The following is a 57,671-nucleotide window of genomic DNA, read 5'->3' as shown; positions in this document are numbered from 1 at the left end:
GCCGAGGGCCATTTCAGTGTGGCGCCCGGCAACCTGGGCAGCGACGTCATGGAGCTGGGCAGCACCAGCATCACCGACAACTATGTGGACGCAACCAGCGAAGGCACCGGGTCGTATGCCGCCCGCGCGGTGACCCTGGGCAAAGGCACGCACACCCTCAAGGAGATTCCCCAGTCGGTCACCGTCATCACGCGCAAGCAACTGGATGACCAGGGCATCACCGACTTGCAGGACGCGCTTAACCACACCACAGGCATTGTCGGCGCGCAGGGCATTGGCCCTGGCGTGGTCGTGACCTCGCGTGGTTTTCAGATTGATGACTGGCAATACGACGGTGTGCCGATCCCGCGAAACAACTATTCGCTGGGCAACTGGGCAACCCAGGACCTGGTGTTCTTCGACCGGGTGGAAGTGCTGCGCGGTGCTTCGGGCCTGTTGCAAGGCACCGGCAGCCCAGGTGGCGCAATCAACCTGGTGCGCAAGCGTGGCCAAACGGTGCCGGCCGTTACGCTGACAGGCAAAGCTGGCTCCTGGGACCACTATGGCCTGCAGCTGGATGCCGGCGGCCCGCTGACGACCGACGGCCGTGTTCGCGGGCGGCTTGTCGCTGACGAGGACCAAAGCGACAGCTTCATCGACTATGTCTGGAGCAAAAACCATTCGCTGTACGGTGCGCTGGACATCGACCTGAACGATGCGACGACAGTGGGCGGCGGCATAAGCTACAACCGTCAGCAGTCCCGGCCGATGCTGCGCGGCCTCCCACGCTACGCCAGTGGCAAACCGGTCGACCTGCCGCGTTCGACTTACACCGGCGCCCGCTGGAGCCGCGCAGAAACCGACGTCACCACGTACTACCTGGACCTTGAGCACCGCTTCAACGATGACTGGACCTTCAAGGCCGCAGCCGTACGCATGGATGAAACCAACACATCCACCCACCAGCGCGTGCAGAGCACCCGCCAGGGCGTTGCGCCTGACGGCAGCGGCATCACCTACGCCGACTGGCTCACCGATTTTCACTCGACCAAGCTGGGCCTGGACATGAACGTGGTGGGCCACTTCAACACCGGTCCCCTGGCCCACGAAATCACCGTGGGAGGCAACTACTCCAAACTGACCTCGGATGACGCCTATTGGCGCAACTTCGACGCCGGCGGCAACATCTTCGATATCGACCATGACCGCCCGGAGCCCAGCCGCGACAGCGTATTCGATGGCGAAGCTGCACGCTCCAACAGGGCCAGCTACGACATCCGCCAGAAGGGCCTGTATGGCGCCTGGCGCATCAAGCCTACCCAGGATCTGACCTTGATCCTCGGCACGCGTGTCAGCTGGTTCGACTACAGCTGGGATTCGATCGACTTCGAGAGCCTGACCGACTCCGGTACCCGCTACCCCACCAGCCGTATGACCGAAACGGGCCAAGTCACCCCTTATGCCGGCTTTGTCTATGACCTGACCCGCGAATGGGCCTGGTACGCTAGCTACACCGACGTGTTTGTACCGCAAACCGAACGCGCCGTGGGCAATACGCCGCTCAAACCGGTGATCGGCAGCAACTACGAAACGGGCTTGAAGGGCGAACTCCTCGACGGCCGGGTCAACGCCTCGATCGCACTGTTTCGCTACGACCAGGAAAACCGCGCCGTCACCGACGTAGCCTCGGGCTTCGCCTGCGATGACTGGTACTGCTCCACCGCAGCGGGCAAGGTGCGCAGCCAAGGCGTTGAAGCCGAAATCAGCGGCGAAGTGCTGAGTGGCCTGCAGCTGTTCGCAGGCTACACCTACAACACCACCAAGTTCCTCGATGACCCTGACGAGAAAGGCCGCACCTTCAGCCAGTGGACACCCAAGCACATGCTGCGTGCATGGGCCGATTACACCCTGCCACTGGACGGCCAGCGCTGGAGCACCGGCCTGGGCTTCACCACCCAGAGCCACACCCTCGGCTACGAGCGTACCTATACCGTGCCTGGCTATACCGTGTGGAGCGCACGCCTGGCGTACCAGCTAACCCCCGAAGTGAACCTTGCCGTCAACGCCAACAACCTGTTCGACAAGAAGTACTGGGTTGCAGGCTTCAACCAGCTCAATGGCAGCAACAACTATGGCGAGCCACGCAACTTCATGCTGACGGTGAAATACACCCCGCAACTCTGACCCTGGGTCAGCCTGCCAGCGGCCACTGCGCCAAGGGCCGGTAAGCGCCCTTGCGTGACTCGTAAAGCGTGAAGTGGCGCGCGCTGAGGTAGAACTCCGGCGCGCTGCTGGCCTCGGGTGGTTGCCCGCGGTAATCCCTGGACAGGGTCAAGTGTGGCCGATACTCACGGTTGGCCGCCTCCACCCCCAACGGCAGCAGTGCCTGCTGCAAGCCGTACACCAGTTGCAACAGGGCTGGCGGTGTCTGCTGTGGCTCCAGCACCAGCGCGCCGGCCCGCTGCCACACCTGCAAGCGGTCAAGCAGAAGCCGCGGTGCCCTGGCCGGCAGCGCCAGTTGATCGACTGCCGCACAGATCGCAGGCACCTGGGCGGTATCTACATCACCGAGGAACAGCAGCGTGACGTGGAAGTTGGCCGTCGGCACCGGCTTGCCGCTGCGCAGGTTCAGCCCGCGCCGCCACTGGGCCAGGTCACGGCGCTGGGCGTCGCTGACCGGCAAGGCGAAGAACAGCCGCTTGAACGGGCTACCGCTGGGACGTATATCCTGAACCATACAAACTCCCTGACATGAAACGTTTGCGCAAGACGGTAGGTATTACACCAATGTCGCCCCGCAGTTTCATAACAATAAGTACAAACTGCCCCCATGATTGTTTATGCTGGCGGGCTCATGCCATGGCGCATGGCCATTTTTCGACAAGTAAACGTCCATGAAAATTGCACTCGTACTTATCTTCGCCCTCTCGATCGCCTATGTTCACTTGCGCGGTCGGGTTCGCCACAAGCTGACTCGCCAGCTGGGCGACCACTCCAGCTTCCTGGCCCCGATCAACAGCTTCCTGTACCTGTTCTCCAAACACCCGGCCAAGCCCTACCTGCCGGTCGAGGCCTTTCCGGAACTGAAACCGCTGCAGGACCACTGGCAGGAGATCCGTGAGGAAGGCCGCCAGTTGCTGCACGTAGGCGAAATCAAGAAATCCGACAATTACGATGACGTCGGTTTCAACTCGTTCTTCAAGACCGGCTGGAAGCGCTTTTACCTGAAGTGGTATGGCGAAAGCCACCCGTCGGCAATGGCCCTTTGCCCACGCACGACCGAGCTGCTGCAAGGCATCGGCACGGTCAAGGCCGCCATGTTCGCCACCCTGCCTCCGGGAGCCAAGCTGGTGCGCCACCGTGACCCGTATGCCGGTTCGTACCGCTACCACCTGGGCCTGGACACGCCGAATGACGACGGCTGCTACATCGACGTGGACGGCGAGAAATACGCCTGGCGCGATGGTGAGGGGGTGATCTTCGACGAAACCTACATCCACTATGCAGCCAACACCACCGAGCACAACCGCATCATCCTGTTCTGCGACGTCGAACGCCCGCTCAAGTACCGCTGGGCAACCGCGTTCAACCGCTGGTTCAGCCGCAACGTGATGGCCGCTGCCGCTGCGCCCAACGACGCCAGCGACAGGACCGGTGGCATCAACCGCCTGTTCACCCGCATCTACAAGATCCGCGAGCGTGGCAAGGCGCTGAAGAAGCGCAACCGCATGCGCTACTACCTGGAAAAATGGGCAGTGGTCGCGGCGTTGGTGCTGGTGTTCATCTACATCTGAAGGCGCAACGCAGGCCACTGTACGAGTGGCCTGCGTTTACCCACCAAAGTACCGCCTCGCACGTGCCACGTTTCGACTAGCCTGAAAGCTCCACTCGCAACCACCCCAAGGTGAAGACGATGAGCATGATGGACTGGGACGCCTACCGTAAGCAGTTGATGGCCGGCATCGGCGATCTCAAGCAACTCTCACCCGACACCGTAGCCGGCTACATGACCGCCAGCGGTGCAGGCGCCAAGACCAACCACCTGGATGCCAAGACCCGCGAGCTGATTTCCTTGGCCGTGGCTGTGACCACCCGCTGCGACGGCTGTATCGCCGTGCATTCGCAGCAGGCCGTCAAAGCGGGTGCCAGCCGCGAGGAAATTGCCGAGGCCCTCGGCGTGGCCGTGGCCATGAACGCCGGTGCCGCGCTGGTGTACTCCGCCCGTGCAATGGACGCGGTGGGCAAGGCCAACGGTTGAGCACAAACGGCGTCGCCGCCCTTGCGCGACGGCGCCGCGCCACCCAGACTGAGCGGCTCACCCCGCGCAGGAACCCGCATGATCCACATTCGCCCCATGACGCCGGACGATTTCGATCGTTTCTGGCCCACCTTCCAGGCCATTGTCCAAGCCCGTGAAACCTACGCTTTCGACCCGGCCCTGAGCTTCGAACAGGCGCGCCAGCTGTGGCTGGAGCTGCCCTTGCACACGCTGCTGGCCGAAGAAGATGGCGAGCTACTGGGTTCGTATTACCTCAAGCCCAATGCTGCCGGGCCTGGTGCGCATGTGGGCAATTGCGGCTACATGGTCTGCGAACAGGCGCGCGGCCGGGGCGTAGCGCGCTTGATGTGCGAACACTCGCAAAAGCTGGCGCGCCAGGAAGGCTTTCTGGCATTGCAGTTCAACTCGGTGGTAGCTAGCAACGAAGTGGCCGTGGCGCTATGGCACAAGCTGGGCTTTGAAACAGTCGGCCGTTTGCCCAAGGCCTACCGTCATGCCCGCCTGGGGCTGGTGGACTGCCTGGTGATGTACAAGTGGCTGGCGGATGAGCCGGTGGTGGAAAAGCCACCCCTGCTGATCGGGCGCAAGAACATCGAGGCACGGGTATCGCGGCGCCGCGGGCGCTAGCCATCTCAGGCAAGCCTGCCTTCCCGGCAAGCTCATCACGCTGGGGCCTGATGTTCTTGCCAAAGGGGTATCGGCACCCCAAGAACGCACAACCTGTTGTTTTTTCTCAGCATTCACAGCACGCCAACATTTGACGCCCCAGCATTTCAGTGGTCAGATGCGCGCCAGTTTCAGGTGCCCTGCGCCGCCGCGCGCAGGGTGAAACGGGAAACCGGTGCGTCGTGTTGCCCACGACAAGTCCGGTGCTGCCCCCGCAACGGTAAGCGAGCGAACCCTTCGAGATACCACTGTGCTCAAGCATGGGAAGGTGAAGGTTTCATGCCCCTCGCAAGCCCGGAGACCGGCCTGGAGCTTCACTTGGCAACCCGCGGTGGGCGGGCGCAGGCCGGAATCCGTGCGCGCGCCTGCCTGCATGGTTCGCCTTTGCGTGTTTTCCACCGGGATCCATTCATTCCTGCAGCAGTGGAACGACATGTCCCGTATGTTCAAGCTTCACCCCCTGGCGGCCTGCCTGGCCGTCGCCCTGCCGGCGCTGGCTGATGACCGCGACCCGCAACCTCTGGCCCTGCCTTCCACGGCCATCACCGACACCCAGGACAGCCGCGCCATCGACCTGGCCACGCCGACCCAGGCCGGCTCGCGCCTTGGCCTCAGCGCCCTGGAAACACCGGCCAGCACCAGCAGCATCAGCGAACGGCAGATTCAGCAGCGCAACAACATCACGGTGCAGGATGCAGTGACCCGCTCGCCGGGCATCACCTTCGTCGGCTCCCCGGGGGACGGCGGTACTGGCCTGTCTGCCCGCGGCTTTGCCGGCCACAGCTCGGTGATGACCCTGTTCGACGGCGCGCGCCTGTACACCGGTGCCGGCACCCAGACCTTCCCGGTCGACCCGTGGATGGTCGAACGCATCGAAGTGATTCGCGGCCCGGCCTCGGTACTGCATGGCGAAGGCGCCACCGGCGCAGTGATCAACGTGATCCCGAAAAAACCTTTTGCCGGCGAGGTGCGCAACCACCTGCGCCTGGGTTACGGCTCGTGGGACCGACAGCAGCTCGGCCTGGACAGCGGCGGCAGCCTCAGCGAGCGCCTGAGCTACCGCCTGACGCTGAACCAACAGGCCGGCAATGGCTGGGTCGACCGCACCACTTCACGTAGCCTGGCCCTGAGCGCCGCGCTGCGTTTCGATGCCAGTGATGACCTCAGCTTCACGCTGGCCCATGACCGCGGCGATGCACAACCTGCCAACTACTACGGTACCCCGCTGATCGACGGCCACTACCGCAGCAGCCTGCGCAAGAAGAACTACAACGTGCAGAACGACGTGCAGCAGTACGTTGATGAATGGACCCGGCTCACGACCGACTGGGCGCTGAACGACCAGCTCAGCGCCAGCAACCAGCTGTACTACATCAAAAGCCGCCGCCACTGGCGCAACGCCGAGGACTACAGCTGGGACACCGGGCGTGAGCAGCTGCTGCGCGGCAGCTACCTGGAGATCAAGCACAACCAGGAACAGTTCGGTGACCGCCAGACCTTCACCTTCGACCACAGCCTGTTCGGCCTGGCCAGCAAGACCGTACTCGGTGCCGAGTACAACAAGGTGCGATTCAACGTCGACAGCAATTCACCCTACAACGATGTGGGCGGCGACTACATCGACCCGTGGCAGCCACAGCCAGGCTGGTTTCATAGCGCCTCGCCGTTGCGGCCGCAAACGCTCTCGACCACCCATACCTTTGCCCTGTTTGCCGAAAACCGCCTGCAATTGAGCGACCGCCTGTCTTTGGTTACCGGTGTGCGTCGCGACCAGAACCACATCGACCGCGACAACCTGACCAACGACAGCCGCAGCGATCGCAGCCTGCAAGGGGGCAACTGGCGCGTCGGGCTGGTGTACGCACTCAACGACGACCTGTCGTTGTACGGCCAGTACTCGACCAGCGAGGACGGGGTCAACAACTTCATCAGCCTCAGCCCCGCGCAGATGAACTATGACCTGACCGAGGCGAAGCAGACCGAGGCAGGCCTCAAGCAGCGCTTTTGGCAGGGACGTGGCGAATGGACGCTTGCCGCCTACCACATCGTCAAGAAAAAGCTGCTGGTGGACGACCCGATCACGCACGAGAAGCAACAAGCCGGGCAGCAGACCTCCGATGGCCTGGAAGCGACGCTGGAGCTGGCCCTGGCCCATCAGTGGCAGGTATCGGCCAACGCATCGCTGGTACGCGCCAAGTACGACGACTTCGACGAAATGGTCGGCGGCATGCCGCAGGACCGGGCAGGCAACCGGCCGGCCAACGTGCCACGGCGTACCGCCAACCTTTGGTTGAGCAAAGGCTTCGGCCAGCAGGTGGAGGCCGGCATTGGGGCGCGCTATGTGGATGAGCGTTATGCCGATACCGCCAATACCCAGAGCGCCCCCGGGTACACCGTGGTCGATGCCAACATCGCCTGGCAGGTGTTGCCGGATGTGAAGTTGGGGTTGCAGTTGAACAACCTGTTCGATCGCGAGTATGTGCAGTCGGCGTTCAGCGGCCAGCAGTGGTTGATGGGGATGCCGCGGTCGTACTTCGCGACGGTGGATTACAGCTTCTGACCTGAATACCCCTTCACAGCACCGATGCACAAAAACCGCTACCAACCCTTCATCTGCTGGTTATAAGATAACGTTCTATATGAAATTCATTACTATTAGCGTCCACCCATGACAAGCGCCATCGCCACGCCCACTCTGATCACCCAGCGCCTGCAGAGCATCGATGCCCTGCGCGGCCTGGTGATCCTGTTCATGCTCCTGGACCATGTCCGCGAGACTTTCCTCCTGCACCGCCAGGTCGGCGACCCCATGGCCATCGACACCACGGAACCGGCGCTTTTCTTCAGCCGCACCCTCGCCCACCTGTGTGCGCCTGTGTTCGTCCTGCTGACCGGCCTGTCGGCCTGGCTGTATGGCGAGAAGCATCAGGGCCGTGGCGACGTCTCGGCGTTCCTGTTCAAACGGGGGCTGTTCCTGGTGGTGCTGGAGTTCACCCTGGTCAACTTCGCCTGGACCTTCCAGTTGCCCCCCAGCGTGATCTACCTGCAAGTGATCTGGGCCATCGGCGTCAGCATGATCGCCCTGTCGCTGCTGGTGTGGCTGCCGCGCGCCGCACTGCTCGCCCTGGGCGCCAGCATCGTCGCCGGCCACAACCTGCTCGACGGCCTGCACTTTGGCGTGGATTCAGCCCTGCATGTGCCGTGGGCAATCCTGCATGATCGCGGCTGGCTGGCGTTTTCCGAAAACCTGCACCTGCGCACGTCTTACCCGGTGCTGCCGTGGATCGGCGTCATCGCCCTGGGCTACGGCCTTGGCCCCTGGTTCGCCCGCGGCAGCGATGCCGGCCAACGCCAGCAACACCTGCTGGTGGCGGGTTTGCTCGCGCTGCTTGGCTTTGTCCTGCTGCGCATGTTCAACGGTTACGGTGAGGCACCGTGGAGCGGTTACCCAACCTTCATGCAAACCCTGATGAGCTTCTTCAACATCACCAAATACCCACCGTCGCTGCTGTTCCTGACCCTGACCCTGGGCTGCGGCCTGTTGTTGTTGCGCGCGTTCGAACGGGCCGGCCAGGCGCGCTGGATCACTGCCCTGGCGGTGTTCGGTGCGGCACCGATGTTCTTCTATCTGCTGCACCTGTATGTGCTGAAGCTGCTGTACCTGGCCTGCGTGGCGCTGTTCGGGCTCAACCATGGCGACTACTTCGGTTTCGACGGTATTGCAGCGGTGTGGCTGGGCGCGGTGCTGCTGGCGGTTGCGCTGTACCTGCCGGTGCGCGGGTTCGCCCGCCTGAAGCAGCGTCGCCGCGACATCCGTTGGCTGAAGTACTTCTGAAAAGCGTTTTCACCTGGCGGCGCGATGGTCTACCATGCGGGCCGCCGGTTTCCACCACGGAACTAACAGGGAATCCCAGGCCTGCCAATACAGGCCAATCGGAACTGCCCCCGCAACTGTAGGTGCCGAGCCTGCTCCATCGATGCCACTGGGCCTGCCGCCCGGGAAGGCCGGAGCCGGGCCGTGACGCACCAGTCAGGAGACCTGCCGGCCTACATTCACCAACCGGCGGGGTGTCCGGGATTGGCCATCCGTGTTGCCCCAGCCACCCGCTGGGGCTCGGCGATGCCTGTCCGTGCGTTCCTCACCAGAACTGTCCGATAGGAGATCGCCCAGCATGCTGCCCCGTTTCGCCACCCTGCTCGCGGGCCTAAGCCTCACTGGCCTGGCCCAGGCCGCTGCCACCCACTATCCGCTGACGGTCGACAACTGCGGCAAGCCGCAGGTTTTTGCCCAGGCGCCGCAGCGCGCCGTCACCATCGGCCAGGCCGGTACCGAGCTGCTCTATGCCCTGGGGCTGGGTGACAAGCTGGCGGGCACCTCGCTGTGGTTCAACAACGTATTGCCGGAATACCAGGCGGTGAACGCCAAGGTGCCGCGCCTGGCCGACAACGACCCCAGCTTCGAGGCGGTGGTCGGCAAGCGCCCGCAGCTGGTCGCGGCGCAGTTCGAATGGATGGTCGGTGCCCAGGGCGTGGTCGCCACCCGCGAGCAGTTCGATGAGCTGAAGATCCCCACCTACGTGCTGCCATCGGACTGCGAGGGCAAGGACAACCTGGTCGGTGCAGACGGCACCCGCCTGCAAGCGTTCCAGGTAGACAGCATCTACAAGAGCGTCAGCGAACTGGCCGAGATCTTCGACGTTCAGGACCGCGGCGCGGCACTGAACGCCGAGTTGCAAGGGCGCCTCGACAGCGCCAGGGCACAACTGGCCGGCAAGGACCTGTCGGCAACTTCGGCGCTGTTCTGGTTCTCCAGCGCCGACCTGGACATCGACCCCTATGTGGCCGGCCGCCAGGGTGTCGCCGACTTCATGCTGCGCACCCTCGGTGTGCGCAACGTGGTCGAGTCCAGCGAAGAATGGCCAAGCGTAGGCTGGGAAACCCTGGCCAAGGCCAATCCGACCTGGCTGATCATCGCGCGCATGGACCGCCGCCGTTTCCCCGCCGACGACTACCAGAAAAAGCTCGAATTCCTGCGCAGTGACCCGGTAACCCGCAACATGGACGCGGTAAAGCACGACCGCATCATTATCCTGGACGCCGACGCCATGCAGGCCGGCATTCGCCTGTTCCGCGGCGTGCAGACGCTGTCCACGGCCTTCGCCAGCGGTAAAGCAGCCCCGTGATGATCCGCCTGTTACCCAGCATCGCAGTTGCCCTGGCCGCCCTGTTGGTCGCCCTGCTGGCCGGTACCGCCATTGGCGAAACCAACCTGTCGCCCAGCGTGGTCGGCCAGGTGCTGGCCAACCACCTGTGGCAAGCCGCCTACCCGGTGGACCCGATCGACGCCGGCATCGTCTGGAACTACCGCCTGACCCGCACCCTGGTCGCGGCCGCTTGCGGCGCTGGGCTGGCCACCTGCGGTGTCATCCTGCAGGCGATGTTGCGCAACCCACTGGCCGAGCCCTACCTGCTGGGGCTGTCTGCCGGCGCCTCGACCGGCGCGGTACTCGTCGGCCTGTTGGGCCTGGGTAGCCTGGCATTAAGCATGTCCGCAGGGGCTTTCATCGGTGCCGGGGCCGCATTCGCCCTGGTGCTGGTGCTGGCCCGCGCGGCCGGCCCGAGCAGCAACAATGCACCAGTCATCCTTGCCGGTATCGCCGGCTCGCAGCTGTTCAATGCACTGACCGCCTTCCTGATCACCAAGTCGGCCACCGCCGAACAGGCGCGCGGCATCCTGTTCTGGCTGCTGGGCAACCTGAGCGGCGTGCGCTGGCCTTCGGTGTGGCTGGCCGTACCGGTGGCGGTTTTCGGCTTGCTGGTGTGCCTGTGGCATCGCCGTGCGCTGGATGCCTTCACCTTCGGTGCCGATTCGGCCGCCTCGCTGGGCATCCCGGTGCGGCGCACCCAGTTGCTGCTGATCAGTTGCGCAGCGTTGGTGACGGCTGTGATGGTGTCCATTGTCGGCGCCATCGGTTTTGTCGGGCTGGTTATCCCCCATGCCCTGCGCCTTCTGCTCGGCCCCGGGCACAGCCGTCTGTTGCCCGCCAGCGCACTGGGCGGTGCGCTGTTCCTGATTGCGGCAGACATTCTTTCGCGCACGCTGATCACCGGCCAGGTGATCCCGGTGGGCGTGGTTACGGCGCTGATCGGTGCCCCCGTATTCGCGCTGATTCTGGTCAGCCGTCGGGGGCGCCCATGACCGCCATGGCAGCTGTTCGCATCCCTCCGCTGGCCTGCCATGGGCTGGGGCTGCAACTGGCCGGAAATACCGTGCTCAGCGATATCGACCTTCGCGTTGTCGCCGGTGAAACCCTGGGCATCGTCGGCCCCAACGGCTCGGGTAAATCCTCGCTGTTGAAGTTGCTGGCAGGGCTGCGCAACCCCGCCTGGGGCAGCGTGCAGCTCCTGGGTGAGCCACTGGCACAGATGCCCCGCCGCCGTGTTGCCCAGGCGCTGGCGCTGGTCGAGCAACAGGCCGACACACTCGATGCGATCAGCGTGTTCGACGCGGTTGCCTTGGGCCGCACGCCGTGGCTCTCGGCCCTGGCACCGTTCTCCCGGCAGGACTGCGCCATCGTCGATCAAGCCCTGGCCGACCTCGACGCCCTGCACCTGCGCACGCGCCTGTGGGGGTCGCTGTCCGGTGGCGAGCGCCAGCGTGTGCACATCGCCCGCGCGCTGGCCCAACGGCCGCAGGTGCTGCTGCTGGACGAACCGACCAACCACCTGGACATTCAGCATCAGCTGAGCCTGCTGCAACAAGTGCAGGCGCTGCCGGTTACCACCCTGGTAGCGCTGCATGACCTCAACCAGGCGCTGACCTGCGACCGTGTCGCGGTTCTCGACAAGGGCCGCCTGGTCGCCCTCGGCAAACCCTTCGAAGTGCTTACCCCAGAGCGCCTGCTGAACACCTTCGGCGTTCACGCCCACTACCTCACCGACCCTTTCGACGGCGCGCGCATCCTGCGCTTTCGCGCCCCCTGAACTTGGTAGCCCTGCCCATGCTGTTGCGCCCTGTCGCCCTGCTGCTCGCCAGCACCCTGCTTGCCCCGACCGCACTGGCCGAAGTGCATGAAGTGAAAATGCTCAACCGTGGCAGCGACGGCGCCATGGTCTACGAGCCTGACCACTTGCGCATTGCCCCCGGCGACAGCGTGCGCTTCCTGCCGAGCCACAGCGGGCATAACGCCGCCAGCCTGGCGGGCCTGCTACCCACCGGTGCCGAACCGTTCAAGAGCAAACTGAACCAGCCGTTCGAGCACACCTTCAGCGTGCCGGGCGTATACGGTATCCAGTGCATTCCACACGTGGCCATGGGCATGGTCATGGTGATCCAGGTCGGTGACGCGCCTGCAGCCGAATTGCCGGCCAGCTTGCCGGCGCGGGCCAAAGCCCGCTTTGCCGCACAGTTGCAAAAGCTCGAGGCCGGGCAGTGAGGCGGCTATTCGGGCCGCTCACACCCTGGCCGGCTCCGCCCAGTTGCGAAGCATGGGCTTTACCGAGGATGGCAACTGGAACCTCCTCAACCGCAGTGCGTTCGACCCAGTGACCCAGGGCGCGATCTTCATCGCCAATAGGCACGTTCCCACAGGTCAGCGTAATCGCAACTGCATGTGCGTGGTCTGCCACACCGGGTCCTGCTCCACATCCACCACCGTGAAGCCTTGCCGCTCCCAGAACGCAATGGCACCTGGCAGAAACGGATGAGTATGCAAGTAAAGGCAGTCCAAGCCCGCTTGCATCGCCCGTTCGCGCAAGGCACCAAACAAGGCAGCAGCCAGGCCATGCCTGCGGTAGGCCGGCAACACGAACAGCCGCACCACCTCGACTACCCGCTCTGCGCGGTAATCAAGCTGGGCAAAGCGATGGTCATAGGGCAAGTAACCGATCACCGCAACCAGCCGCCCACCCTCACGGGCTTCCAGAAAGCAGCCGGCGCCGTCCAGGTAAGTGTCGGCGAAATGCGCCAGGTCACGCGGCAAGGGTGCGTTGGCGAGCATCGGAAAAAGCGCGCGGCGAGCGCTGTCGACAAACGCCAGCACTTCGGCAATGGCGTCACGCGCCACAGGTTGCAGGGTCCAGTTCGGCATCGGGCTGTTGCCAGTGTGGTTGGGAGCGTAGGGTTCTACCGCAGCGTGCCGCTCAAGGCAAATCACGGGGCTCGTCGCGGCAAGGCGGACATCGGTATAATCAGCAGTCTTCACTGCCCGACCAGGCCACACCATGCCTCGCCTCCCGAAGTTGCTGTTACCCCTGTTGCTGGCTGCTGCACTCACCGCCTGCGACCAGAAACCCTCCCGTGAAGATCAGATCCTCAGCCAGCTGCCGCTGCAGGACGCCTACACGCACAACATCGAGCGCATGTCCGCGCTGCTGGGCCGCAGTCATCCGCAGTTGTCGCAAGCGACCATCCAGGACGTACTGCGCAAGCACCTCACCGTCGAGGACCAGCGCCGGGACCTGTTCCGCCTGTACAGCGAAAAGAACTTCAGCGACGCCGAATTCGCCACCATCGTCGCCGCCACCCAGGACCCAGCCAAAGCTCGCGCCCTGGAAGACACCGAAGCCGGCAAACGCTTGAGCGAAAAACTCACCGCCCTGATGCGCGAAACCGCCCGCGATGTGAACGTGCAGGCCTTGGTCGAGCAGCGCATGCAACGGGTGGAAGACGAACTTGAGGCGCTGGACAATGCAGGCTCTTGAGCGCTGCTGGCCAAGGTAACTTCCGTTCAGCCGCCCTTTACGATCACCCGAGGTCAGGATTGACACACACCAAGCATGGATTGCGCCTGGATCTACGTACACTCATTCTGGTGCTCTGCGCCCTCACCGCAGTGGTCATGCTGTGCGCCAGCTATTTCGCCAGCTACCGGGTGCAGCGCCAGCTATTGATCGACAATGCCCTGGAAGCCAACCGGGTGTATGCGACAAAGCTGGCCAGCATCACCGAAACCTTCATAGGCAATGCCTTGCAGCAACTGATGTTCAGCGCCAGCGTACAAAGCCGGCAGTTGAGCGATGCCGCTGCGCTGCAGGTGGAAAGCGACCGCGTACTGGGCCAGAGCATGGCCTTCAACTCCACCTTCGTGATCGATGCCAACGGTGTACTGCTGGCAGTATCCCCCGCCCCGCTACGCCACCTGGTCGGCACCCACGTGCAGTCACCCGGCGCCCTCGAAGCCCTGCACGAACGCCGTCCACTGGTTTCCACGCCCTACCTGTCGGCGGCCGACAACCTGGTGGTCGCGCTGTCGCAACCCATTTTCGATCGCAACGGCCGCTACCTGGGGTATGTCGGTGGCAGCCTGTACCTGCGTGAACGCAACATCCTCAACAGCCTGCTGGGCGAGCATTTCTACAAGGACGGTTCGTACCTGTATGTGGTCGACCGCAACCGACGCCTGCTGTACCACCCCCATAGCGAGCGGGTAGGCACGGTGGTGGAGGGCAATGCGCTGATCGACCAGATGGCGAAACTGGACAGTGGTACCCGGCAGCTGACCAATAGCCTGGGCGTGGAAATGCTCGCTGGCTTCGCCACTGTGCCCAGCGCCGGCTGGGGCGTGGTAGCGCAGCAGCCCTTGGTGCAGACGGTGGCGCCGTTGCACCACCTGGTGCTGAACGTGATCGCCAGTTCGGCGCCCTTGGCGCTGGTTGGCAGCCTGCTGCTGTGGTGGCTGGCCCGTACCATCGCCCGCCCGCTGTGGAAACTCGCCGCCGGTGCCCGCACGATGGACCGCGCCGGTACCGCCGAGCATTTGCATCAGGTGCGGGCCTGGTACTTCGAGGCGGCCGAGCTCAAGCGCGCGTTGCTGTTCAGCCTGAACTTGCTGCAAGAGCGTATCGGCCGGCTCAATCGGGACGCCCAGACCGATCCGCTGACCGGCCTGGGCAACCGCCGCAGCCTGGAAATCAGCCTGTCGTTACTGGAGGCTGAAAACCGGGAGTTTGCAGCCATTGCGCTGGATATCGACCACTTCAAGCGGATAAATGACAGCCATGGACACGACGTGGGCGACCAGGTGCTGCGCCAGCTGGCGGAGCTCATGCGCCGTTGTTGCCGCGAGGGCGACCTGTTGTGTCGCACCGGTGGCGAGGAGTTCCTGATTTTGCTGCCTGGGGCCACCCTGAACGTGGCGGCCGCGGTGGCCGAACGGTTGCGTGTGACCGTACAGGAGATGCCAGTGGAATCGGTGGGCGCCGTGACGATTTCGCTGGGAGTGACGCACTGGGATGGCGAGACTCACGGTGAGCCCATGAACGCACTGGGCGAGGCTGACCGGGCGCTTTACCGGGCCAAGCAAGAGGGGCGCAACCGGGTCGCTTTTGCCTGAACGTCTTGTGTTGTCCCCATTGGGCGGGCTTGCCCGTGAAAATGCCGGTACAGGCTACGATGATTCGGTGGCTTGTAACAATTCCTGTCATAAAACTGCAGCGTTTCAGTCATAGGATTGACCCCGACCTGACATTTTTACTTCATGGATGAGCGTCTCATGCGTCGTGTGGTTTTCAATCAGAAAGGTGGCGTCGGCAAATCCAGCATCACCTGCAACCTCGCCGCTGCCAGCGCCGCCGAGGGCTACCGAACCTTGCTGGTCGACCTCGACCCGCAGGCCAATGCCACCTTCTACCTCACCGGGCTGGTCAACGACACCATTCCACCCGGCATCGCCGACTTCTTCCGCCAGACCTTGTCGCCAGTTACCGCCGCCGGCAAGAAGCACCGCGTGGCAATCACCGAAACCCGCTACAACAACCTGCACCTGGTCACCGCCAGCCCAGACCTCAGCGACCTGCAAAGCAAGCTGGAGAGCAAGTTCAAGATCAACAAGCTGCGCAAGTTGCTGGTGGCACTGGAGGAGGACTATGAGCGGATCTACATCGACACCCCACCCGCGCTGAATTTCTACACCTTCAGCGCGCTGGTGGCGGCCGAGCGTCTGTTGATTCCGTTCGACTGCGACAGTTTCTCGCGCCAGGCCCTGCACAGTGTCATGGCCGAGGTCGAAGAACTGCGCCAGGACCACAACCCCGCGCTGCAGGTGGAAGGTGTGGTGGTCAATCAGTTCGCCGGCCGCACCGCGCTGCACCAGACCCTGGTTGAGCAGCTGCGCAACGAAGGCATGCCGGTGCTGCCGGTGTACCTGAGCAGTTCGATCAAGATGCGTGAATCGCACCATGCCTCGGTGCCATTGGTGCATTTGGCGCCGCGGCATAAACTTGCCCTGGAGTTCATCGATTTGCTGGATGTGCTTGAGCGTGCGGCCTGACAGGCCATTGGGGGCACTCCGGCTGTAACCTGCTGCACCGGTCGAATCAGGTATACCGAGGTCGCCCTCGACAAAGCGCCTTGCAGCGCTCGGCTATCTACTGGCAAGCACAATAACGATGGCGCGGCCCGACTGCGCCACTTTCAACATGGCTGCCAAAGGAAACCGGAGAGCACCCGCATGTCCGCACATCATGAGGTATCCCCCGCCACCCTGCGCAGGGTAATTGCCGCTTCGGCCATCGGCAATTTCGTCGAATGGTTCGACTTCGCGTGTACGGCTTTCTCGCCACGCTGATCGCCAGCCAGTTCTTCGCCAGCGAAGACGCCAGCGTGGCCTTGCTCAAAACCTTCGCGGTATTCGCCGTGGCCTTTGCGCTGCGCCCTTTGGGCGGCATCGTCTTCGGCGCCTTGGGCGACCGCCTGGGACGCAAGCGCATCCTGTCGCTGACCATCTTGCTGATGGCCGGCTCCACCACGTTGATCGGCCTGCTGCCGACCTACGCCAGTATCGGCCTGGCAGCCCCGGCGCTGCTGACCCTGGCCCGCTGCCTGCAGGGTTTTTCTGCCGGCGGCGAATATGCCGGGGCCTGCGCCTACCTGATGGAGCACGCGCCTGACGACAAGCGTGCCTTTTATGGCAGCTTCGTGCCTGTGTCGACCTTTTCCGCCTTTGCCTGTGCGGCAGTGATCGCTTATGGCCTGGAAGCCAGCCTGTCGACCGAGGCGATGAATGCCTGGGGTTGGCGCATTCCGTTCCTGATTGCCGCACCGCTGGGACTGGTCGGCCTGTACCTGCGCTGGCGCATGGAAGAAACCCCGGCGTTCCGCGAAGCCGTCGCCCAGGGCAAGGAGCACGAGCATTCACCGCTGAAGGAAACCCTGCGCCACCATGGCCGGGTCATTCGCAACCTGGGGGCGTTCATTTCGCTGACCGCGTTGTCGTTCTACATGTTCACCACCTACTTCGCCACCTACCTGCAACTGGTCGGCAACCTGACCCGTGCGCAGTCACTGCTGGTGACCACCGTGGCCCTGCTGTTCGCTGCCGTGGGCTGCCCGCTGGCCGGGGCATTTTCGGACCGGGTGGGGCGGCGCAAGACCATCGGTTTTACCTGCCTGTGGGTGATGCTTTGCGTGTTCCCGGCGTACTGGCTGGCCAGCTCTGGCTCGATGTCGGGTGCGCTGCTGGGGGTGATCCTGCTCGCGGTGGGGGCGTTGTGCAGCGGCGTGGTTACCGCAGCATTGCTGTCGGAAAGCTTCCCTACCCGTACCCGCTACACCGCTTCGGCGATTACCTACAACGTGGCCTACACGCTGTTTGGCGGCACAGCACCGCTGGTGGCAACCTGGCTCATCGGACAGACCGGCAGCAGCCTGGCACCGGCGTTCTACCTGGTGGTGATTGCGCTGGTGGCGTTGGTGGGCGGGTTGGCGTTGCCGGAAACGTCGCGGATTTCTTTACATGAGGACGTAGGCGTGGACGGTGTGCGGGCTGGAGCCCGAAGGACCGTTTAAGCGTTCTGGGGCTGCCTTGCAGCCCTACATTCACAAATGTCTTCCTGCTGCCTTTCACGCCAATCCCCTTGAAGAAGTTCGATAATCGCCCACTTTCCCGGTGCGACGACCTTGTCCAATTGACGGAACTAACCAGTCAGTACAAAACTACGGGCATTCAACAACAACAAAGCGATGCCCGTCATGAAGCCCCTTATTCTCGTGCTCAACGGCCCCAACCTGAACATGCTGGGCACCCGCGAGCCTGCCCAGTACGGCCACGAAACCCTCGCTGACCTGGCTCAGGGATGCGCCGATACTGCCCAGGCCCACGGCCTGGAAATCGAATTCCGCCAGACCAACCACGAAGGCGAACTGATCGACTGGATCCACGCCGCCCGTGGCCGCTGCGCGGGCATCGTGATCAACCCTGGCGCCTGGACGCACACCTCGGTCGCCATCCGCGATGCCCTGGTGGCCAGCGAACTGCCGGTAATCGAGGTGCACCTGTCCAACGTGCACAAACGCGAGCCGTTCCGTCACTTGTCGTTCGTATCGTCCATCGCCGTCGGTGTCATTTGCGGCCTGGGCAGCCACGGCTACCGCATGGCGCTGAGCCACTTCGCCGAGCTGTTGCAGGAGCGTGCGGCATGAGCCAGCAAGCCATCCTTGCCGGCCTGATCGGCCGCGGCATCCAACTGTCACGTACCCCGGCCCTGCACGAACACGAAGGCGACGCCCAGGCCCTGCGCTACCTGTACCGGCTGATCGACGCCGACCAGCTGCAACTGGACGACAGCGCCCTGCCTGGCCTGCTCGAAGCCGCGCAACATACCGGTTTCACCGGGCTGAACATTACCTACCCGTTCAAGCAGGCAATCCTGCCGTTGCTCGACGAGCTGTCCGACGAGGCTCGTGGTATCGGCGCGGTAAACACCGTGGTGCTCAAGGACGGCAAGCGCGTCGGCCACAACACCGATTGCCTGGGCTTTGCCGAAGGCTTGCGCCGTGGCCTGCCCGACGTTGCACGGCGCCAGGTGGTGCAGATGGGTGCCGGTGGCGCTGGCTCGGCCGTGGCCCATGCCCTGCTGGGTGAAGGGGTAGAACGGCTGGTGCTGTTCGAAGTGGATGCGACCCGTGCGCAGGCGTTGGTGGACAACCTGAACACCCATTTCGGCGCGGAGCGCGCCGTGCTTGGCACCGACCTGGCCACAGCCTTGGCCGAAGCGGACGGGCTGGTCAACACCACGCCGGTGGGCATGGCCAAGCTACCGGGCACGCCACTGCCGGTGGAGTTGCTGCATCCCCGCCTGTGGGTGGCAGAGATCATCTACTTCCCGCTGGAGACCGAACTGCTGCGCGCGGCCCGGGCACTGGGCTGCCGCACGCTGGATGGCAGCAACATGGCGGTGTTCCAGGCGGTGAAGGCATTCGAGCTGTTCAGCGGGCGGCAGGCGGATGCGGCGCGGATGCAGGCGCACTTTGCCAGTTTCACCTGATAGAAAAGTGTTGGCTTCTTCGCGGGCACGCCCGCTCCCACAGGTACTGCGCAAACGTTACTGATTGCACTCTCCCTGTGGGGCATGCCCGCGAAGAGGCCGGTACAGGAGAATCACCCTTTTTCATCCAGCAAAGCCTGTATCACCTGTTCCTGCCCACCATAATCCCCCTCGCCAAAGTGCACATGGCGTACCTGCCCCTTGCGGTCGACAAAGTAATGCGCCGGCCAGAACTGGTTGCCCCAGGCATTCCACACCTTGTAGTCATTATCTACCGCCACCGGATACCCGATACCCAACCGGGCTACCTTGTCCTGCAAAGTCGCCACATCATGCTCGTAGTCGAACTCGGGCGTGTGCACCCCCACCACCACCAGCCCTTGATCGGCATAGCGCCGCGCCCAATCATTCACATGCGGCAGGCTGCGCCGGCAGTTGATGCAGTCCCAGGTCCAGAAGTCCACCAGCACCACCTTGCCCTTGAGCCCCGGGGCATCCAGGGGCGGCGAATTCAACCACTGGCTGGCGCCCGCCAGCGATGGCATGGCGCCGTAGCTGTCGCGTGCCTTCAGGTGCCCCGCCAATCCAAGCCCCGTCAGCGCCAGCGCAAAACCACCTGCCTTGAGCATCCGGCGCCGATCAGTTTTCATGGCAACCGTCCGTGGCATAGGTGAGGTACTGCACGCTTTGCCGCTGGCCATGGGAGTCAAGGTAGTCCATTCGGGTATTCACCAGGCCACAGGCATTGCGCTGATCATCCTGCACCGACAGCACTCTCTTCACATCCAGAGGCTCATCGTAGCGGTACTGCATGACCCCACCATCCTGCATCGGGGCAGTGGCGGCCTGGGCAGCGATGGCGCCGAAGCTGAGCACGGCGAACAGGCTGGCGCTGGCGATAGTCTTGACGTTCATGGCTTCTCTCCTGGGTAACACTTAGGGGTGGGGAGTGTTGCTCCCCGGTCGAGAGCCATTTCACGTCAGCCAGGTATCCCGCATGTGTCGCCCAACGTTGTGATGTGCCTCCTGCTGTATCCCTACCCGTGCCAGATACACTGCAATACAAACTCCCGCAGGCAAGGGCGAACGCGCTCGGTACACTGCGCCCAACCCACTTTGCACAGGAACCCAGCGCATGGAACACGTCGATCACATCCTGATCGTCGACGACGACCGCGAGATCCGCGAACTGGTCGGCAATTACCTGAAGAAGAACGGCCTGCGCACCAGCATCGTTGCCGACGGCCGGCAGATGCGCGCCTTTCTCGAAGCCAACAGCGTCGACCTGATCGTGCTCGACATCATGATGCCTGGCGACGACGGCCTGCTGTTGTGCCGCGAGCTGCGCGCCGGCAAGCACCGCAATACGCCGGTGCTGATGCTGACCGCCCGCAATGACGAAACCGACCGCATCATCGGCCTGGAAATGGGCGCCGACGATTACCTGACCAAACCGTTCTCGGCCCGCGAACTGCTCGCCCGCATCAACGCCGTGCTGCGCCGCACACGCATGCTGCCCCCCAACCTGACCATCAGTGAAAGCAGCCGCCTGCTGGGTTTCGGTCAATGGCGCCTGGACACCACCGCGCGCCACCTGCTCGACAGCGAAGGAACCCTGGTGGCCCTGAGCGGCGCCGAATACCGCCTGCTGCGGGTGTTCCTCGACCACCCGCAGCGGGTGCTCAGCCGCGAACAGCTGCTTAACCTGACCCAGGGCCGCGAAGCCGACATCTTCGACCGCTCCATCGACTTGCTGGTCAGCCGCCTGCGCCAGCGCCTGGGTGACGATGCCCGCGAGCCCAGCTGCATCAAGACCGTGCGCAGCGAGGGCTACGTGTTTTCGCTGCCGGTGCAATTGCTCGAGACCCCCTCATGAAATGGCCGCGCACCCTGGCCTCGCGTCTGGCGCTGATCTTCTTCACCGGCCTGGTATTGGCTTATGGTCTGTCGTTCGGCCTGCAGGCCTACGAGCGCTATATCAGCAGCCGCTCGATGATGCTCAGTAACCTCGAACAGGACGTGGCGACTTCGGTTGCCATCCTTGACCGCCTGCCCGCAGCCGAGCGTGCCGCCTGGCTGCCACGCCTGGAACGGCGCACCTACCGCTATCGCCTCGACCAGGGCCTGGCAGGCGAAGCGATGCCCAGCAGTGACCCACCGATGGCCGCCGCGTCGATCGTCAAGGCCATTGGCAGCGACTACCGCCTGACCTTCCTGGAAATCCCGGGGCCCAATGCGCACTTCCAGGCGCACCTGAAGCTGGCCGACGGCGCGCCACTTACCATCGACGTGACGCCAGCACCGGTCCCGGTAGCCCGTTGGTTGCCCGTGGTACTGCTGATTCAGCTGGCTGTGCTGTTGCTGTGTACCTGGCTGGCGGTACGCCTGGCCATCGGCCCGCTAACCCGTCTGGCCCAGGCAGTGGACAACCTCGACCCGGACCAGCCCGGCGTGCAACTGGATGAAAGCGGGCCACGCGAGGTGCGTTACGCTGCCGTGGCCTTCAACGCCCTGCAGGCGCGCATTGCTGCCCACCTCAAGGAACGCATGCAGTTGCTGGCGGCCATTTCCCACGACCTGCAAACCCCGATCACTCGCATGAAGTTGCGGGTCGAAGTGATGGATGAGGGGGTCGAAAGGGACAAGTTCGGGAGCGACCTGGATGAAATGGAACACCTGGTGCGCGAAGGCGTGGCGTATGCCCGCAGCATGGACAGCAGCACCGAAGCGACCTGCCGGGTCAACCTTGATGCCTTTCTCGACAGCCTGGTATTCGACTACCAGGACAGCGGCGCCCAGGTCGAACGCCACGGCAGCAGCGATACCCTGCTGGAAACCCGCCCGCATGCGCTGCGCCGGGTACTGGTGAACCTGGTCGACAACGCCCTGAAGTTTGCAGGTGCTGCCGAGCTGCAAGTGTCTCGCGAGGGCAGTACCACCATCATCCGCGTGCTCGACAACGGGCCCGGGATACCCGTTGACGAGCTGGATGAAGTGCTCAAGCCGTTCTACCGGGTGGAAGGTTCACGCAATCGCAGCACGGGTGGCACCGGCTTGGGCCTGGCCATTGCCCACCAGCTGATCCGGGCCATGGGGGGCCGGCTGACCCTGAGCAACCGCGAACAGGGCGGATTGTGCGCGCAGATCGAACTCACCTGAACGGCTTCTGCGATCGTTGGCAGGAACGGCCTTGTGTCTCGATCGGGCCGTTCCTGTAAAAAGCGAGGTCGCCTCTACAAACAGATACACAACTGCATCCCCCTGACACACTGCAGATACCCCGCCTCGAGACACTCCCGGTCACACAACCACACCCCGGGAGTCCCTGATGAAAGCCTTCACCTTGCCCACCGGCTGGACGCTGTTCGCCGCCCTCGCCGGCCTGACCTTGGCGATGACCGCCGTAGTCCTGGCCAGCCAACCTGACCCGGACGGCTTGCGCAGTGCCATCCGTGCCACCGCACGCAGCTCGTTCGCACTGTTCCTGCTGGCGTTCCTGGCCTCGTCGCTGGTGACCTTGCTGCCTGGCACAGCAAGCCGCCGCATCCTCCAGGAGCGACGCTACCTGGGGTTGGCATTCGCGTTCTCCCACACCGTGCATGGCGTGCTGATCTATCGCTACGCCCAGCAATTCCCCGAGCTGTTCTGGGCCGGCCGCACGCTCACTTCCAGCCTGCCCGGCACGGTCGGCTACCTGTTCTTGCTGCTGCTCACCGCCACCTCGTTCAAGGCCCCCATGCGGCTATTGGGCGGCCGTGCCTGGCAAGCGCTGCACAGCAGCGGCATGTGGGTGCTGGCTGCCGTGTTCTGCCTGTCGTTCTACAAGCGCATTCCCATGGGGGGCTGGTACCCGCTGGCGTTCGCCCTGATGTTCAGCGCCATCGCCGTCAAGCTAACCGCCAAAGTGGCCCGTAAACAACGCCGCAGCACCCGCGCCCTTGCCTGAAGAGAGCACCGCAAATGACGACCTTGACCCGTACCCTGACCACCGTTGACCGCCTCGGCAGCTGGAGCGCCGACGTGCCATTACGGGTATTTCTGGCCTGGGAGTTTTACGAATCCGGCCTGGAGAAATTCAACGGCAGCAACTGGTTCGCCGACCTGCAGACCAGCTTCCCGTTCCCCTTCAACCTGCTGCCCGCGGAGCTGAACTGGCAGCTGTCGATGTGGGCCGAGTTGGTACTGCCGTTGCTGCTGTTGCTGGGCCTGGGTACCCGGCTGGCATCATTGGGTTTGATGGTGGTGACCGTTGTAGCGATAGCGGCAGTGCACTGGCCGGCGCACTGGTCGGGCCTGGCGGAGCTGGCCCAAGGCTATGCCATTACCGACCAGGGCTTCGGCAATTACAAGTTGCCGCTGATCTACCTGGTGGCGTTGCTGCCACTGCTGCTCAAGGGCGCCGGGCGCCTTAGCCTCGATCATTGGCTGGGCATGCGGTTCGGCAGATGAGGATCGGGGGCTGCTGCGCAGCCCCCCAATGCCTTCAAACTGTTCCGACAATGACACCCTGCTCGCGCAATGCTTCCAACAATGCCAACCCTTGCTGCATATCTCCGCCCAATGCCTGCAGCCGCTCTCTTCCAGTTCCTTGCTCCACCAGCAACCGATACGCCATAGGTGCCAACCGGGCAAAGCGCACCTGCAACCGGGCATCGCGATAAACCAGCAGCAAGCTCGGCGATGCTGGGGCAGCCGTTGGCTGGTAGTCCACGCCAATGCGTTCCACCGGCCAACGATAGGCCAGGACCCGCGCCACACAAGACAACAACGGCTCTCCAGCCAGCAGGTCACCACCCGGGTCATGCGCCGGGTCCTCGGCATCGCTCAGGTACAGTTGCGCCTCGACCCACTCATAGTGCGCCAGCTCCAGCTGCCAAGGGGTGTCCAGCGCCACATGTTGCAAGTAGTCGACGAACGTCTCGGCAATTTCGGTAAACAACGGCGTCTGGCAACGGTAACTGGCGTAGAAATCACGTACTCGGGCATGCCAGCGCTGCTCGCCCAACGCCTGGCGCATCACCGGGAAGCTGCCAGCCAGCAAGCCTTCGATGGCACCATAGAACAACTCACGGTAAACCTTCAGGCGCCGGGCCTCGACGCCGGGCGGCGGGGCATGGCGCTGTGGGTCGCGCAGGTGACGGGCCAAGGCATACTGCTGCGCACGCAGGGTCTCATTCATCTGCTTGCCCTCCGGCAGCGCATTGCACAGCACGCATACGCGCCGTCTCGGCCAACAGCTCGGCCAAGGGCGGGTAGTTGAAATCACGTTCAAGCACCGTCGGCTGTACGCCAAAGCGCGCACAAGCGCTGGCGTACAGCGCCCAGACATCCTCCTTCACGGCTGCCCCGTGGGTATCCACTTTGAGGTCCGGCGCTTCATCGTAATGCCCGGCAACGTGCATCCCGGTCACCCGCGCCTGGGGCAAGCCTGCAAGGAATTGCTGGGCGTCGTAGCCATGGTTGCAGGCGTTGACATAGACATTGTTGACGTCCAGCAGCAGGTCACAATCCGCTTCTTCGAGCACCGCCTGGATGAAGTCGAGCTCGCTCATCGCCTGATACGGCGCGGCATAGTAGCTGATGTTCTCCACGGCAATGCGCCGCTCCAGCTGCTCCTGAGCCTGGCGTATGCGCGCGGCCACATGGCGTACGGCTTCATCGGTGAACGGGATGGGCATCAGGTCGTACAGGTGCCCGTCATCACTGCAGTAGCTCAGGTGCTCGCTGTACAGTCGCACCTGGTATCGGTCGAGAAACTGCCGGGTCTGCTCGAGGAAATGGCGGTCCAGCGGCGCACTGCCACCCAGCGATAAAGACAACCCATGACAGGTGACAGCAAAGCGCTCCGCCAACTGGGCCAAGCCCTTGCCATAGGCGCCGCCCACGGCAATCCAGTTTTCCGGCGCACACTCCAGAAAGTCCACTGCACCCGCCTCCATGGCCAGCAGTTCCGGCAACAGGCCGCGACGCAAGCCTAGGCCGACGTTCAACATCGCAGGAAACATAAAAGTTCTCCAACAGGCACAACGCCCCACCTGGCCAGCAGGAGGAGCGTTGTGGCGTTTCATGGGGTAGAACGTCAGGGTTTGCCGGTCAGGTGGCTGAACAAGCCGTCCGGCATGGCTTTGCCATTGGCCTGGTAAATCGCCTTGAGGTGATCCGCCGCTTCCTGCTCGGAGATGAAACCGTCATGGTTGCGGTCGATCGTGTCGAAATCACCGGCACGGTCCTTGGCCACCGCCAGAAACTCATCGCGCGAGACCTTGCCATCGTGATTGCTGTCGGTTCTGGCGAACGAGGCGTCACCACACTTGCCTTCACCACACTTGCCCTCAGCCCCGGCCTTGGCGCCGGCGCCGCACTTGCCCTCACCGCACTTGCCTTCGCTTTGGGAAGCCTTGCCGCTCCCCCCGCACTTGCCCTCACCACACTTGCCCTCGCCGGCCACTTTGGCCGAGGCCAGTTGGTAACCTTGAGCCAGCGGCTCGACGGCGAACGCACTGTTGCTCAATGCCATGCTGCCGATCAGGGCGGCGCCGAGCAGGCCGAGGGTGTTTTTTGCTTGAGTCATGATGCAGCTCCACTGGGGTTGGAAAGTGGAGCCATTAGGCCGTTGCGGTTTGTCGGGGATGTATCGTGCCAGGCGCGCTTTTGTATGGCAGTAGGTCTGCAGCACAGGCAGATACAGTGCGATACACACCACCCGGCAACGGGCCCCAAGGTGCCTTGGGGCCATGAGGCGTGATCAGTCTTCCAGCGGTTTGGGCGGGGCCGCTGGTTTGGCGGGCTTGGCCGGCTTGCTGTCCTTTTCCTTGGCTTGCGGGGCCGCCGCTACGGGCTCGGGTGCCGCCACCGCCTTTTCGCTGGCAGGTAGATCATCGACCGCCTTGAGGATCACCTGCGGGTCGATGGCCTCGCCGGTGTCGTCGTCCTTGAGCATGTGCCGCTCACCGTCCTTGCCCACCAGAATCACCTTGGTACCCTTGCTCGCCCCCAGCTTCAGTTCCCGAATCAGGGCCATTGTGGTCTGCTGCTCCAGGTTCTTGTCTTCTCGCTTGCCCATCATGTTGGCGACGCTGTACAGGACAAGGTTGCGCTCCTTGAACGCGGCCTGGGTGGCCGGGTCCTCAAGCGCCTTGTTCAGCCCTCGCAACGTCGGGTCGGCACTGCTGGGAGCGATAACCACCAATGGTCTGGCCTTGCCCAGTTCCTTGGCTAGAGGCGCATCACTGTCTGCGGCAAACAGGGGGCCGGCAACAGCAAGCAAGGTTGCGAGGGTCAGTGACCGGACAAGCATGCGTATCTCCTTATTGTCTCGATAAACCAATGACTACAGATCATGGAGAAAAATCCGACAGGGAGCCTAAACCACTTCATTCCAGAACGGGGTGTGCAAAAGTAACTGTCGATTTCCGAGCCACCTGAAGCCAAGACTACGTCGCTGGTACAAACCACAGTCAGCTTGATTGAGCATAGCCCAAAGCCGCTTTGGCAGGGCCAGGCGAGCCCTTGCCCTGAGCGTATGTCAACGCACATCGATCGATGGCCCCTTGGGTCCCTCTTCCATCGCTTGAATCGTCATATCCAGCATCAGCCCTCTGCGTGCAGCGCGCTGAGCATCACGAATGGCATCCGCCTGGTCGATCATGGCCCCTTCGCTCAGCGCTTCGTCGTCAAGCACCCTTTCAAGCTGCCTTCTGAACGGCAGGTCGACCGCAGCGAATCGCTCAGGATGGGAACGCTCCAGGTGCGCCTGCCAAAATTCACGGTCAACCATGGAGCGGGCAACCTCTTCCGGGGTTTCTGCATCCCGCACCGCAGCCTCTGCTTGTGCAAGGTCCGCATCCAGGACGCCTGAGATCGCAAGAAAGCTCATTTCTCCCACCTGCAATGGCAGGTCGAGACGCTCCCTCAGCCCGATCCTGAAAGCCAACCCCACCTCGCTTCCTTCCTGCGTCCTGCCATGCTGTAGCGCCCATCGGGTAGCGAACAGGTCGACTGCATCCTGGCGCCATAAACGTCTGCCCAGGTCTAGCAAAGCGCGTTCGCTTCCTCCCTGAGCCGCGTGCTCAACCTGCCAAACCAACAAATTCAGTTCAAGGTTGCTCAAGCACCAGGTTGCACCGTCCTGGCACCCCCACTCATCATTGGCCACTGACAGCAAGTTTTGCCGCAGCTCTGGCGTAATGGCCATCGCTTGCAATACCGCCATTACCCGATTGCCCAGTGCACGCGCATTGACACGAAAGTCTTCGGACAGCAACAACTGGCGAAGCACCCGGAAAAAACGCTCGGCGTCCTGCCCTGAATCCAGCGAGTCCCAGGCAGCAAGCATCAAGCCGCGATGCTCCGGGGCCACGGCATCCCCCCATACTTCACGCGCGTGCTGCAGCCGCAGAAGCACTTGCTCCTCGTCGAGGGCAGGATCGTCGCTGCTCAACGAAGCCTGCAAGCGTGACGTCTGGGCCTCGCCCAAGGGGTTCGCATTCAAGCGGAACCGCCGCCGCTGCCACACGGGCAACTGATAGAAACCCTCTGGAATGTGCCTGATCCGGTTATCCCGCAAGTCAATGGATACCAACTGAGCGTTGTCGAACACGCCCAGTGGAAACTGCGAGATCTGTGTGTCGCGCAAGTTCAGCCAACGCAATTCAGCCAAACCCGCCAACGTGAACCTGCTCCCCAGGGGGTTGTGGGACAGGTCGAGAGACTGCAGGCTCGTGCAACTGGCCAGTGTGGCGGTTTGTGCAATGTTCAGGACGATCCGGTTGTTGGTCAGGCTCAGATGCCGCAACTGCGCTATCTGCAGCAACGGCTGCGGAAGGCGCGTCAGCAGGTTCCCACCCAGATCGAGGGTTTGCAGGTTAGGGAAAGCCAGCAATAGGCTGCTGGGCACCTCCAGAAGGTCAAGGTGCAGCAGCGACAGGCTGGTCACACCTCTGAAGCTGACCTGTGGGGGTATGTTGGGCAAGCCGCTCGATCTGAAATTGCAGAACATGACGTGGAGGTTTTCCTGTGCATTGATTTGCAGTTCCCCCACGCCCACCGACCGCCGCCAGCAATTGAACAACGTCTGGCGTAGAGCCTCTCGATCTTCCCTGACATCGCCCTGCCCTCGTGCCACCCAGGTATTCAGTGTCATGCGCAGGATGGCGAACTCATTGCGAAGGTCAGCCAGTACGTGTTCAATCTGATGCCCTGAACGCCTGGCGTCATCGGCGAAGGTCTCGACCTGCTCATCACTCAACCACGGAAAGAGATCGCGCAGCGTTGCCCTCAGGGCACTCCCCCTTGATGCGAAACCACCCACTCCGCCACCACCCAGCGGGTAGCCAATACGTCCATCGGCCAAGCGCACGGGCCCTCGGACAGCACCTGGGCGTACCGCGCCAAGCAAACGACTGATCTCATCACGATGGCGTGCCGCTTCGCGCGCCAGTATCACCCTGAGGTTGTGCTCGAAGGGATCGCCGATCCCCATCGCCTGCCGTTGCGCTTCGGTATAGGCTGGCGCCATGACGTCGAACAACTCACCTGCCTCACCCAGCCCCGTGCCCTGGCTGCCATGCAGTTGAAACCTACCGTTAACGTGCACCAGATCGAACGCCCGCTGCCCTTGCTCGGTCTTCGCCAGTATCGGCCCGCCCAGGGAGCCTTCGTAAAGGCGCCAGCACACACCTTGTTCGCTTCCGGGTAGATACCGCAACAAGCCCAAGGCCACCCGTGCCAGGTCTGCATGCTGCGGCGTATCAAGGTACAACGCTTCAAATACCCGAGCCTGGCGGGTAGCCAGCACGCTGCCCCTTGCCGCCTCGGCCAGCCCCAGTGCAACCCTTCCGCTGGACAGCAGCCGCATGCGATCAACGCTGCTGGCGGCCTGTACCAGTGCTTGCGCAGTGCGCGCGCTCAGCCCCGGGAACACCCGGCGCAGCGCCGCGCTGCCAGGGGTATCGCTGGGCTGCAAGGCTTCGAAAAGGTGCTGCAGCAGTGTTCGCCGCTGCGTCCAGGCCAACGCGGCCAGTGCCTGATCTGCCAGGCCACTCGCGCCTGGCAAGCGCCGAGCGTGATCGAGCACTGTTGTATCGTCTACCGGCTCGCCGCTGCGCAAACGGCCAATCATGCTGCGGATGCGTTGATCAAGCCTGACCCGCGCCACGCTGTCGATCATCCCGGGGCTCGGTGCCTGGGCGTGTACATGCAGGCCACGCAGGTCGTCGCCATCAAGGCCGTGGAACAGCAGAACCTGATCGATCTGTTCGTCATTCAGCCCACTGAAGGGTTCGCCCAGACGCCGGAACATGCGGTATTTGTCGGTCCACCGAGCCGGTTGCTCGCACCACAACCGCCAGGCACCTGAGCCGTTGGGACGCAGCAACGGCCCGTGGCCGTCGACCGGATACAACTGCCATTGATCATCACCCGCCTCTGTCACGCGATAGTGATGCCCGTCCATTTCGATCCAGGCCCGCCCGTCCTGACGCCGAATACCCAAGGCGTCCGGGCTTGAGGCTGCAACGGGTGCCTGGCTTTGAAACGGGGTCAAATCTTGTTGCCAGAGTTTCTCTGTGCCGTCCTCCAGCCGAGCCGGCACCAGGGCATCGACCTTCGCAGAGCGTGCCCAAACCCGTCGAGCCACACCCACCCCGGCTACCGTGGTCGCCAGCACGGCAAGGTCTGTCGCCACATGGATCAAATGGTCGAGCGCCTCCTGGCGATCGCCTTCCTGCCAGGCCTCGACGCCATGGTAGACCTCACCCAGCAGTTCGCAGGCCGTCACGGCCAGCAGCGCCAGGCCAAGCCCTGGCAGAAAGAAACTGGCCAGGTTGAGCAGCGCCCATCCTTCGGCTTCAAGGCGCAGGTCATGCTGGCGCTGAACCTCACGATCCAGCCTGGCCACAGGGACCGCGATCATCGCCGCATCGTCCTTGATCTGGTGGATACGTGCCTGTGCCAGGCTGATGAACAACGGCTGCGGGTAAGCCTGCAAGCGCGGTTCGAGATCGCGAAAAGCCCAGCTCGGCAGGTCATCGAAGCGCTCCGCGACCTGGGCGAAAAAAGCCTGGCTGTCTCGCCGCAGCACGAAGCGGCTGAAAAAACGCTGGTAGGCCTTGTCTCGCAAGCAACGGCCCAGTTCGCGGTTCAGTTTGTCGATGCTCTCGAACGCGCGCCAAGGCGAAAAAGGGTCCCCAGGCACGTAAAGCAAAACCCGCCGCGTCGTGTTGAACAGGACGCCCTGCTCAATGACAACGAACACGGTGACCTGCTCGATCGGGCAACCCAGCAATTTCAGTTGCCTGGCCAGCACAAGGTCGCCCGCCAGGCGCGGCAGTTCCCCCTTCTCGCACACAGCCACCATCACATTGAGTTCGCTGGCATCCAGCGTTCCCTCCTGCCTGGCTTTGTAGGCGTCCACAAGCATGGTGTAGCGCCTGGCATCTACAAACTGAGACACCAGGCGCTCGGCACTGCCAGCGGGCGTGAGGATGGCATCCAGATGACGTTGATAGCGCTCACCCAGGTCCAGCTCACGACACAGTCCGGCAAACTCGATGCTTGTAGGGGGTTTGACCGTGCCGTGGCGTGGAAGCAGCAGGCGGTTACCGCGCGGCTGGCCACCTTCCTGCGCCTGGGCGGCCGTGAAGTTGCGCAATGCCACTTCGAGCAGCGGCTTTTCTTCATAGACCACGGCCGTCAGGTGCGCGCCCACCGGCTGACTGTTGATCACAGCTTCCCGGCGGCCCTCCAGAAACCTGAGCGAGTAAGGGTTACGGCCAAGCCCATAACGCTCGTCGAGGGCCTTCCCCAGGGCTGATGCGACGAAACTGTCGATGCCCTCGATACCTCGCAGCACCGTGTTCACTTGCTCACAGCAGCGAAGGCTGTTTGACAATGCCCTGCCGATCTCAGGCAGTTGCTCAGCAGGTGCATGACGCAACCAAGGTGGCAGGCGCCTGCCGATGATGCCGTCCTGGAAAGCATCGATGGCGGCCTGCGCATCTGACGGCAAAGTGGTGTCCATAGCGGGGGCCTCTTCATGAAAAGAGGCCAGACTAAGTTGCCTGCTCCCCGCCAGGCGCTATATAGCTAATGCCTGCGCTCAGACAACCGCCAACCCGCTAGCTGAGCGGACGCTGCACCGTGTTCCGGTCCAGCGCCTCCAGCGTCAACTGCAGCAACACCGCATGCTCGCGTTGCTGGTTGCTGGTCTGCAGCCGTGCGATATCCTCTTCCCGATTTCCCAACGCCATCAGCCGTTCCAGTTCAGCGTGCATGGAGGGTGGCACTTGCAAGCGAACCGGGAAAGTCTTGTGCAGGTAATCCTGCCAGAACCACTGCCGTGACAGATAATGAGCGATATCTTCCCGGGTTTGTTTCATCAGGACCCTTTCACGGACCAGGAGAAGGTCCTGATGGCTCAGCGCCGGGATGCCTGCATAGAGCATTTCACCGGGTTGGGCAGGCAAGTCCAGGACATTGCGCAAGGCGATTCGATAGGCCAAGGCAAATTCGATCGACTCAGCGCCCGCCCCCACCCGATAGGCATGTTCAGCGGCAAGCTGATCGAGCAACGCCAAGCGCCACATCCCGGCACCGAGCCTTAGCAAGGCCAGCTCAGGCCGCCGGGCAGATTCACCGTGCCGCGTGCGCCATATCATCAGTCGCAGTTCCAGGTCAGCGAAACGAGCGGTGGCATTATCCTGGCAACCGGTCGCCGCTGCGTGCTCGAACAGCTCATGCCTGAGGGCATCATGCTCAGACATCGCCTGGAGCATGTCGAACACACGGGCCGCGAGCGCGGACGCGGTCGATGAGCGATTGAAGGCACCCGACTCTGTCAGCATCGACAGGGTATTGAAGAATTCCTCCGACTGCTCCTCGGACTCCACATGGGCCCACAGTGCGGCCATTTCATCTCGACGTTCGCCAGGTAACGCATCCAGAAAGCGCAACCGGTAAGGCACGCGACTGGCCTCAAGCAAATGCCAGGTTGAAACCCCGTCATATGCTGCCTCCAGCGGATTGCCGGAAAGCTCGACCCTGCCCGAACGCCACAACTGCGACTGATGAAAACCCTCGGGCAGTTCAGAAATACGGTTGTCGCTGAGGTTCAGGGTGTGCAGTTCTGGCGCGTCCATCAGCCCGTAGGGAAACCCGGGCATCTGGGTGTTTGACAGGTAGAGGGCATTCAGCTCGGTCATTGCCTGGACGGAAAATGCCCTGCGCAACGGGTTGTCCGAAAGGTTCAGGTACACCAGGGACCGGCAATCTGCCAGGACCAACGCCTGGCCTTGGTCGAGCGTGATCTGGTTACCAGACAAGTCGAGTACCTCCAGCTTCTGGACAAGCATCAGAGGCAATGGCAAGCGCGTGAGTCGGCAATGGGTGATTTCCAGGTTGCGCAAGTTGGGAAACGCCCGCAGAAACTCGTCCGGAACGTGCTCCACGCGCATGGCGCGCAAGGCCAGGATCGAGACGTGAGGAAAGCCCACTTGCGCGGGCAGGGCCGGCAGATGGCGCAAACGGCTGATGGTCTGGGTCAGCATGAAACGCCCGTCGTCCAGTGCCGCTTGCCCTTGCAGTTCCGGCACAAGACAGCGCCAGCAGTTGATCAGCCCCTTTCTGAACTCACGCCGGGCGGCCAGTTCTGGTGACAGCAAGGCACTGCGTGCCCACTGGGTCAAGTGCCTTTTGAGCACCCCATATTGCTGTTCCAGCACAGATAACCGGGCCTGCGCGTCACTTGAGGCCAACCAGCGCCCGATCTGTTCGTCGGTAAAGGCCGGGTACAGGTCTCGCAACCGGGCCTGAAGCGCCCTTGGCCGGTTTCGCCCTAACGCCCCCCAGAGCCTGCCGCCCGCCATGGGGTAACCAATCCGGCCATCAGCAAGACGTTGCGGCGCGAGAAACGAGCCGCTCGGCTGTTCCAGCCTGAGCAGGTTCACCACGGTCTGGCGCTGGTCGAAAGCAACGTTGGTCAGCGCCTGGCGCAACGCAGGCACGAAGGGCTGGCCTTGGCCGATGGCCGCTTGCGATGCGTCGTCATAGGCTGCGGCCAAGGTCTCGAACAACTCGCCCCTCTCACCGGCAACCGTGTGCGTTGGGGCACGCAGGCGGAACAGCCCATGACGATGAAGCAGGTCAAACGTCTGCGCCGATCCCTCGACCGTCAGTAACGGCTCGCTGGCATCACCGTCGTACAATCGCCACCCCGGCCCGCCAGCCCCCGGCACATGCACCAGCAGGTTCAGGACCACACGCGCCAGGTCGAGGTTTTGCGGCGTATCGATGCACAGCGCCTCGTACACCCGCGCCATTCGAATCCGCGCAACCTGCAACCTTGCTGCCTCGGCCATCAGCAACGGCACACGCCCCGTCTCACGCAAAAGCTGCAGGTCATCCTCGCTGGCATCGCGCAGCACCTCATCCGCGGCCAAGCGGTGCAGGCTGGCAAAGTTCTGTCGTAAGAGGCGGCCAGTTTCAGTGTCGGGATTCTGCTCTTCGTACAACGCCTGAAGCAGTTCTCGTCGCCCGGCCCAAGCCACATCGGCCAACGCTGCTCCTTCCTTGCCGGCGGCTTGTGGAAGGCGCATGACCCGCTCCAGCAGTTGCGGGTCTGCGGTTACACCGCCCTCGCGCAACTGGTTGACCAACGTACCAATCCTGCCAGCGAGCCGCACGCGTGTGACGGTGTCGAGCAGCGCGGCCTCCGGCGGTCGGCCATACACATGCCATGCCCGCAGATGCTGATCATCCAGGCCATGAATTGCCAGCGACCGGTCGATCTGCGCGTCGTCGAGGTCGCTGAATGGCCCGCCCAGGCGGCGGAACAACTGGCGTGTGTCGCCCCACCCGGCGGGCTGTTCGCACCACAGCCGCCACGCACCGGCCCCATTGTGACGGAGCGGCGGCGCATAGCCCTGATAAGGGAGCAATTGCCACTGTTCATCGTCGTTGTGCCAGGTCATCTCATACCAGTGCCCGTCCATGCTGATCCAGCGGCGCTCGCCAACACGGTGCACACCCTCCATGTCCGGCACCGCCGTGTCTGGCGGGCTTTCGCAGCGATAGGGGCCGAGGTCTGCGTTCCACAGTTTTTCCTCACCGTTTTCCAGCTGCGCCGGTACCAGGTTGTCCACCAGACTCCAGGCGCGTCGGGCCGTGGCGACTACCGCAACGGTTGCCCCGACAGCCAGCAGCCCTTTGCCTACATTCAGCAGGTGCGCCAGCGCTGCATTGCGTTCGTTTTCCTGCCAGTCCCCTACAGCCTGGAACGTCTGCTCAAGCAGTTCCCAGGCCATCACCCCCAACAACACCGCGCCGATGCCCGGAACGAAGAACCCTGCGACACCCAACAGGGTCCAGCCTTCAGCACGCAAACGGCGGGCGTGTTCGGCCTGGACCTCGCGATCAAGCAAGGCCACGGGCGGGGCGATGATCGCAGCATCGTCCTTGATCCGCGCGACCCAGTCGTCAGCAAGGTGCTCGAACAATGGCAGGCGATAGGCAAAGGTCTGCTCATCGAGGTCCCGGGTTGCCCAGCCGGGCACGTCATCGAGCCGCTCACTGACGGCCGAGAAGAATCGCTGGCTATCGCGTCGGCGCACGAAGCGGTTGAAGAAACGCCGGTAGTCATCTTTGCGCAGGCGTTTGCCAAGCACCCGGCGGGCATAATCTTCCAGGTCGCTGCGCACGCTCCAGGGGCCGTGCGGGTCACCCGGTACATAGACCAGCACGCGCTTGCTGGTGTTGAACAGCAAGCCCGCGTCGATCACGTCCAGCACGACGATTTGCTGCAAGCGGCAACCGAACACCGCCAACTGGCGCACGCGAACCGATGCGCCTTCGAGCTTGTCGAGCGTGTCCTTGGTGCAGAGCGCCACCACCCACTGCAGTTCGTCTGCGCTCAATATGCCCTGCGCCCTGGCCTGCAGGGCATCCACCAGCATGCTGTAGCGTTGCCGTCGCGTCAGCAATCCCCTGACTTCGGGCTGAAGTACCGAATCCAGATGCGCCTGGTATTTCTGCCCAAGATCCAGCGCTCGACACAGCCTGGCGAAGCCCGGTGCAGACAGCTCACTGCGCCTTGCGCCGCGCACATCGACCAGGCAATTGCCCTGTGCCTGGTCGCGCTGCTGGTCTGCAGTGAAATTGCACAAAGCGGCCTCGAGCAGAGGAATGTCGTAGTAGTCGCTGCCGACAACCGGAAACCTACTGGTTACATAATGGATCGTGTGTGAGGGAAAGGTGTACCACTGGCGAAAGTACAGGCGATCGACATCAAGGTCGCCGTGGGCACCGAGCGCTTGCTGCAGCAAGGGCCGGGCAAATGCATTCAGGTTGCCTAGCCGCGCCAGCACTGACGACAAGCCTGCACGGCAGGCCAGCAGTTCAGGCAGCGCCTCGCTCAGCAGGGTGAATTCGGCCATGCTCAGCCGCTTCATCCAGGCCGGCAACCGCTGTGCGATGTAGTGGTCCTGGCATGCTTGTGCCATGGCAAGGGTATCGACCGCAGCCGATGGTTGACTGCTATTGTTCTGCATCTCTGCCTCCGCGACGACATGGAAGGCCGAGTCTGAAGACTGTTGCGTCATGCTGACGCCTAGCTATCTACCACCCGCTCAGAACAGCAGTAACTGATGGTCGGTAAGGCGCGCGAAATCATCGCCGACAAAGGGCAGGATGGCGTCGGCCACCGGCAGTAGCTGACGGCTGATGTAGTGATCGTAGTCGATCGGTGCCTGCAGGTTTTCCAGCGGCTCAGGCCCGGCGGTGGTGATCACGTAGCTGATCCAGCCACCACGCTGATACTGCAGAGGGCGCTGCAGGCGCTTGTTGTAGTCGTCGGCAAGGCGTGCGGCACGCACATGCGGCGGCACGTTGCGCTGGTAATCGGCCAGCGGGCGACGCAGGCGCTTGCGATAAACCAGCAGTTCGTCCTGCTCGCCCGCCAACGTGCGCCGTACATACTCGCGTACATAATCACGGTAGGGCTCGCTGCGGAACACACGGCCGTAGAGTTCCTGCTGGAACTGCCGGGCCAGCGGTGACCAGTCGGTGCGCACCGACTCCAGGCCCTTGTAAACCATTTCTTCAGCACCGTCGGCCCGCTGCACCAGGCCGGCATAGCGCTTCTTGCTGCCCTCGTCGGTGCCGCGGATGGTGGGCATCAGGAAGCGCCGGTAGTGCACCTCGAACTGCAGTTCGAGGGCGCTGTGCAGGTTCATGGTCTCGTGCAGATGGGCTTGCCACCATTGGTTGACCTTTGCCACCAGTTCGCGGCCAATACGCGCCGCGTCTTCCTCGGCGTGGGCACCCTTGAGCCAGACAAAGGTGGAGTCGGTGTCACCGTAGATCACATCGTAGCCACACGCCTCGATCAGGGACCTGGTCTGGCGCATGATCTGGTGGCCGCGCATGGTGATCGACGACGCCAGGCGCGGGTCGAAGAAACGGCAACCGCTGGAGCCAAGCACGCCATAAAAGGCATTCATGATGATTTTCAAGGCCTGCGACAGCGGCGCATTGCCCTCGCGCTTGGCCGCTTCCCTGCCCTGCCACACCCGTTCGACGATGGCTGGCAGGCAGTGCTGTGTGCGTGAAAAACGCCCACCGCGAAAGCCCTCGACCGAATGTGCGTCGTCAGGCTGGCGCAGGCCTTCGATCAGCCCGACCGGGTCGATGAGAAAGGTCCGGATGATCGACGGGTACAGGCTCTTGTAGTCCAGCACCAGCACCGAGTCGTAAAGCCCTGGCCGCGAATCCATGACAAACCCGCCGGGGCTGGCTTCGTCCGGCCGGCTGCCAAGGCTGGGCGCGACAAAGCCAAGGCGGTGCATCTGTGGAATGTACAAGTGACAGAACGCGGCTACCGACCCACCGCTGCGGTCCACGGCCAATCCCGTCACCGAGGCCCGTTCGAGCAGGAAGTCGAGCAGCCGGGTATGGGCGAAAATGCGCGTGACCAGTTCGCAGTCCTTCAGGTTGTAGCGTGCCAGGGCCGGTTTGTCTTCGGCGAAGCGGCGATTGATTTCGTCCATGCGTTGGTACGGCGTGTCGATGGCCTTGCCTTCACCCAGCAGGGTCTGGGCAACGTTCTCCAGGCTGAACGAGGCAAAGCTCCAGGTGGCCGAACGCAACGCCTCGATGCCATCGATCAGCAGCCGCCCCGGCGCATCGGCGAAAACATGGCCGCCACCGGCATGGCTGCGCAGGGTCATGACCGCACCGTTGCGCCCCAGGGCCAGTGGCACCTGCAACGACTTGGCGTGCTCATGCAGCAGGCGCAGGTCGAACTGCACCAGGTTCCAGCCAATGATCGCGTCCGGGTCATGCCTGGCCATCCACTGGTTGAGCCGGGTGATCAAGGCGGCGCGATCGGCGCAATACTCCAGGTCGAAGTCAAGCCCGCTGGCATCGCCGTTGGCCGGGCCGAGCATGTACACCTGGCGCTGGCCACAGCCCTCCAGCGCGATGCTGTACAGCTCACCACGCTCGCTGGTCTCGATGTCCAGCGACACCAGGCGCAGCGCCGGGCGATAGCCTGGCAGAGGCCTGAGCTGGGCTTCCCGGTAAACGCCCTGCGCATCCGGCTGGCCAGTAAACTGCACCGGCGCCGTGATGAACCGCTCCATGAGGTAACGCTCCGGCGGCCGGATATCGGCCTCGAACACGTCGATACCGGCCGTGCGCAGACGCTGCTCCAGTTGCATCAACTGGCGATGCTGGCGGGTATAGAGGCCGAGCATCGGGCGATGCTCGAAGTCCTTCAGGCGCAGTGGCTTGAGCTTCGTCCCGGTTTCGTTGGCCAGCAGCACACGGGCGTGCTCGGCCTGCGCCTGAGGAATGAAAGCCACCGACTCCTGCGCCGCAAGCCGCAACAGCCGCGGCCCGTCATCGGTGGCCAGCCAGAACTCCACGCAGGTGCCTTCCGGCGTATCGTGCCAGTGCCGGGTCAGGACAAAACCCTGCTGCAACTCCACTGCGTCGACCTCTGGATTGTCTGTAGATGGCGTTATTCTACCTGTGTCGTGCCTGGCATGAGTGTTTTAGCGCTTCCCCGCCACAAAACCGCTCCCCCGCCCGGCCACGGCCAGCAGCCAGGCCAAGGCGATCAACACCAGCACCACCCCGCCAAACCACTCCACACCGGCCCCAGCCAGCAGCAATCCGCCAATGATCCCGCCCAGGGCAATGGCGCAGTTCCACACCGTCACCAGCATCGACTGCGCCACGTCACCACCCGGGCCTGCGGCGTCGGCGCACGCTGTCTGCAGCAGGGTCGGGGCGCCGCCATAGGTCATTCCCCACAAGGCGATGCTCAAGTACACAAACCACGACGATGCCTGCCCCAATGCCAGCGTGGCCAAGGCAAAACCGGCCAGGCTCAGCAACACCAGTTTGCGCAGGTGTCGGTCGACCAGCAGCCCTACCAGGCCGATCCCGGCCAGCGCCGACAGACCAAACACCATCAGCACAGGGCCAATGTCCGCAGCCATGCCAGCCGCCGCCAGCAACGGCACGATATAGGTGTAGAGGATGTTATGGCCAAGGATCCAGGTGAGGATCACCAGCAATACGATCAACACCCCCGGCGTGCGCAATACCTGCATGGCCGCCGGGCGCTTGCCGGCAGCCTGCCCCGGGTAGTCCGGCACGGATCGCAACACCCACACCACCAGCAGCGACGCCACCAGCGTGACAACCACGAACGTCGCGCGCCAGCCCAGCCCCGCTCCCAGCCAGGTCGCAATCGGCAAGCCGAGCGACAAGGCAATCGGCTGACCGAGCATGGCCAGGGCCATGGCCCGGCCCTGCAACGGCACCGGCACCATGCGCCGGGCATGGCCAGCGATCAGGCCCCATGCCAGGCCGGCCGCAGCCCCCGTGAAAAAGCGCAGCACCAGGGTCAGCGTGTTGGAGTCCGACAAGGCCGTCAGCCCGTTGAACAGCACGAAGCCGATGATCGCCAGCAACAGCGCCCGGCGCCGATACCAGCCTTGGGTCAACGTCACCAACGGGATGGCGGTCAGCAACGAGCCCAAGGCATACGCCGTGACCCATTGCCCAGCCATGGCCTGGCTGATGTGCATGCCATCGGCGATCTGATCGAGCAGACCCGCCGGCAGGGTTTCGCTGAGAATGGCGATGAAACCGGTCATGGCCAGCGCCAGCAGACCGCCAACGGGTAGACGTTCGTTGCTGACAGCCAGCAACGGTGCGGAAGATGTCTGGGACATTGCAAATGCCTTGAGTGAGAAACGAGGCGAACAGTCTGCTAGACAAGGCCATTACGGAAAAAGACGGTTACAATGCCGCTCACCCAGGACATCAGCGTCCGCAATCAGGAGTGCGACATGGACAGCCTCAGCGGCTTCGTGGTCTTCAACCGGGTGGCCGAAACCCGCAGCTTCGTTGCCGCCAGCCAGTCACTGGGGATCAGTGCCTCTGCAGTGGGCAAGCGCGTGGCGCGCCTGGAAAGCCGCCTGGGCGTGCGCCTGTTCCACCGCAGCACACGCAGCATCACCCTCACCGCCGAGGGCACGATGTTCCTCGAACGCAGCCGGCGCATCCTCGCCGAAATCGAAGCCACCGAGCAGGAGCTGTCGCAGGCCAGCGAAACGCCGCGCGGGCGCCTGCGGGTGAGCATGCCGCAGGTGACCAGACTGGTAATGCCGGCCCTGGCCGAGTTCATGGCACTGTACCCACAGGTTGAACTGGACCTGGACTTCTCCGACCGCATGGTGGATATCGTCGGCGAAGGCTTCGATGTGGTGATGCGCGGCGGGCAGCCGGTGGATTCCCGGCTCAGCGCCAAATTCCTCGGGCACTTTCAGCACCGCCTGGTAGCCTCGCCCGAGTACCTGCGCGAACGCGGCACACCCTTGCACCCACGCGACCTGGCGGCGCATACCTGCCTGCATTATCGCTTCCCCAGCAACGGCAAGCTGGAAACCTGGCCGCTGCGCCAGGAGCATCCCGAGCAAGCCTATGACATCCCCATCTCGATGGTCTGCAACCACGTCGAAACGCGCGTCTGCTTTGCCTTGAACCACCGCGGCATTACCTGTCTGCCGGACTTCAACGTGGGTCGCGAACTGGCCAATGGCTCACTGGTCAGTGTCCTCGACGACTTCATGGAACGGCGCGGCAGCTTCTATCTGCTGTGGCCTTCCGGGCGGCAGATGCCGCCAAAGTTGCGGGTATTCATCGACTTCATGCTCGCTCGGGTATTCAACCGTACAGGTAGTTGATGTCCTTGTAGGCCAGCGGCGGTACCTGGCCGAGCAGGAAGTCACGCAGCTTGTGCATCTGCCGCGCTTTTGGGCTGGCCTTGAGCCAGGTCATGTAGTAACCGTCGCCGGTGGCCACGGCATGCTTGAAAGGCGTGACCAGGCGCCCGGCGGCCAGGTCGGTGCTGGCCAGTACCAGATCGACCACTGAAATGCCCAGGCCTTGCTGGGCGGCCGATATGCCCTGGTCGAGGGTATCGAACACCTGCCCCTGGTCGATGCTGATGTCCAGCGCGTCCATTCGCGCCAGCCAACGCCGCCAGTCACGCCGGTCGGGTGACGGGTGGAGGAACTCGCATCGGGGCAGGTCGGACAGTTGCGGTTGTGCCTGCGTCATGTAATCCGGATGACATACCGGGATCAGCCATTCATCGAACAGCTTGAAACTCTCGATATCGGCGGGAAAACGCCCGCTTGCCAGGAGAATGGCGCAGTCGTAGGGCTCGGAATAGAAATCCACGCTGTCGATATCCATCCACACACTGGACAGCTGCACGCTGCAGTTGTCCTCGACCTTCTTGAACGCATCCAGCGCCCGCAGCAGCCAGCGCACCGTAAGCGTGGACGGCGCCTTCAGGCGCAGGCCATAGCGATCCTGACGCAGCAGTGCGCAGGCATTCTCGATGATCTTGAAACCGACCTTCAGCTCTTGCGCCAGCAGGCGGCCGTGCTCGGTCAGGCTCAGTTTCGGGCCCCGACGTTCGAACAGGTCGCAGCCGAACAGGGCTTCGAGGGTCTTGATGTGGTGGCTGACGGCGCCCTGGGTCAGGGCCAGCTCTTCAGCCGCACGGGTGAAAGAGCCATAGCGAGAGGCCACCTCGAAGGCACGCAGCGCGTGCAAGGCCTGAATCCGTTCCGACATGGCGGCGTCCCGAGCATGAGTAGGACTAATAGTAGGTCATAACTCCACGCGTTTTACAACGACAAGAGCGTCTCGGAAAATGCCGGTAAATAACAAACATAACCAAGATCCTGCCTGCATGTGACTGGAACGTTCACTTAAATCAACGCCTGGGGAAATCATGTTTACGGGATATGGAAATTGCTATCGCCTGGATGCGCTGGAGCTTGCCGCTGAACATGGTCACACCATGCAACACTGGACGTTCAAAACCATAGAACACTTTCGCAGTATTCTCGCCAACCCCGAATTCCCCTGCCTGTTCGGCCGCAAGGCGGTAAACGGCGAAACCTGCCACATTCTCTTCGCCCGCGCCGAGCAACTGGCCGATGATATCGCGCAGGGCCTGGCCAACTATGTGCGCACCGTCGCACCGATCGCACCCAAGCAGCGCATCGGCAGCCCTTTGGTGGTGTTTCTCGAAACCGCAGCCGGCAGCAGCCTGGCCGAGCAGCAGGCCTTGGCCTGGAAGGTACTGCGCGGCGTGCATGCGCGCGACCCGCACCCTTGGCCTCAAGGCATCCCGACCGATCCCGACGATACCGGCTGGTCGTTCTGCTATGCCGGCATGCCGCTGTTCATCAACATGAACTTCCCCGGCCATCAGCAGATGAAAAGCCGCAACCTGGGCCAGCACATCACCTTCGTCATCAACCCGCGGGAGAACTTCGACGAAGTGGCCAACGCCAACACCGAGAGTGGCAAGCGCATCCGCGAGCGCATTCGCGAGCGCGTGCACCACTACAACGACGGCGTTGTGCCCGACACCCTTGGCTTTTTCGGCGATACCGACAACTACGAGTGGAAGCAGTATCAACTGCAGGAGGCAGGCTCGCTCAACCCGTCACGCTGCCCGTTCCACGCCCATGCCGCACACCAGCCGACACCCGACATACTGATCGAGAACTGACCGTGAATACCGCACTCACCGCCACCTACGCCCTCACCGTGCTGCTACTGATCGCCACTCCCGGCCCGGTGGTTGCACTGATCGTCAACACTGCGGCCGCCTCCGGCTCGCGCAAGGCCATGTTCACCGCCGTCGGCACCAACTGGGCATCACTGGTGCTGATTGGCGCGGCAGCGTGGATCATCCTCACCAGTGCCGCCATCGACAAAACATGGCTCAGCACCATGAGCCTGCTGGGCTGCCTGTTCATCGGCTACATTGCCGTGGGCACGCTGAGGGACGCCCTGCAGGCACCCGCGTCAGACGCGGCGAGAGAGGCCCCCAAGGCTGGGCGCGGCGGGCTGATGCAAGGCTTCATGGTGGGCATTTCCAACCCGAAAGACATCATTTTCTTCATCGCCTTCTTCCCGCAGTTCATTCAGATCACCGAGTCGTTCGGCAAGAGCATGGTGGTGCTGTCGCTACTGTGGGTGGCCATCGATTTCGCCGTGCTCAGCCTGTACATCTTCGCCATCGGCAAGATCGCCTCGCAGCGCAGCAACCGCATCATCAGCCTGGCGTCGGGCGTCGCCCTGCTGCTGATCGCCGCCGGCGGCCTGCTGTACAACCTCAAGGAACTGGCGGCCTGAACCTGCTGCAAAGCACCCGGCATCAGCGAAGGAGAGACCATGACCACGACTGACACGCGCCCGTCTCCTTCGCCGCTGCAGCAGGACTACCAGCGTTTTCTCCTGCTGGGCAGTCGCCGTGCCCCCTATACCCTGCATGTGCACGAAACCGGCTACCGCTCCGGCACCATCAACACCGATGCCCTTGGCCTGCGCTACAGCCATTGCGCCGGCAAGCGCTTTTCGGCGGCCGAGCACGGTGGTGCGTCGCGCATCAACCTGCTGGTCGGCGGCTCCACAGCCCTGGGCATCGGCGCCAGCTCCGACGAACACACGGTGGCCTCGCACCTGTCGATGCTCACGGGCGAAGTCTGGCTGAGCCTGGCCGGCTGCGGGCTCAACGCCACCCAGGAATTGATGATGTTCCTGACCCACCAGCACCGCCTTGGTCAGCTCGGCCATGTGGTGGTGCTCAGTGGCCTCAACAGCTTGGCCCACGAAGCCCTGTGTGAAGTCCTCGCAGGTACCAACGACCCGCAGCACGCCAAGGCCTACCAGGCCTTTCTCAACAGTTTCAGCGAAGGCCTGCAGCCCTGCGCACCACCTCGTCGGCAGTCGCTGTGGCGGCGCATCGGCCAGGCGCTGACCCCTCCCGTGGTCGCAGCTCCGGTCAGCTGGCCACTGTCGCCCCCGGAAAAACGGCTGGCCCGTGCCGCCGACAACATTGGCCGCACCTTGCGCCAATGGGATCGCCTGCTGGCAGACAGCCACGCCACGCTCACCTTCATCCTGCAACCCTTGCTGCCCTGGTGCCGGGATACTCTGCCCGCCGGTGAGCAAGCCATGCTGACCGCGCTGCAGCAACAACCGGCGAACTTCGACCGGCTGCTGGAGGGCGCATTCGACAGACAGTTGCATTCGGCATTTTTCCGCCGCATCAAAAGCCAGGCCGACCCGGTGCCCTGCTACGACATGAACTGCATGCTCGACAGCTCGCCCGTGTTCGGCGCCGACCTGTTCATCGACCGCCTGCACCTGAACGATCTGGGCAACAATGCCTTGGCCAAGGTGATCACCGCCAAGCTTGGGCTGGCCCAGGAAAAACATGCCCAGCGCAAGGTCACGCCGATCAAGCTCGTCTGACAGTTGTCGGGTGGTCTTTCGGCCACCCCCCTTGGGTGGCTAGAATACGTCGTCGTTACGATTTGCCCGAGGCGCACGCTTGACCGCCATGAACACCGAAGCCGTCCTTCCGTACCTGGCCATCCATGGGGTTTGCCTGTGAACCTTGTGCGGCGCCTGCCCCCGCTATTGGCTGCGCTGATGCCATTGGTCGCGCAAGCGCTGGAGGTACGCATCGACCCTCATGCCGACCTGCTCTACCGTCAGGCCTTGCCGCTGCTGGAGCAGGCCGATGATCAGGGCGACGCTAACAGCACGCTGCGCACCGCAGTAGGCGGTGACCCTGAGCTTAGCCGCCAGGGCCAGGCCATGGCTCACACCTTGCCGACAGCGGTTGCCCTGCTGAAAAAATCGGTAGAGCTTGGCCACCCTGTCGCACAGTACCGCCTGGCCCTGTACTACATGACGTACCTGCCCGCCGCGCAAATCCCGGAGGCCGCCTGCCCGTTGCTCGAAGCCAGCCTCCAGCAGGGGTTTGCCGCACCGGCGCCAGCCATTGCCACCTGGTGCCAGCCGTACAACGTCAGCAGCGAGTACCGTACAGCGCTGGAGGCCATCCCCAGCATGGCCACCGTGTACGCCCCCTACTACCCGCAACCGGCCACACGCCTGGCTTGCAACCGCAGCCGGCCACAAGGCCTGGAAATGCTGTGGGGGCGTCAGCGCGATTACCAGGCCGAGGTGTACCGCCTGCTTGGCGACCTCGACCCACAGCAGCGCACGAGCCTGCTGCAGAAAGCCGTAGACATCAATGGCTGCGCAACGGCGCAACAGCTGCTGACCAGCCGCCCATAACCCAGGGTCATTCGGGGCCGCCTTACGGCCCTGTTGTCAGTTGGCCACTGAGGTTGAGGCGAACACGCCTAGACCAGCAAGATCGTTCAAGCCATCCCCTGCCCCGTCTGTCATGCTGGCCTGCCTCGTAGCCGTCATGCAGCCATCATGCCCCACATCGCCCGCCAAGCCTTTCTTCACGGCGCCATTGCCATTCTCCCGTTGTCCCTGGCCGTTGCCCCTTGGGGCCTGCTGGCCGGTTCCATGGCCATCGAGGCCAACCTCAGCGCCTGGCAGGGGCAAGGGCTGTCGGCCATCGTCTTCGCCGGCGCCGCGCAGCTGGTGGCCATTGGCATGCTCAAGGGGGGTGCCAACCTGGCGTCGATCCTGCTCACCACCCTGCTGCTGACCTCGCAGCACCTGCTGTATGGCCTGTCGATGCGCCCGGTACTGTCCAGCCAGCCGCTGCGCTGGCGCCTGGGCCTGGGCTTTCTGCTGACCGACGAATTCTTCGCCCTGACCAGCCAGTACGACCAGCAGCAATTCAACCGCTGGTATGCCTTGGGGGTGGGCCTGACCTTCTACATTGCCTGGAACCTGTTCACCTTGGCCGGCATACTGCTGGGCCAGAATATTCCACACCTGGACCAGTTCGGCCTGGATTTCTCCATTGTCGCCACTTTTGTCGCCCTGATCGCCCCGCTGGTGCGCAACCTGGCCACCGTGGTGTGCGTAGCCGTGTCGCTGTTCTGTTCAGTGCTGTTCAGTTACTGGCATTGGGAAACCGCCCTGGTGGTCGCAGGCCTGCTGGGCATGAGCGCCGGGTTCATCTGCCAGAAATTCGCCGGAGCCCGCGCATGACCTGGATCCTGATTTTCGCCATGGGCACCATCGTGTTCCTCAACCGCTACGCATTCCTGGAGCCGCGCCTGCCCTTGCGCCTGAGCTCGAATGCCCGGCAGTTTCTCGGCTTTGCCGTGCCGGGCATGCTCACTGCCATCTGCGGCCCGATCATCTTCATGGCTGACCACCAGCTCAACCTGAGCCTGCTCAACCCCTACCTGCTGGGCTCCCTTGTGGCCATCGCCCTGGTGCTGTTGACCCGCAGCGTATTGCTGAGCATGCTGGTGAGCATGTTGATCTTCTTCCTTCTGCGCAGCTGGCTGGCATGAGCCCACCCTTGCGCGAGCAGACACACCTCTGGCAGGCGCCAGCCCTTGGCGACGTCGAGATGCTGCACGCTCGCTATTACCAGCAGCGCTTCGCCCCGCATGTGCACGAGGGCTATGTATTCACCGTGATCGAGTCGGGCGCCCAGCGCTTCTGGCACCGCGGCAGCGAGCACCTGGCACCGGTCGGCAGCATGGTGCTGATCAACCCCGACGAACTGCATACCGGCGCTACGGCCCATGAAGCCGGCTGGCGTTATCGCGGCTTCTATCCCGAGCACGAGCGGGTGACCGGTGTGCTTGACGAACTGGAACTGGGCCGCCACGGCATGCCCAGCTTCAAGGACAGCGTGATCCATGACCCGGCCCTGGCCCTCGCGTTCAGCCAGCTGCATCAGTTGTCCGAAGCCAGCGCCAGCGCCTTGCAGCAGCAGACGGCCTGGCGCCAGGCGGTGCTGGCCCTGGTGCAGCGGCACGGGCAGTGCGCCGAGCCTTCGGCCCCTGGCCACGAACCCCTCGCCGTAGCCCGCGCCCGCGAACTGCTGGAAAGCCAACTGGCCGACCCGCCCTCACTGGAAGCGCTGGCGGCAGCAGTCAACCTGTCGCCGTTCCACTTCGCCCGGGTGTTCCGCCAGGCCACCGGACTGCCACCCCATGCCTGGCTGAAGCAACGCCGCCTGGCCCGCGCCCGCGAAATGCTGAAGCACGGCCTGGCCGCTTCGCAAGTGGCGTTCGACCTCGGCTTTGCCGACCAGAGCCATTTGAGCCGGCAGTTCAAGCAAGCCTATGGGGTGACCCCGGGGGCGTATCGACAAGCCTGCGTTCACTCTGCTCTACGCGCGTGAAAGGGCGGCAGCGCCCTCTCGAGAATGCAGACCCGCCAGCAGCTACCAGACTGTGCAGTTGAGCACTTCAACAGGTCACTTTCAGATCCCGAGCCTTGGATCCCACGCACGAGACGAGCATCAACTTTAAAAACATGCTGTTTATAAGTAACGCGTTGTTACTGAGACGCGGCAGTAGCCCTTTGCAGCTGCCGCAGCGCGCCTTGCAAAGGCCACAAGAGCCTGACCAACCCTCTGCTACACTGACAAGGCTGAATGGAGGATCCTGTCATGTCCGAAAGAGAGCTCACCACCCTTCTGTCGTTGATGAACCAGCGCCAGGCCTGTCTGAGCAGTGCCTGCAAGGAGATTGCCGACTGGATCGACCGGCAGGGCGATGTGCCCGCCGCCGGCAAGATCCGCGCTAGCCTGAAGGCACTGGAGGCCGATGAGGCCCAGGTTCGCAAGACCCTGACGTCGCTGACCCTCGACAGACCGCTGCCGCGCTTTCGTAGCTGAAAGGCGCAGCTGAAAAAGAAAAGGGCCGCTGAACGCGGCCCTTTGATCTGTCAGTGGTTCATGTGCATGTGATCATGCCCACCACCTGCGTCGGCGTTGAGCGCACGCACTTGCGCCTGAACGTCCAGGGTTTCCTTGGCGCCCTTGGCATCCTCGATGGTCAGGGTCAGTGACACTTTGTCACCCTCCTTCACCTGATTGTTCAGGCCCATCAGCATGACATGCAGGCCATTCGGGTCCAGGGTCACTGCCTTGCCGGCTGGCAATTCGACAGCCTTGACCTCACGCATGCCCATCACGTCACCGTTCATGGTCATCTCGTGCACCTGCACGGTCTTGGCCACGGGCGAAGCCACACCCACCAGCTTGCTGTCGCTGCTGGCAGTCAGGACCATGAACGCACCGGTGGACTGCTGATGCGGCACGCTGGCACGCACCCAGGCATCACTCACGGTGGTCTGGGCCAGGGCCGGCAGGGCCAGCCCCATCAGTACCAGGGCAGCCAGACCGCGTTTGATCGGTTGCATCGACATTCAGCAGATCTCCATCAGGGTGACCAGATCTTCGGCGCATTCCTTGGCGTTCAGGGAATGGCCCAGGCTCAGGCGCAGGGTGCCACGTGTATCGTAGACGTAGCTGGTGGACGAGTGAGAAATGGTGTAGGTGTCTCCGGCGGGAACCTTCTCGTAGAACACCTTGAATTCCTTGGCCACGGCGGCAATTTCCTCGGGGGTGCCGGTCAGCGCGGTGAACGTCGGGTCGAAGGCCTTGACGTAGGCATCGAGCACCTCGGGCGTGTCGCGCTCCGGGTCAAGGGTGATGAACACCACCTGGAACAGGTCGCGGTCGCGGCCCCTCAGCAGCTTGCGAATCTGCGCCGCACGCGCAAGCGTGGTCGGGCAGACGGCTGGGCACTGGGTGAAGCCGAAGAAGACCATCGGCATGCTGCCGTAGAAGCTCGACAGGGTGCGCACGTTACCTTGCGGGTCTTTGAGGCTGAACTTGCGCCCGAGGATTTCGTTGCTCATGTTCTTGCCGTACTTGAACTCGAGCCCCCGGGCCGGGCTACAGCCTGCCAGCAGGCCAAGCCCGAGAACGCCCATGCCGGCGACAACCGCACGCCGGGTCAAAAGATCATTCATGAAACCATCCTTTAAAGGGAAGGTGCCGGCCCTCGGGACGGGCCGGTCGAAAAACCGGGGCATTCTGGCATGACGCCCAGAGGGGTTCTACCCGACAAAGGCGAGGATGGCCTGCAGCCCTTTGAATATGGGCTGCGGCCTATTGTCGCGGGGGTTGAAACCGTAACACTTTGTTGCTAAGGGAACCGCCTTCAACTCAGTAGTAGGCGTTTTCTTTCTGGCTGTGGTCAGTCACGTCACGCACGCCCTTCAGCTCCGGAATACGCTCGAGCAGGGTGCGCTCGATGCCTTCCTTCAACGTGACATCGGCCTGGCCGCAACCCTGGCAGCCACCACCGAACTGCAGCACGGCAATGCCGTCATCGACCACGTCCACCAGGCTCACCTGGCCGCCATGGCTGGCCAGGCCGGGGTTGATCTCGGTCTGCAGGTAGTAGTTGATACGCTCGTTGATCGGGCTGTCTTCGTTGACCATCGGCACCTTGGCGTTTGGCGCCTTGATGGTCAGCTGGCCGCCCATGCGGTCGGTGGCGTAGTCGACCAGTGCGTCTTCCAGGAACGGTACGCTGACGGCGTCCAGGTAGGCAGTGAAGCTTTTCAGACCCACGGCGGTGTCGTCAGGCTTCTCTTCGCCCGGCTTGCAGTAGGCGATGCACGTCTCGGCGTACTGGGTGCCCGGCTGGGTGATGAAAATGCGAATGCCGATGCCGGGCGTATTCTGCTTGGAGAGCAGATCGGCCAGGTAGTCATGGGCGGCGTCGGTAATGGTTATAGCGCTCATGTAGGTTCCTCACAGACTTGCGGCCAAGTGTACGCCAACCCAGCCTTCGAACAAAGTCCTAGCAATTGACTCGGGAAAGCGCATATTCAGGGGCTGCCCCCCGTTGCGCCGCCAGCCAGGCCTGCATTCGCCGGTACAGGCCGCGCTCCAGCCACTGGTAGCTGAACCACGACATTAGTCCAATGGACGGCACGCACAGGGCGAACGTCAGGAACGGGTTCAGCTGCAGCCGCTGGCTGGCGAACCAACCGGCATACAGCACCAGCACATGAATCAGGTACACCGAGTAGGAACAGTCGCCAAGGGCCTTGAGCAGCCGATTGCCCTGGAACAGCGGCTCCATGGCCACGAAGGCCAGGACGATCATCGCACTCGGTAACCCCCAGTGCAGCAAGCGCTGGGAAGCGTCCAGACAGTAGATCGCCATGCCCGCCACACCCAGCAACGCCAGCGGCAACCACCGGCCCTGGCGGATCAGCCCGCGGCGGTACAGTACGCCGACACCAATGCCCAGCAGAAACTCGTAGATGATGTCGTTGTTGTAGAAGCGGCTGACCACGCCCATGCGCCCCAGTACCTCACTGACCAGCAACAGAGCGGCAGTCACCAGCAGCAGGTGATGCCGTTGGCGTACCAGGAACGCCAGGCCGAACAGCAGGTAGAAGAACATCTCGAAGTTCAGCGTCCAGCCCACGTTCAGGGTCGGGTAAAGGCCATAACCACCTGGGTTTTCCGCCGGGATGAACAGCAGCGACAGGAACAGGTGCCGCCAGTCAAACGCCTGATGTGGCATCCATTGGCTGAATGCCAGCAGCAACATGGCCATCAGGGCTGTGTAGAACCAGTAGGCAGGGACGATGCGCAGCGCCCGATTGAGGAGGAACTGGCGCGGCTCGATGGTTTTGTCGCGGGTCGACAGGTAGATGACCAGCCCGCTGATGACGAAAAAGATGTCGACACCTACGGCGCCACGGTCGGTAAGCAGCTGGCCGATGGGGCCGGTGGCGTGGAAGTCGAAGAAGATCTGCATGAAATGGTGGCAGACCACCACCCAGGCGGCGAACGCCCGCAATGCCTGAAGCGAATACAGCATGGAATACCCTGCGCTTGGCGGTGCATTGAGGCCCGTATCGAGTGCAGAGGCCAGCGCCAGCCTTGAAAGCAGCGCCGTACCTGTCGTAGGAGCGGGTTCACCCGCGAAGGGCTGCAAAGCAGCCCCCAGCAATCGATCCAGACCACCTACCGTGTCCGACCGCAGGCAAATCGGAAAGGTCAGCCAACCCGATCAGAGGTTCTGGTAGCGGTTCATGTCCAGCACGCCCGCCTCGACCGGTTCGGTCTCCTTGATATAGCTGTTCAGATCGTGGAAGTAGCGCCAGAACGCTGGGTGACTGCGGCGCACACCCCAGCGCATGACAATGCGCTCGAACTTCGCCGCGTCATCTTTGGCATACTCCATGTCCTCGACGAACTCCGGCACATCCGTGGTCGGGATGTTGAAGATGAAGTTCGGGTAGCTGCTGAGCACCCCCGGGTACAGGGTCAGGGTATCCAGCCCCGGCTGGTAGCGGTACGCCTCACCCAGCAGGAACGCCACGTTGCTGTGCGCGCGGTTGCGCAGCAGGCTGTAAACCTGACGCTGGCCGTCCTGCCCTTCGATACGCAGCATGGTCGCCTCGGGCAACTGGTTGATCACCTTCAGCCCGGCCGCCGGGCGCGACACCAGACGGCTGAGCGACTGCTCGGCATTGCGGAATTCTTCGCTCATCTGCGGCCGTGAGCAGAACGCACCCTGGCAGCGGTTGATCGGGTCCGGCGCGGCATTCAGGCTGCCGGTGCGCTGCAGCAGCTTAAGGCCAAAGTCGCGTTTGGGATTGCGCGGGTCGAGCTTGATGCCACTCGGGGTGTCGGTGTCGATGTCTTCATAATCCATCCACATCTTCACCTTGCCACTGTTCTGGTACCAGTCGCCAAGGATCGCCTTGCGCTGGTCGGCCGGCATCAGGCGCAGGAAGTTGACCTCGGCACCATTGCGGATCAGGTCGAAGTACAGGCGCGTCTGCAACTGGTGCGAAACGTTGCCATACACATCGAAGTTGACCGCCAGCTGGTAATACGTGCGCTCGAACAACGGGTAGTCGAACAGCCACACGGTCAGCGGCACATCCCCCACCAGGCCCTTGGTCACCGATGCGCTGTCGAAGTGGCGGAAGATGCTCAGCAGCGCATTGTCGTTGCCGGCCCACAGCGTCGACCATCTCGGTGCCGGCATTTCGGCATAGGCTTCACGGCGCAGTTTCTCGTAGTCGTTGCGCTTGTCACGATAGGCGTGCCACAGGCTCAGCACACTGCCCACGTCATCGATCTGACCAGGCATGGCCAGCAGCGGGGTAGCCTCGCCCCGGTACTCGGCATCGGTGACATAGCGATCGAAGGCCGGCTCCTGGAACAGCGCCCAGAAGTTGTCGCGGATCACGTCAGTGGCAATCTGCCCGCGGCACACCGGGCCACGGATGAAGGTGCGCACGAAGTACTCGGCGTTATCCAGCATGAACTGGTAGCGCGCCACTGCCGGGATCGCCTCGAAGGTTTCAAACGGGTTGGCCCGGTGGCGCGGGCCGTAGCCCGGAAGCGCGGCGGCATGCCAGTCGCCGGCATAGAACAGCTGCTTCACGCGCTTGAGCTTCTGCGGCCCCATCGGGTAGGTGATGTGCGTCTTGTGCACGATCACGCCCTGCACCGGGATCAACCGGTAGTAGAAGTCCGTGCCCGGCGGGTCGTTGGGGCGGCGGGTGGCAATGATATCGACCGGCTTGCCACTTGGCGTACGCGAGCGCACCCACTGGAAGAAGTGGCCCTGCTCGCCGCCAGCGAAATGGATGTGCGCCAAAAACAGGTGCTCGTAGAGCCAGCGCCCCACCAGCGCCTCGGTGGACCCCGGGCGGTTGAGCAGTTCTTCCCACTCTGCGATCTGCCTGGCTTCGGCCGCGCTCGGCTGGATCGGCTGGTACTCCACCGGCGCACCGGCCGCCAGCCAGCGGCGCATGGTGGCGTATTCGTCGTCGGTCAGCCCGGTCACCGCCAGCGGCATGCCCTCCTTGGGGTGTGCGCCGGCATAGGCGTCGAATTCATGGGGCAACGGGCACATGTTGTTGCGGCTCAGGCCCAGGACGATCTCTTCGGGCAGCTTGGCGTTGGGCGTAAGCGGGGTCTTGTGGCCCAACTCCAGCATGCGCGCCATCAGCGCGGCCTGACCGCCCTGGTTGTCGAGCACCGAGTAGAAGCCCTTCTTGCGCCATTGCTCTTCGCTGTGGGCGTCGTAGAACAGCCGCGTGGTGGGCACCGCCTTGCTCCGCTCGCCCTGGTACACCGGGACCTTGCTGGCCCCGCGTACCGCGCCTTCAGGGCTTTCCAGCTTGAGCTGGCAGGCGGCGTCGTTGCAGGCGTGGCAGGCCACGCACTTCTCGGTGAAGATCGGTTGAATGTCCCGGGTGTAGGAAATGGCCGGGCTCGACTGGGGGGCCTGCCCGAATACCGCGCCGCTGATGAGCAGGGCGAAGGCGCCGGCAAGGATACGATGCACCATGTGCGGAAAGTCCTGGTTCTTGAAAGCCATCACGATTTGTTGCCTGGTCGTCCTGGGTGCTTCGCGCTGCCTCCACCCGCCCAACATGAGCAGTTTTCATGCAAATGGGCGACATGCCTAAAAACCGCGCAGCTTTGTTATGATTCGGCACCTTCTGATATTCGCCCGACCAGGTAGTTCCTATGTCCGACCGCAGCGCTCGTCTCCAAGCACTCCAGAACGCACTCAAAGAGCGCATCCTGATCCTCGACGGCGGCATGGGTACTATGATCCAAAGCTACCGCCTGGAGGAACACGACTATCGTGGCACGCGTTTTGCCGATTGGCCAAGCGATGTGAAGGGTAACAACGACCTTTTGCTGCTCAGCCGCCCGGACGTGATCGCCGCCATCGAGAAGGCCTACCTGGATGCCGGTGCCGATATTCTCGAAACCAACACCTTCAATGCCACGCAGATTTCCCAGGCCGACTACGGCATGGAGTCGCTGGTTTACGAGTTGAACGTCGAAGGCGCGCGCATCGCTCGCCAGGTTGCCGATGCCAAGACCCTGGAGACGCCGGACAAGCCGCGCTTCGTTGCCGGCGTGCTCGGCCCTACCAGCCGAACCTGCTCGATTTCCCCGGACGTCAACGACCCAGGGTTTCGCAACGTCACCTTCGACGAGTTGGTAGAAAACTACATCGAGGCCACCCGCGGCCTGATCGAAGGCGGCGCCGACCTGATCCTGATCGAAACCATCTTCGACACCCTCAACGCCAAGGCGGCGATCTTCGCCGTGCAGCAAGTGTTCGAGGACGACAACGTCGAACTGCCGATCATGATCTCCGGCACCATCACCGACGCCTCCGGCCGTACCCTGTCGGGGCAGACCACCGAAGCGTTCTGGAACTCGGTGCGTCACGCCAAGCCGATTTCCGTGGGCCTGAACTGCGCCCTCGGCGCCAAGGACCTGCGCCCGTACCTGGAAGAGCTGGCCACCAAGGCCGACACCCACGTGTCCGCCCACCCCAATGCCGGCCTGCCGAACGCCTTCGGCGAGTACGACGAAACCCCGGCCGAGATGGCCGCGGTGGTCGAAGAATTCGCGGCCAGCGGCTTCCTCAACATCATTGGCGGCTGCTGCGGCACCACGCCGGGGCACATCCAGGCCATTGCCGAAGCCGTGGCCAAGTACAAGCCGCGCGAGATCCCGGAAATCGCCAAGGCCTGCCGCCTGTCGGGCCTGGAGCCGTTCACCATCGACCGCCAGTCGCTGTTCGTCAACGTCGGTGAGCGCACCAACATCACCGGTTCCGCCAAGTTCGCCCGGCTGATCCGCGAAGAGAACTATACCGAAGCCCTGGAAGTCGCCCTGCAGCAGGTCGAGGCCGGCGCCCAGGTAATCGACATCAACATGGACGAAGGGATGCTCGACTCCCAGGCGGCCATGGTCCGGTTCCTCAACCTGATCGCGGGTGAGCCGGACATTTCGCGCGTACCGATCATGATCGACTCGTCCAAGTGGGAAGTGATCGAAGCCGGCCTCAAGTGCATCCAGGGCAAGGGCATCGTCAACTCCATTTCCATGAAGGAAGGCGTCGAGCAGTTCAAGCACCACGCCCGCCTGTGCAAGCGCTATGGCGCTGCCGTGGTGGTCATGGCCTTCGACGAAGTCGGCCAGGCCGACACAGCCGCGCGCAAGAAGGAAATCTGCCAGCGCAGCTATGACATCCTGGTCAACGAGGTGGGCTTCCCGCCAGAAGACATCATTTTCGACCCGAACATCTTCGCTGTCGCCACCGGTATCGAAGAACACAACAACTACGCCGTCGACTTCATCGAGGCCTGTGCCTATATCCGCGACCACCTGCCCCACGCCCTGAGCTCGGGTGGCGTGTCCAACGTGTCGTTCTCGTTCCGTGGCAACAACCCGGTGCGTGAAGCGATCCACTCGGTGTTCCTGTACCACGCGATCCAGAACGGCCTGACCATGGGTATCGTCAACGCCGGCCAGCTGGAGATCTACGACGAGATCCCGGCCCAGCTGCGTGAAAAGGTCGAGGACGTGGTGCTCAACCGCACCCCGCATGGCACCGATGCACTGCTGGCCATCGCCGACGACTACAAGGGTGGCGGCGCAACCAAGGAAGTGGAAAACGAAGAGTGGCGCTCGCTGCCGGTGGAAAAACGCCTGGAGCACGCGCTGGTCAAGGGCATCACCGCGTTCATCGTCGAAGACACCGAAGAATGCCGCCAGCAGTGCGCGCGCCCCATCGAAGTGATCGAAGGCCCGCTGATGAACGGCATGAACGTGGTCGGCGACCTGTTCGGCGCGGGCAAGATGTTCCTGCCGCAGGTGGTCAAGTCGGCCCGGGTGATGAAACAGGCCGTTGCTCACCTGATCCCCTTCATCGAAGCCGAAAAAGGCGACAAGCCAGAAGCCAAGGGCAAGATCCTGATGGCCACGGTGAAAGGCGACGTGCACGACATCGGCAAGAACATTGTCGGCGTGGTGCTGGGCTGTAACGGATACGACATCGTCGACCTTGGCGTGATGGTACCGGCGGAGAAGATCCTGCAGACGGCCCGCGAGCAGAAGTGCGACATCATCGGCCTGTCCGGCCTGATTACCCCGTCGCTGGACGAAATGGTCCACGTTGCCCGCGAAATGCAGCGCCAGGGCTTCGAACTGCCGCTGATGATCGGTGGCGCCACCACCTCCAAGGCGCACACGGCGGTCAAGATCGAGCCCAAGTACAGCAACGACGCAGTCATCTACGTCACCGACGCTTCGCGCGCGGTCGGCGTGGCCACCCAGTTGCTGTCCAAAGAACTCAAGCCGGGCTTCGTCGAGAAGACCCGCCTGGAATACGTGGACGTGCGCGAGCGCACCGCCAACCGCAGCGCCCGCACCGAGCGCCTCAGCTACTCCCAGGCGATCGCTGCCAAGCCGCAGTACGACTGGGCCAGCTACCAGCCAGCGGTGCCCTCCTTCACCGGCGTCAAGGTGCTGGAAGACATCGATTTGCGCACCCTGGCCGAGTACATCGACTGGACGCCGTTCTTCATCTCCTGGGACCTGGCCGGCAAGTTCCCGCGCATCCTCACCGACGAGGTGGTTGGCGAGGCCGCTACGGCGCTGTACAAGGATGCCCGCGAGATGCTCGACAAACTGATCGACGAGAAGCTGATCAGCGCCCGCGCGGTATTCGGCTTCTGGCCGGCCAACCAGGTGGACGATGACGACATCGAAGTCTACGGCGAAGACGGCCAGGCACTGGCCACCCTGCACCACCTGCGCCAGCAGACCATCAAGCCGGACGGCAAGCCCAACTGGTCGCTGGCCGACTTCGTCGCACCGAAAGACAGTGGCGTTACCGACTACGTAGGTGGTTTCATCACCACCGCCGGCATCGGTGCCGAGGAAGTGGCCAAGGCTTACCAGGACAAGGGCGACGACTACAGCTCGATCATGGTCAAGGCCCTGGCCGACCGCCTGGCCGAAGCCTGTGCCGAATGGCTGCACGAGCAGGTGCGTAAAGAGCACTGGGGCTATGCCCGCGACGAGCACCTGGACAACGAGGCGCTGATCAAGGAACAGTACAGCGGCATCCGCCCTGCGCCGGGTTATCCGGCCTGCCCCGACCACACTGAAAAGGAAACCCTGTTCCGCCTGCTCGATGGCACCGCCATCGGTGAAACCGGGCCGAGCGGGGTGTACCTCACCGAGCACTTCGCGATGTTCCCGGCGGCGGCGGTCAGCGGCTGGTACTTCGCCCACCCGCAGGCGAAGTATTTTGCCGTAGGCAAGGTCGACAAGGACCAGATCGAGCGTTACAGCGCACGCAAAGGCCAGGATATCAGCGTGAGCGAGCGCTGGCTGGCGCCTAACCTGGGGTATGACAGCTAAACGACTGCGCTGGCTTCTTCGCGGGCTCGCCCACACAGGTATGAAACAGCCCTCAAGGGCAGTCATTTACCTGTTGGAACGGGTTTCTCCGCGAAGAGGCCGGCACGGGCAACCTCACAACCATTGCCTACACTGTCCCTGATTGCCTCTGATTTCCCCAGGAGCCACCATGGACGATTCCAGCCAGGGCAAACCCCCGACCTTCTGGCAGATGCTGCACAGCATCCTCGCTGCCGCCTTCGGCGTGCAAAGCGGCAAAAACCGCGCACGCGACTTCACCCACGGCAAGGCCAGCCATTTCATTGCGCTGGGGGGGCTGTTCACCCTGGTGTTCATTGCGGTATTGATCGGCCTGGTGCAGTTGGCCCTGCACCTGACCCGCTAACCTGTGCCGGCCTCTTCGCGGGTGAACCCGTTCCTACAGGGCCTGTGTCCAACACCCGACCTGTGTCCACCCTCGATCAGGCGTAGGAGCGGGTTTACCCGCGAATACGGTCGCGACGGCAACGGTGAACGGCAGGTGGAAATTGGCCGGCAGGCCCGGCCCTTTCGCGGGTGAACCCGCTCCTACGAGGGCCTGTGTTCAACCACCGACCTGTGTCCACCACCGATCCGGTGCGGCGGCAACGGTGAACGGCGGGTGGAAATTGGCCAGCAGGGCCGGCCCTTTCGCGGGTGAACCCGCTCCTACGACGGCCTGTGTCCAACCACCGACCTGTGTCCACCACCGATCCGGTGCGGCGGCAACGGTGAACGGCGGGTGGAAATTGGCCAGCAGTCCCGGCCCTTTCGCGGATGAACCCGCTCCTACGAGGGCCTGTGTCCAACCACCGACCTGTGTCCACCACCGATCCGGTGCGGCGGCAACGGTGAACGGCGGGTGGAAATTGGCCAGCAGGCCCGGCC

48 protein-coding genes, 2 pseudogenes and 2 riboswitches (1 of these 52 running past the window's edge) are annotated in these 57,671 nt (G+C 63.2%); of the genes and pseudogenes, 31 read left to right on the top strand and 19 right to left on the bottom strand.

Translation table 11 applies throughout. The features are described from left to right. A protein-coding gene (locus V7787_RS05285; protein WP_336086234.1) for a TonB-dependent siderophore receptor crosses the window boundary here: on the top strand, window positions 1-2,163 show its 3' portion. 270 nt of this gene lie to the left of the window's left edge; the window shows 2,163 of its 2,433 coding nt (coding positions 271-2,433); the start codon falls outside the window, past its left edge; the stop codon is at window positions 2,161-2,163. A gap of 7 nt (window positions 2,164-2,170) precedes the next feature. On the opposite strand, the gene thpR is transcribed toward V7787_RS05285, so the two are convergent. Beyond that, entirely contained in the window at window positions 2,171-2,716 is a 546-nt protein-coding gene (gene thpR, locus V7787_RS05280; protein WP_064492446.1) for an RNA 2',3'-cyclic phosphodiesterase, read from the bottom strand. 157 nt (window positions 2,717-2,873) lie between these two features. Here thpR and lpxO point away from each other — a divergent pair, with 157 nt between their 5' ends. The 9 genes from lpxO to V7787_RS05235 all read left to right on the top strand — a co-directional run bounded on the left by lpxO (window position 2,874) and on the right by V7787_RS05235 (window position 12,360). Further along, a complete protein-coding gene (gene lpxO / locus V7787_RS05275) occupies window positions 2,874-3,773 on the top strand; it encodes a lipid A hydroxylase LpxO (protein ID WP_336086231.1) in 900 nt (299 codons plus the stop codon). 119 nt (window positions 3,774-3,892) lie between these two features. Then, a complete protein-coding gene (locus V7787_RS05270; protein WP_014591592.1) occupies window positions 3,893-4,237 on the top strand; it encodes a carboxymuconolactone decarboxylase family protein in 345 nt (114 codons plus the stop codon). 78 nt (window positions 4,238-4,315) lie between these two features. Continuing rightward, window positions 4,316-4,885: a GNAT family N-acetyltransferase gene (locus V7787_RS05265; protein ID WP_049587612.1), complete on the top strand. Its 570-nt coding sequence runs from the start codon at window positions 4,316-4,318 to the stop codon at window positions 4,883-4,885. A gap of 155 nt (window positions 4,886-5,040) precedes the next feature. Then, window positions 5,041-5,248, top strand: a riboswitch (cobalamin riboswitch). 109 nt (window positions 5,249-5,357) lie between these two features. Then, window positions 5,358-7,484, top strand: coding sequence for a TonB-dependent receptor (locus V7787_RS05260; protein ID WP_336086225.1), 2,127 nt, complete (start codon window positions 5,358-5,360; stop codon window positions 7,482-7,484). Between the two features lie 108 nt (window positions 7,485-7,592). After that, a complete protein-coding gene (locus V7787_RS05255) occupies window positions 7,593-8,759 on the top strand; it encodes a DUF1624 domain-containing protein (protein WP_064492445.1) in 1,167 nt (388 codons plus the stop codon). 28 nt (window positions 8,760-8,787) lie between these two features. Then, window positions 8,788-8,985: riboswitch (cobalamin riboswitch) on the top strand. A gap of 111 nt (window positions 8,986-9,096) precedes the next feature. Continuing rightward, a complete protein-coding gene (locus V7787_RS05250; RefSeq protein WP_064492444.1) occupies window positions 9,097-10,107 on the top strand; it encodes an ABC transporter substrate-binding protein in 1,011 nt (336 codons plus the stop codon). Continuing rightward, complete coding sequence (locus V7787_RS05245) at window positions 10,107-11,123, top strand: FecCD family ABC transporter permease (protein ID WP_336086222.1); 1,017 nt, start codon at window positions 10,107-10,109, stop codon at window positions 11,121-11,123. Before V7787_RS05250 ends, V7787_RS05245 begins: the two co-directional genes overlap by 1 nt. Beyond that, entirely contained in the window at window positions 11,120-11,908 is a 789-nt protein-coding gene (locus V7787_RS05240) for an ABC transporter ATP-binding protein (RefSeq protein ID WP_064492442.1), read from the top strand. The genes V7787_RS05245 and V7787_RS05240 overlap by 4 nt, the downstream gene beginning before the upstream one ends. A 17-nt stretch (window positions 11,909-11,925) precedes the next feature. Beyond that, entirely contained in the window at window positions 11,926-12,360 is a 435-nt protein-coding gene (locus tag V7787_RS05235) for a pseudoazurin (protein ID WP_064492441.1), read from the top strand. Between the two features lie 156 nt (window positions 12,361-12,516). Here V7787_RS05235 and V7787_RS05230 read toward each other — a convergent pair whose 3' ends face one another. Next, a complete protein-coding gene (locus V7787_RS05230; protein WP_003250486.1) occupies window positions 12,517-13,014 on the bottom strand; it encodes a GNAT family N-acetyltransferase in 498 nt (165 codons plus the stop codon). 133 nt (window positions 13,015-13,147) lie between these two features. On the opposite strand from V7787_RS05230, the gene V7787_RS05225 reads away from it, so the two are divergent. From V7787_RS05225 to V7787_RS05200, 6 genes and pseudogenes are all read left to right on the top strand, one after another. Beyond that, entirely contained in the window at window positions 13,148-13,627 is a 480-nt protein-coding gene (locus V7787_RS05225; protein ID WP_064492440.1) for a hypothetical protein, read from the top strand. 59 nt (window positions 13,628-13,686) lie between these two features. Further along, window positions 13,687-15,258, top strand: a complete 1,572-nt coding sequence (locus tag V7787_RS05220; RefSeq protein ID WP_064492439.1) for a sensor domain-containing diguanylate cyclase — start codon at window positions 13,687-13,689, stop codon at window positions 15,256-15,258. Between the two features lie 159 nt (window positions 15,259-15,417). Beyond that, the gene (locus V7787_RS05215) at window positions 15,418-16,194 is read left to right on the top strand and encodes a ParA family protein (protein ID WP_064492438.1); all 777 of its coding nucleotides are present in this window, start codon (window positions 15,418-15,420) and stop codon (window positions 16,192-16,194) included. Window positions 16,195-16,374: 180 nt separating this feature from the next. Then, window positions 16,375-17,711: pseudogene (locus V7787_RS05210) on the top strand (MFS transporter). A gap of 183 nt (window positions 17,712-17,894) precedes the next feature. Beyond that, window positions 17,895-18,344, top strand: a complete 450-nt coding sequence (gene aroQ, locus V7787_RS05205; RefSeq protein ID WP_014591603.1) for a type II 3-dehydroquinate dehydratase — start codon at window positions 17,895-17,897, stop codon at window positions 18,342-18,344. Then, entirely contained in the window at window positions 18,341-19,189 is an 849-nt protein-coding gene (locus V7787_RS05200; protein ID WP_010953360.1) for a shikimate dehydrogenase, read from the top strand. Before aroQ ends, V7787_RS05200 begins: the two co-directional genes overlap by 4 nt. A 113-nt stretch (window positions 19,190-19,302) precedes the next feature. On the opposite strand, the gene V7787_RS05195 is transcribed toward V7787_RS05200, so the two are convergent. Both V7787_RS05195 and V7787_RS05190 read right to left on the bottom strand, forming a co-directional pair. Continuing rightward, window positions 19,303-19,818 carry a thioredoxin family protein gene (locus V7787_RS05195; protein ID WP_064492436.1) on the bottom strand — a complete coding sequence of 172 codons (516 nt, stop codon included), beginning with the start codon at window positions 19,816-19,818 and terminating at the stop codon, window positions 19,303-19,305. A 10-nt stretch (window positions 19,819-19,828) separates the two neighbouring features. Further along, a complete protein-coding gene (locus V7787_RS05190) occupies window positions 19,829-20,104 on the bottom strand; it encodes a DUF2790 domain-containing protein (protein WP_064492435.1) in 276 nt (91 codons plus the stop codon). 220 nt (window positions 20,105-20,324) lie between these two features. On the opposite strand from V7787_RS05190, the gene V7787_RS05185 reads away from it, so the two are divergent. The 4 genes from V7787_RS05185 (at window position 20,325) to V7787_RS05170 (ending at window position 23,638) form a co-directional block, all read left to right on the top strand. Further along, window positions 20,325-21,065: a response regulator gene (locus V7787_RS05185; protein ID WP_014591607.1), complete on the top strand. Its 741-nt coding sequence runs from the start codon at window positions 20,325-20,327 to the stop codon at window positions 21,063-21,065. Continuing rightward, the gene (locus V7787_RS05180; protein WP_010953357.1) at window positions 21,062-22,348 is read left to right on the top strand and encodes a sensor histidine kinase; all 1,287 of its coding nucleotides are present in this window, start codon (window positions 21,062-21,064) and stop codon (window positions 22,346-22,348) included. Before V7787_RS05185 ends, V7787_RS05180 begins: the two co-directional genes overlap by 4 nt. A 169-nt stretch (window positions 22,349-22,517) precedes the next feature. Continuing rightward, window positions 22,518-23,135 carry a ferric reductase-like transmembrane domain-containing protein gene (locus tag V7787_RS05175; protein ID WP_020192806.1) on the top strand — a complete coding sequence of 206 codons (618 nt, stop codon included), beginning with the start codon at window positions 22,518-22,520 and terminating at the stop codon, window positions 23,133-23,135. Window positions 23,136-23,149: 14 nt separating this feature from the next. Then, window positions 23,150-23,638, top strand: coding sequence for an HvfX family Cu-binding RiPP maturation protein (locus V7787_RS05170; RefSeq protein ID WP_064492432.1), 489 nt, complete (start codon window positions 23,150-23,152; stop codon window positions 23,636-23,638). A 34-nt stretch (window positions 23,639-23,672) separates the two neighbouring features. Here the strand turns inward: V7787_RS05170 and V7787_RS05165 are convergent, their stop codons facing one another. The 8 genes from V7787_RS05165 to V7787_RS05130 form a co-directional block, all read right to left on the bottom strand. Further along, window positions 23,673-24,368, bottom strand: a complete 696-nt coding sequence (locus V7787_RS05165; protein ID WP_064492431.1) for an HvfC family RiPP maturation protein — start codon at window positions 24,366-24,368, stop codon at window positions 23,673-23,675. Next, a complete protein-coding gene (locus V7787_RS05160; protein WP_064492430.1) occupies window positions 24,361-25,194 on the bottom strand; it encodes an HvfB family MNIO-type RiPP peptide maturase in 834 nt (277 codons plus the stop codon). The genes V7787_RS05165 and V7787_RS05160 overlap by 8 nt, the downstream gene beginning before the upstream one ends. Window positions 25,195-25,268: 74 nt before the next feature. Continuing rightward, on the bottom strand, window positions 25,269-25,760 hold the full coding sequence (locus V7787_RS05155) for an HvfA family oxazolone/thioamide-modified RiPP metallophore (protein ID WP_064492429.1): 492 nt from the start codon (window positions 25,758-25,760) through the stop codon (window positions 25,269-25,271). A gap of 174 nt (window positions 25,761-25,934) precedes the next feature. Beyond that, the gene (locus tag V7787_RS05150) at window positions 25,935-26,486 is read right to left on the bottom strand and encodes a DUF4174 domain-containing protein (RefSeq protein WP_049587595.1); all 552 of its coding nucleotides are present in this window, start codon (window positions 26,484-26,486) and stop codon (window positions 25,935-25,937) included. A gap of 228 nt (window positions 26,487-26,714) precedes the next feature. Next, the gene (locus V7787_RS05145) at window positions 26,715-31,208 is read right to left on the bottom strand and encodes an NEL-type E3 ubiquitin ligase domain-containing protein (protein WP_198747141.1); all 4,494 of its coding nucleotides are present in this window, start codon (window positions 31,206-31,208) and stop codon (window positions 26,715-26,717) included. A 97-nt stretch (window positions 31,209-31,305) separates the two neighbouring features. Continuing rightward, the gene (locus V7787_RS05140; RefSeq protein WP_064492427.1) at window positions 31,306-35,730 is read right to left on the bottom strand and encodes an NEL-type E3 ubiquitin ligase domain-containing protein; all 4,425 of its coding nucleotides are present in this window, start codon (window positions 35,728-35,730) and stop codon (window positions 31,306-31,308) included. A gap of 78 nt (window positions 35,731-35,808) precedes the next feature. Further along, window positions 35,809-38,169, bottom strand: a complete 2,361-nt coding sequence (locus V7787_RS05135) for a DNA polymerase II (protein WP_064492426.1) — start codon at window positions 38,167-38,169, stop codon at window positions 35,809-35,811. A gap of 66 nt (window positions 38,170-38,235) precedes the next feature. Then, window positions 38,236-39,426, bottom strand: a complete 1,191-nt coding sequence (locus tag V7787_RS05130; protein WP_064492425.1) for an MFS transporter — start codon at window positions 39,424-39,426, stop codon at window positions 38,236-38,238. 117 nt (window positions 39,427-39,543) lie between these two features. Here V7787_RS05130 and V7787_RS05125 point away from each other — a divergent pair, with 117 nt between their 5' ends. Then, window positions 39,544-40,440, top strand: a complete 897-nt coding sequence (locus V7787_RS05125; protein WP_014591618.1) for a LysR family transcriptional regulator — start codon at window positions 39,544-39,546, stop codon at window positions 40,438-40,440. On the opposite strand, the gene V7787_RS05120 is transcribed toward V7787_RS05125, so the two are convergent. Continuing rightward, entirely contained in the window at window positions 40,421-41,341 is a 921-nt protein-coding gene (locus V7787_RS05120; protein ID WP_003250438.1) for a LysR substrate-binding domain-containing protein, read from the bottom strand. The two genes, V7787_RS05125 and V7787_RS05120, sit on opposite strands and share 20 nt — an antisense overlap. Before the next feature lie 160 nt (window positions 41,342-41,501). On the opposite strand from V7787_RS05120, the gene V7787_RS05115 reads away from it, so the two are divergent. From V7787_RS05115 to V7787_RS05080, 8 genes are all read left to right on the top strand, one after another. After that, a complete protein-coding gene (locus tag V7787_RS05115; RefSeq protein ID WP_010953345.1) occupies window positions 41,502-42,290 on the top strand; it encodes a YqcI/YcgG family protein in 789 nt (262 codons plus the stop codon). A gap of 2 nt (window positions 42,291-42,292) precedes the next feature. After that, window positions 42,293-42,919, top strand: coding sequence for a LysE family translocator (locus V7787_RS05110; protein WP_064492423.1), 627 nt, complete (start codon window positions 42,293-42,295; stop codon window positions 42,917-42,919). A 39-nt stretch (window positions 42,920-42,958) separates the two neighbouring features. After that, window positions 42,959-44,041 carry a hypothetical protein gene (locus V7787_RS05105; RefSeq protein ID WP_064492422.1) on the top strand — a complete coding sequence of 361 codons (1,083 nt, stop codon included), beginning with the start codon at window positions 42,959-42,961 and terminating at the stop codon, window positions 44,039-44,041. Between the two features lie 138 nt (window positions 44,042-44,179). Next, the gene (locus tag V7787_RS05100) at window positions 44,180-44,875 is read left to right on the top strand and encodes a sel1 repeat family protein (RefSeq protein WP_020193372.1); all 696 of its coding nucleotides are present in this window, start codon (window positions 44,180-44,182) and stop codon (window positions 44,873-44,875) included. Window positions 44,876-45,022: 147 nt separating this feature from the next. Beyond that, the gene (locus V7787_RS05095) at window positions 45,023-45,715 is read left to right on the top strand and encodes an AzlC family ABC transporter permease (protein WP_004573762.1); all 693 of its coding nucleotides are present in this window, start codon (window positions 45,023-45,025) and stop codon (window positions 45,713-45,715) included. After that, on the top strand, window positions 45,712-46,026 hold the full coding sequence (locus V7787_RS05090) for an AzlD domain-containing protein (protein WP_064492421.1): 315 nt from the start codon (window positions 45,712-45,714) through the stop codon (window positions 46,024-46,026). The genes V7787_RS05095 and V7787_RS05090 overlap by 4 nt, the downstream gene beginning before the upstream one ends. Then, window positions 46,023-46,868: an AraC family transcriptional regulator gene (locus V7787_RS05085; protein ID WP_003250425.1), complete on the top strand. Its 846-nt coding sequence runs from the start codon at window positions 46,023-46,025 to the stop codon at window positions 46,866-46,868. The genes V7787_RS05090 and V7787_RS05085 overlap by 4 nt, the downstream gene beginning before the upstream one ends. 270 nt (window positions 46,869-47,138) lie before the next feature. Further along, complete coding sequence (locus tag V7787_RS05080) at window positions 47,139-47,366, top strand: hypothetical protein (RefSeq protein WP_003250422.1); 228 nt, start codon at window positions 47,139-47,141, stop codon at window positions 47,364-47,366. 50 nt (window positions 47,367-47,416) lie between these two features. Here V7787_RS05080 and V7787_RS05075 read toward each other — a convergent pair whose 3' ends face one another. From V7787_RS05075 to V7787_RS05055, 5 genes are all read right to left on the bottom strand, one after another. Further along, complete coding sequence (locus tag V7787_RS05075) at window positions 47,417-47,899, bottom strand: copper chaperone PCu(A)C (RefSeq protein WP_104887364.1); 483 nt, start codon at window positions 47,897-47,899, stop codon at window positions 47,417-47,419. Beyond that, window positions 47,900-48,508 (bottom strand): SCO family protein, encoded by a 609-nt coding sequence (locus V7787_RS05070; RefSeq protein ID WP_003250418.1) that lies wholly within the window; start codon window positions 48,506-48,508, stop codon window positions 47,900-47,902. Between the two features lie 196 nt (window positions 48,509-48,704). Beyond that, entirely contained in the window at window positions 48,705-49,289 is a 585-nt protein-coding gene (gene nfuA / locus V7787_RS05065; protein WP_003250416.1) for a Fe-S biogenesis protein NfuA, read from the bottom strand. Between the two features lie 58 nt (window positions 49,290-49,347). Beyond that, the gene (locus tag V7787_RS05060; RefSeq protein ID WP_064492419.1) at window positions 49,348-50,382 is read right to left on the bottom strand and encodes an acyltransferase family protein; all 1,035 of its coding nucleotides are present in this window, start codon (window positions 50,380-50,382) and stop codon (window positions 49,348-49,350) included. A 192-nt stretch (window positions 50,383-50,574) separates the two neighbouring features. Next, a complete protein-coding gene (locus tag V7787_RS05055; RefSeq protein ID WP_198747163.1) occupies window positions 50,575-52,875 on the bottom strand; it encodes a fatty acid cis/trans isomerase in 2,301 nt (766 codons plus the stop codon). Window positions 52,876-53,057: 182 nt separating this feature from the next. Between V7787_RS05055 and metH the strand changes: the two genes are divergently transcribed. Continuing rightward, window positions 53,058-56,765: a methionine synthase gene (gene metH / locus V7787_RS05050; RefSeq protein ID WP_104887361.1), complete on the top strand. Its 3,708-nt coding sequence runs from the start codon at window positions 53,058-53,060 to the stop codon at window positions 56,763-56,765. A gap of 169 nt (window positions 56,766-56,934) precedes the next feature. Continuing rightward, window positions 56,935-57,150, top strand: coding sequence for a DUF2970 domain-containing protein (locus V7787_RS05045; RefSeq protein WP_020193229.1), 216 nt, complete (start codon window positions 56,935-56,937; stop codon window positions 57,148-57,150). 198 nt (window positions 57,151-57,348) lie between these two features. Here V7787_RS05045 and V7787_RS05040 read toward each other — a convergent pair. Then, window positions 57,349-57,671, bottom strand: a pseudogene (locus V7787_RS05040) (hypothetical protein); the annotation flags it as partial.

The organism is Pseudomonas sp. CGJS7 (assembly GCF_036961695.1).
The sequence above is the reverse complement of the archived record's forward strand: the minus strand, read 5'-3'. Positions and strand labels throughout refer to the sequence as shown.

Excerpts from the sequence above, each read along its gene's own strand:
- thpR (WP_064492446.1), bottom strand. The coding sequence starts at position 2,716 with ATGGTTCAGGATATACGTCCCAGCGGTAGCCCGTTCAAGCGGCTGTTC.
- lpxO (WP_336086231.1), top strand. The coding sequence starts at position 2,874 with ATGAAAATTGCACTCGTACTTATCTTCGCCCTCTCGATCGCCTATGTT.
- V7787_RS05270 (WP_014591592.1), top strand. The coding sequence starts at position 3,893 with ATGAGCATGATGGACTGGGACGCCTACCGTAAGCAGTTGATGGCCGGC.
- V7787_RS05265 (WP_049587612.1), top strand. The coding sequence starts at position 4,316 with ATGATCCACATTCGCCCCATGACGCCGGACGATTTCGATCGTTTCTGG.
- V7787_RS05260 (WP_336086225.1), top strand. The coding sequence starts at position 5,358 with ATGTCCCGTATGTTCAAGCTTCACCCCCTGGCGGCCTGCCTGGCCGTC.
- V7787_RS05255 (WP_064492445.1), top strand. The coding sequence starts at position 7,593 with ATGACAAGCGCCATCGCCACGCCCACTCTGATCACCCAGCGCCTGCAG.
- V7787_RS05250 (WP_064492444.1), top strand. The coding sequence starts at position 9,097 with ATGCTGCCCCGTTTCGCCACCCTGCTCGCGGGCCTAAGCCTCACTGGC.
- V7787_RS05245 (WP_336086222.1), top strand. The coding sequence starts at position 10,107 with ATGATCCGCCTGTTACCCAGCATCGCAGTTGCCCTGGCCGCCCTGTTG.
- V7787_RS05240 (WP_064492442.1), top strand. The coding sequence starts at position 11,120 with ATGACCGCCATGGCAGCTGTTCGCATCCCTCCGCTGGCCTGCCATGGG.
- V7787_RS05235 (WP_064492441.1), top strand. The coding sequence starts at position 11,926 with ATGCTGTTGCGCCCTGTCGCCCTGCTGCTCGCCAGCACCCTGCTTGCC.
- V7787_RS05230 (WP_003250486.1), bottom strand. The coding sequence starts at position 13,014 with ATGCCGAACTGGACCCTGCAACCTGTGGCGCGTGACGCCATTGCCGAA.
- V7787_RS05225 (WP_064492440.1), top strand. The coding sequence starts at position 13,148 with ATGCCTCGCCTCCCGAAGTTGCTGTTACCCCTGTTGCTGGCTGCTGCA.
- V7787_RS05215 (WP_064492438.1), top strand. The coding sequence starts at position 15,418 with ATGCGTCGTGTGGTTTTCAATCAGAAAGGTGGCGTCGGCAAATCCAGC.
- aroQ (WP_014591603.1), top strand. The coding sequence starts at position 17,895 with ATGAAGCCCCTTATTCTCGTGCTCAACGGCCCCAACCTGAACATGCTG.
- V7787_RS05200 (WP_010953360.1), top strand. The coding sequence starts at position 18,341 with ATGAGCCAGCAAGCCATCCTTGCCGGCCTGATCGGCCGCGGCATCCAA.
- V7787_RS05195 (WP_064492436.1), bottom strand. The coding sequence starts at position 19,818 with ATGCTCAAGGCAGGTGGTTTTGCGCTGGCGCTGACGGGGCTTGGATTG.
- V7787_RS05190 (WP_064492435.1), bottom strand. The coding sequence starts at position 20,104 with ATGAACGTCAAGACTATCGCCAGCGCCAGCCTGTTCGCCGTGCTCAGC.
- V7787_RS05185 (WP_014591607.1), top strand. The coding sequence starts at position 20,325 with ATGGAACACGTCGATCACATCCTGATCGTCGACGACGACCGCGAGATC.
- V7787_RS05180 (WP_010953357.1), top strand. The coding sequence starts at position 21,062 with ATGAAATGGCCGCGCACCCTGGCCTCGCGTCTGGCGCTGATCTTCTTC.
- V7787_RS05175 (WP_020192806.1), top strand. The coding sequence starts at position 22,518 with ATGAAAGCCTTCACCTTGCCCACCGGCTGGACGCTGTTCGCCGCCCTC.
- V7787_RS05170 (WP_064492432.1), top strand. The coding sequence starts at position 23,150 with ATGACGACCTTGACCCGTACCCTGACCACCGTTGACCGCCTCGGCAGC.
- V7787_RS05165 (WP_064492431.1), bottom strand. The coding sequence starts at position 24,368 with ATGAATGAGACCCTGCGTGCGCAGCAGTATGCCTTGGCCCGTCACCTG.
- V7787_RS05160 (WP_064492430.1), bottom strand. The coding sequence starts at position 25,194 with ATGTTTCCTGCGATGTTGAACGTCGGCCTAGGCTTGCGTCGCGGCCTG.
- V7787_RS05155 (WP_064492429.1), bottom strand. The coding sequence starts at position 25,760 with ATGACTCAAGCAAAAAACACCCTCGGCCTGCTCGGCGCCGCCCTGATC.
- V7787_RS05150 (WP_049587595.1), bottom strand. The coding sequence starts at position 26,486 with ATGCTTGTCCGGTCACTGACCCTCGCAACCTTGCTTGCTGTTGCCGGC.
- V7787_RS05145 (WP_198747141.1), bottom strand. The coding sequence starts at position 31,208 with ATGGACACCACTTTGCCGTCAGATGCGCAGGCCGCCATCGATGCTTTC.
- V7787_RS05140 (WP_064492427.1), bottom strand. The coding sequence starts at position 35,730 with ATGCAGAACAATAGCAGTCAACCATCGGCTGCGGTCGATACCCTTGCC.
- V7787_RS05130 (WP_064492425.1), bottom strand. The coding sequence starts at position 39,426 with ATGTCCCAGACATCTTCCGCACCGTTGCTGGCTGTCAGCAACGAACGT.
- V7787_RS05125 (WP_014591618.1), top strand. The coding sequence starts at position 39,544 with ATGGACAGCCTCAGCGGCTTCGTGGTCTTCAACCGGGTGGCCGAAACC.
- V7787_RS05120 (WP_003250438.1), bottom strand. The coding sequence starts at position 41,341 with ATGTCGGAACGGATTCAGGCCTTGCACGCGCTGCGTGCCTTCGAGGTG.
- V7787_RS05115 (WP_010953345.1), top strand. The coding sequence starts at position 41,502 with ATGTTTACGGGATATGGAAATTGCTATCGCCTGGATGCGCTGGAGCTT.
- V7787_RS05105 (WP_064492422.1), top strand. The coding sequence starts at position 42,959 with ATGACCACGACTGACACGCGCCCGTCTCCTTCGCCGCTGCAGCAGGAC.
- V7787_RS05095 (WP_004573762.1), top strand. The coding sequence starts at position 45,023 with ATGCCCCACATCGCCCGCCAAGCCTTTCTTCACGGCGCCATTGCCATT.
- V7787_RS05090 (WP_064492421.1), top strand. The coding sequence starts at position 45,712 with ATGACCTGGATCCTGATTTTCGCCATGGGCACCATCGTGTTCCTCAAC.
- V7787_RS05085 (WP_003250425.1), top strand. The coding sequence starts at position 46,023 with ATGAGCCCACCCTTGCGCGAGCAGACACACCTCTGGCAGGCGCCAGCC.
- V7787_RS05080 (WP_003250422.1), top strand. The coding sequence starts at position 47,139 with ATGTCCGAAAGAGAGCTCACCACCCTTCTGTCGTTGATGAACCAGCGC.
- V7787_RS05075 (WP_104887364.1), bottom strand. The coding sequence starts at position 47,899 with ATGTCGATGCAACCGATCAAACGCGGTCTGGCTGCCCTGGTACTGATG.
- V7787_RS05070 (WP_003250418.1), bottom strand. The coding sequence starts at position 48,508 with ATGAATGATCTTTTGACCCGGCGTGCGGTTGTCGCCGGCATGGGCGTT.
- nfuA (WP_003250416.1), bottom strand. The coding sequence starts at position 49,289 with ATGAGCGCTATAACCATTACCGACGCCGCCCATGACTACCTGGCCGAT.
- V7787_RS05060 (WP_064492419.1), bottom strand. The coding sequence starts at position 50,382 with ATGCTGTATTCGCTTCAGGCATTGCGGGCGTTCGCCGCCTGGGTGGTG.
- V7787_RS05055 (WP_198747163.1), bottom strand. The coding sequence starts at position 52,875 with ATGGTGCATCGTATCCTTGCCGGCGCCTTCGCCCTGCTCATCAGCGGC.
- metH (WP_104887361.1), top strand. The coding sequence starts at position 53,058 with ATGTCCGACCGCAGCGCTCGTCTCCAAGCACTCCAGAACGCACTCAAA.
- V7787_RS05045 (WP_020193229.1), top strand. The coding sequence starts at position 56,935 with ATGGACGATTCCAGCCAGGGCAAACCCCCGACCTTCTGGCAGATGCTG.